The sequence below is a fragment of the Ancylobacter sp. FA202 genome (assembly GCF_000380205.1).
Classification (GTDB): domain Bacteria; phylum Pseudomonadota; class Alphaproteobacteria; order Rhizobiales; family Xanthobacteraceae; genus Ancylobacter.
This window is the reverse complement of the sequence record NZ_KB904818.1, coordinates 1,556,275-1,611,662: the sequence shown is the minus strand read 5'-3', so window position 1 is coordinate 1,611,662 and position 55,388 is coordinate 1,556,275. Positions and strand designations below refer to the sequence as shown.

Sequence of the window (55,388 nt, the reverse complement as noted above, 5' to 3'; positions counted from 1 at the left end):
TTCCTCACCATGCTGGGCCCCTCCGGCTCGGGCAAGACCACGACGCTGATGATGCTCGCCGGCTTCGAGACGCCGACCTCGGGCGACATCATGCTCGACGGCGCCCGCATCGACTCCCTGCCGCCCGAGAAGCGCAATATCGGCATGGTGTTCCAGAATTACGCGCTGTTTCCGCATATGAGCGTGGCGCAGAATGTCGGCTATCCCCTGAAGGTGCGGGGTCTGCCGAAGGCAGAGATCGCTGAACGCGTCGCCAAGGCGCTCGACATGGTGCATCTGGGCAGCTTCGCCGCGCGCATGCCGGGCCAGCTCTCCGGCGGCCAGCAGCAGCGCGTCGCCCTCGCCCGGGCGCTGGTGTTCGAGCCGAAGCTGGTGCTGATGGACGAGCCGCTCGGCGCGCTCGACAAGCAGCTGCGCGAGCACATGCAGATGGAGATCCGCCATCTGCATGAGCGCCTGGGGATCACCGTGGTCTATGTCACCCACGACCAGAGCGAGGCGCTGACCATGTCGGACCGCGTCGCCGTGTTCAATGCCGGCATCATCCAGCAGGTCGCCCCGCCGGCCGAGCTGTATGAAAGCCCGGCCAATTCCTTCGTCGCCCAGTTCATCGGCGAGAATAACCGCCTGCCCGGCCGCATCGAGGCGGCGAACGGCACGCTGTGCTCGGTGGTGCTCGCCAATGGCGATGTCGTCACCGCCACCCTCACCGATGCGGCGCGGGTGGGCGAGGACTGCCTGCTCTCCATCCGTCCAGAGCGGGTCAAGATCGCCCCGCCCGGGGGCCCGCTCGACAACCATTTCGAGGCCGTGGTCGCCGAGATGATCTACCTCGGCGACCATGTGCGCGTGCGCTGCGTGCTCGACAGCGGCGCCGATGTGGTCGTGAAGGTCGGCAATGTCGAGGACCGGCCGGTCTTCGCTGTCGGCTCCCGCATACCGCTGGGATGGCGCGCGCAGGACTGCCGCGCCCTCGACGCGGCCTGACGCCTGCTCCCCCGACCCTGCTCCCCCGACGCCTGCTCCCCGACGCCTCCCGCCAACCGATCCAAAGGGAATGACTATGCAGATGAAGTCGCTGAAGATGACCCTTTCCGCGCTCGCCCTTTCGGCGACCTGCGGCGCCGCCGTCGCGGCGGACAGCCTCACCATCACCTCCTGGGGCGGCGCCTACCAGACCAGCCAGGACGAGGCCTATTACAAGCCCTACACCGCCAAGACCGGCACCAAGATCGTCCAGGAAGAGTATAACGGCGAAGCCGCGCGCATCCGCGCCATGGTCGAATCCGGCAACACCACCTGGGACGCCGTCGATGTCGATGCCGCCACCGCCCAGCAGGGCTGTGACGAGGGCTTCCTCACCCCGATCGACTATTCCAAGTTCGGTGGCGAGGCCGCCTTCGTGAAGGGGTCGACCTTCGAGTGCGGCATCCCGACCATCATCTATTCGACCATCTACGCCTATGACGCCGACAAGATTAAGGATGGCCCGACCACCATCGCCGGCCTGTTCGACACCAAGAAGTGGCCGGGCAAGCGCTCGCTGCAGAAGACGCCCTTCGGCAATCTCGAATTCGCGCTGATGGCCGACGGCGTGCCCGCCGACAAGGTCTATGAGACGCTGAAGACCAAGGAAGGCGTCGATCGCGCCTTCAAGAAGCTCGACACCATCAAGAAGGACATCGTGTGGTGGGAGGCCGGCGCCCAGCCGCCGCAGCTGCTCGCCTCCGGCGAAGTGGTGATGGCCACCGCCTGGAACGGGCGCATCTTCAACGCCAACAAGGTGGACAAGAAGAACTTCAAGATCGTCTGGGACGGCCAGCTGATGGACTATGACCTGTGGTCGATCCCGAAGGGGGTGAAGGACCTCGACGCGGTCTACAAGTTCATCGAATTCGCCTCCAGCCCCGAGGCTCAGGCGGCGCAGACCAAGTACATCTCCTATGGACCGGCGCTGCTCGCCGCCACCCCGCTGGTCTCGCCCGACATCCTCAAGGACCTGCCGACGGCGCCCGCGAACGCCAAGACCGCGCTCGCCAACGATCCCGTCTTCTGGGGCGACAACAAGGAAGAGCTGCTGAAGCGCTTCAACACCTGGATCGCCCAGTGATCCCACGCGCTCCGGGGAAACCATCCCGGCGCGCCAGGGTGTGACGACCGGCCGGCCCTCAAGGGGGCGGCCGGAAAGAGCGGCCGGGGCTCTCGGTGTCCCGGCCGGAAACCGATCGCGCCGCCATCTCCAGAGGCGGACGGCGCGGCACCAGCCGAGGGGGATTTCATCATGGCCGTGGCCGCCCTGCCGGGCGAGGCCGGACCCGACGTGGACCGCACCTCGCTCAAGACCAAGCTCAGGCGCGCCGAGCGCGTCAATCGCGCGCGCTCCTTCTCGCTCGTCGCCCCGCTGCTGCTGTTCGTGCTGGCGGTGTTCGCCCTGCCGATCGGGCTGATGCTGGTGCGCGCGGTGGAGAATACCGAGGTGCGCGAGACGATGCCCCGCACCATCGCGGCGTTGGACGGATGGGACGGCCAGGCGACCCCGGGCGAGGACGTGTTCGCGGCCTTCGCCGACGAGCTGGTGCAGACGCAGAAGGACCGCACCACCGCGCTGGTCGGCAAGCGGATCAATTACGAGGTGCCCGGCGCCCGCTCGCGCTTTCTGAAAGCCGGCCGGCTGGTCGACGCCGGCGGCGGCGGGCCGTGGCGGGAGAAGTTCCTCGCCGCCGATCCCGAATGGGGCTCGGTGGAGTTCTGGGCGATCATGAAGCGGGCCGGGGCGACGTTCACGCCCTATTACCTCCTCACCTCGCTCGATCTGCGCCAGGACGCGCAAGGCGCGGTGGGCCGCAATTTCGCCGACCAGTCGATCTTCGTCGACATCTTCTTCCGCACCATCTGGATCAGCCTGCTGGTGACGCTGGCCACGCTGGTGCTCGGCTATCCCGTGGCGCATCTGCTGGCGATCCTGCCCCCTCGCCACGCCAATGTGCTGATGATCCTGGTGCTGCTGCCCTTCACCACCTCGATCCTGGTGCGGACCACGGCGTGGATCGTGCTGTTGCAGAGCAATGGCGTGCTCAACGACATACTGCTGGCGCTGAACCTGACCACGGAACGGGTGCAGCTGATCTTCAACCGTTTCGGCACGGTGCTGGCGATGACGCATATCCAGCTGCCCTTCACCATCCTGCCGATCTATTCGGTGATGAAGTCGATTCCGCCCTCGCATCTGCGGGCGGCGCGCTCGCTGGGGGCCGGGCCGCTGACCGCCTTCGTCTCGGTCTACATGCCGCAGACCCTGCCCGGCGTCGGCGCCGGCTGCCTGCTCACCTTCATCCTGTCGCTGGGCTACTACATCACCCCGGCGCTGGTCGGCGGGCCGCAGGACCAGATGGTCAGCTATTTCGTCGCGCTCTACACCAATCGCGAAATGAACTGGGGGCAGGCCTCGGCGCTCGGCGCCATCCTGCTGCTGATCACGCTGGCGCTCTACGCGCTGTTCAACCGCCTTGTCGGGATCGACAAGGTCAAGCTGGGCTGATCGACATGCTGGCACCCTCCTATGCGACCCCGCGCGAGAAGCTGTCCTATTTCGTCTTCGCGCTGTTCTGCGCCCTGGTGTTCCTGTTCCTGATCGGCCCGATCCTGGTGATCATGCCGCTCTCCTTCTCCAGCGAACCCTGGTTCACCTATCCGCTGCCGGGGCTGAGCCTGCGCTGGTACATCGATTTCTTCACCGATGAGCGCTGGCGTATCGCGCTGCAGAACAGCGGCATCGTCGCGCTCTTCGCCACGCTGATCGCCACCGGGCTCGGCACGCTCGCCGCGCTCGGCCTGTCGCGCGGCAACGTGCCCTTTGCCGGGCTGATCCTGTCGATCCTGATCTCGCCGATGATCGTGCCTGTCGTGATCGTGGCGGTGGCGATGTTCTTCGGCTTCGCGGCGGTGGGGCTGAACAACACCTATCTCGGCCTCATCCTCGCCCATGCGATTCTCGGCACACCCTTCGTCGTCATCACCGTGACGGCGACGCTGACCGGCTTCGACCGCACGCTGACCCGGGCCGCCGCCTCGCTCGGCGCCTCGCCCTGGACGGCGTTCCGCACCATCACCCTGCCGCTGATCGCCCCGGGCGTCACCTCAGGCGCGCTGTTCGCCTTCGTCACCTCCTGGGACGAGGTCGTGGTGGCGCTGTTCCTCGCCAGCCCGGACCAGCGCACCCTGCCGCGGCAGATGTTCTCCGGCATTCGCGAGCAGATCTCACCGACGATCACCGCCGCCGCCACGCTGCTGGTCTTCTTCGCCGCGCTGTTGATGCTGACGCTGGAACTGCTGCGCCGCCGCTCGGAGCGCTTGCGCGGCACCGGGGGCTGACGGCGGAGCGCCGTCAGCGGTCAAAGGCTTCAGCGGTCGAAGGTCTCGCGCGCTCGGTCCCATTTCAGCCGCGCCTTCACCGCCAGCGGCCAGGCGGCATGGCCGAGGATCGGGTTGATGCGGGTAACGGGGAGGTCGAGCGCCTCCCGCCCGCCGCCGGCGGCGTGGCGGGCGAGCATGCGGCCCGTCGCGGTGGCCATGGCGACGCCCCGGCCATTATAGCCGAGCCCGATGGTCAGCCCCGCCTCCGGCTCGTGCAGATGCGGCAGCTGATCCCAGGTGACGGCGACCTGCCCATTCCAGCGATGCGTCCATTCCACTGACCTGAGCACCGGGAACAGCCGGGTGGCGTGATCGACAAGCGTGCGAAAATCCTGCCGAGCGCTGGCCGGCCGCAGCACGCTGCGCCCGCCCATGACAAAGCGGCCGGCGTCATCCAGCCGGTAATAGGCATAGGAGGCCGACATCTCGTAGAGCACGACGCCGTTCGACAGGATCGGCGCCGCGAGGTCGGGCGGCAGCGGTTCGGTGGCGGTGATCGAGGAATAGACCGGGATGACGCTGCGCCGCAGGCCGGGCCAGAGGTCGTCGCTATAGCCATTGGTGGCGAGGATCACCCGCTCGGCGCGCACGAGGCCGTTCGGCGTCGTGATCTCCCAGCCGCCGGCGACGCGCGCCAGCCGCGTGGCCGGGGTGTCGGTGAACAGGCGGGCGCCGGCCGCCATCGCCGCGCCGGCGAGGCCCCGGCAATAGGCGAGCGGATTCACCTGGCCGCCGCGCCGGTCATGGGCGCCGAGGGGATAGAAGCCGGTGCCGGTGAGGCGCGCCATCTCCTTGCCCTCGCTGATCACCACATCGGCGCCGCGCGCCGCCCATTGGCGCTGGAACTCGCGCACCCCCTTGGCGGCGCGCTCCGAGATGGCGGCGCGCAGCGTGCCGCCGCGCCGGGGGGCGCAGTCGATGCGGTGACGGGCGATGAGGTCGAAGACAAGGCCGGGCGCCTCATCGCCGAGCCGCACCATCCTCCCGCCGAGATCGGCGCCGAAGGCCTGCTCCAGCTGGTCCGGCTCCCATTTCAGCCCGGGATTGACCTGCCCGCCATTGCGGCCGGAAGCCCCCCAGCCGATCTGGCTCGCCTCCAGCACCAGCGCATCGGCGCCCGCCTCGGCGAGGTGCAGCGCGGCGGAAAGGCCGGTGAATCCGGCGCCGACGATGACGACTTTCGCCGTGGTGTCGCCGGCGAGCGCGGCGGTCTCTGGCGCGGGCGGCGCGGTTTCCCGGTAGAGCGAGCGCGGCATGGGGCGGCGGGCAAGGGTCTCGACCATTTCAGGTCTCCGCTCGGGCTGGTGGGCTCACAGTCCCGCCATTGGGCGCGGGCGCGAACCGTCGAAGAAGCGCGACAGGCGATAGGGCGCGGGGTCGGCGATCGGCGTGGCGCCGGTGACGAGATCGGCGACCAGATGGCCGGCGCCCGGGCCGATGCCGAAGCCATGGCCGGAAAAGCCGGTCGCCACGATGAGGCCGGACACCGTGTCGACAGGGGAGATCACCGGCACCGCGTCGGGCGTCGCATCGATGAAGCCGGCCCAGCTCTGCACGATCCGCGCCCCGGCAAAGACCGGAAAGCGCCGCTGCAGCGCGGCGAAGGCCTGCCGGAGATAGCCATTGTCCGGCGCGGGGTCGAGCGCCCGGGCTGCCTCATAGACCGAAGGCTCGTCAAAGGCGCGCCGCGCGCTCTCCCGCCATTCGGTGACAAAGCGCGGGCCGAGGCGCAGCCGCAGCGAGGCGAATTCCATCTGCAGCGCGGGGAGGAAGGGCAAGGCGAAGCGGAAACTGTCCGGCACGATCGGCACCACGTTCACATGCCCATTGGCGAGTGTGTAGCCGCCATCCTCCCGGCGCCGAAAGGCGAAATCATGGTCCCACAGCGCCGGTGCCGGGCCGTTCGGCACCGGCGAGGTGCGCAGCACGCTGGCCCGCACCTTCAGCTGCGGCAGGTCGATGCCGACATCGGCGAGGATGCGCCGCGTCCACGCCCCGCCGGCGACCACGACATTCGACGTCGTGATGCGCCCGCGCTCGGTGATGGCGGCGATCACCCGTCCGCCGCCGGTCTCGACGCCGCGCACCGCACAATCGGTGAGGATGATGGCACCGCGCTTGCGCGCCGCCTCGGCGATTGCCGGCGCCGCCCGCTGCGGTTCGGCGCGTCCGTCGGAGGCGCACCAGAGCGCGGCCGGCGGCGGCTTGGTATCGCCGGGCATATGCCGGGCCAACGCGGCGCGAGAGAGCATCTCGGCATGAATGCCGGCGCCGGCGGCGTCCCTTACCCAATCGGCGAAGGAGGCTTCCTTCTTCGCGTCATTGGCGGCGAACAGGATGCCCGTCGTGGTGAAGCCGGTGGAGGCGCCGATATGGACGTCCATGCCGCGCCACAGCCGCAGCGCCTCGCGGATCAGCTCGAATTCGCGCGGGTCGCGCTTGGCCTGCCGGCACCAGCCCCAGTTGCGGCTGGATTGCTCGCCGGCGATGTGGCCCTTCTCGCAGAGAACCACTTTGAGGCCGCGCTCGGCGAGATAGAGCGCGCTTGTTGTGCCGATGATGCCGCCGCCGACGATGACGACATCGGCGTCGGGCGGGCAGGTGGGGTCGGAAGCGACGGGTACGACTTGGGGTCCCATGATGGCCTGTTCGAGCATGGAAGTGGCGTGCGGCCCTTCATGCGCGTGGCCGGACGCCGAAGCTAGCAAAAGCGATGCCAGCGGCGATCGCTCTTTCTCGCCTCGTCCACAAGCGGTGCCGCAGTGGCGCCCTCGCGCATCAGAACCCCATCGCCGCGCCGTCGCTGCGCGGGTCGGTCGCTCCCTCCAGCCGGCCGTCGGGCTGGCGGACGATGGCGCCGGCATGACCCATCATGGCGTCGAAGGGCGCCACGGTCTCCACCTCGTGCCCGGCCGACCGCAGGGCGGCAACGAGTTCCGGCGGGAAGCGGTCCTCCAGCTTCAGCGTCACCGTCTCCGCCCCCCAGGTGCGGCCCAGCAGCCAGCGCGGGGCGGTGATGGCGGCCTGCACCTCCTGCCCGAACAGGGCGTAGCGCGAGAACAGCGCGGCCTGCGTCTGCGGCTGGCCCTCCCCACCCATGGTGCCATAGACCATGTGGCGGCCATCCTCGAATTGCGCCATGGCCGGATTGAGGGTGTGGAAGGGCTTGCGGCCGGGGGCCAGAAGGCGCGGGCCGTCGCCGGCAAGGGCGAAGCTGGAGCCGCGATTCTGCCAGACGATGCCGGTCTGCGGCAGCACGATGCCGGAGCCGAACTCGAAATAGATGCTCTGGATGAAGCTGGCCGCCAGCCCGTTGCCGTCGATGGCGCCGAGCCAGACCGTGTCGCCGGCCGAGGGCGGCGCCGGCCAGGGCAGGGCGCGCGCCGGGTCGATGCGGGCGGCAAGCCGGTCGAGCGCCGCGTCGGTCAGCCAGTCGCGCGGGTCGCCGGTCATGGAATCGGGATCGCCGACAAGCCGGTCGCGCACGAGGAAGGCCTGCTTGGTCGCCTCCACCAGCCCGTGCAGATGGGCGAAGCCCTCGGCCTCGCTCACGCCGAGCCGGCTGAACAGGGCAAGGATCATCAGCGAGGCCAGCCCCTGCGTCGGCGGGGGAAAGTTGAAGAGCGTGAGGCCCGGCAGCTTCACCGATAGCGGCGCAACGCGGCTCGCGCGGCAGGCGGCGAGGTCGTCCAGTGTCACCGGCGTGCCCGCAGTGGCGAGATCCTGCGCGATTTCGCGCGCCAGGGCACCGCGATAGAAGCTCTCCGTGCCCTCGACGCCGAGCCGGTGCAGGGTCTCGCCCAGCGCCGGCAGCTTCATCGTGGAGCCGGTCGCCGGCGCGGCGCCGTCCACCAGGAAGCTGTCGGCGAAGCCGGAGACATGGCCGAGTTCCGGCAGTTTCTGCGTGGTCAGTTCGCTCTGGCTGGCGGTGACGGCGAAGCCGTTGCGCGCGTGCCAGACCGCGTCCTCCACCAGCCGCGCCAGCGGCAGCGTGCCGCCGCGCTCCACGCTCAGCGCCAGCGCCTCGCCCCAGCCGCCAATGGTGCCGGCGGTGGTGTTGGCGGCGAGCGGCCCGCGCTGGGGAATCGCCTCCAGCCCGGCGCGGAAATACAGCTCCGGCGTCGCCGCCGCCGCCGCCCGGCTGCAGGCGTCGATCGCCACCGGTTCCTCGCCCGGCGCGCCGACCAGCCAGAAGCCGTCGCCGCCGATCGCGGTCATGTGCGGGTAGACGACGGCCAGCGCCGCCGCCATGGCGATGGTCGCTTCCACCGCATTGCCGCCTTCGCGCAGCACCCGCAGCCCCGCCTCGCTGGCGAGATGATGCGGCGATGTCACCATGCCGCGACGGGCACGAACGGTATTCAGCATGTCACGTAAACTCCGGCTACCAGCCGATCGCCTTCGGCAGCCAGGTCGCTACCGCAGGGAAGGTGAAGACCAGCGCCACGGCGCAGATCTGAAGCCCGATAAAGGGAAGGACGCCGCGATAGATGTCGCCGGTCGTCACTTCAGGCGGCGCCACGCCGCGCAGGTAGAACAGCGCCCAGCCAAAGGGCGGCGTGAGGAAGGAGGTCTGCAGCACCGTGGCGATCAGCGCCGCCGCCCAGACCAGGTCGACCCCGGCCGCGTTCAGCAATGGCAGGAACATCGGCACCACGATGTAGCTGATCTCGATCCACTCGATGAAGAAGCCGAGCACGAAGATGATCAGCAGCATGAAGATGAGGATGCCGTCCGTGCCGCCGGGCACCAGCGCGAAGGCGTCATGCACCAGCCGCTCGCCGCCGAGGCCACGGAAGGCCAGCGCGAACACCTGCGAGCAGATCAGCACGAAGAACATCATCGCGGTGATGCGGGCCGTGGTCTGCACCGTGTCGATCAGCGTCCGCAGGGTGAAGCGCCCGGCGAAGGCGGCGACGAGGATGGAGCCGAGCGCGCCCATGCTGGCCGCTTCCGTCGGCGCGGCAATGCCGCCAATGATCGAGCCGAGCACGGCCAGCACGAGGCCGATCGGCGGCAGGCCAACCTTCAGCGCGCTCAGCCAGAGCTGCCGGCGCGGCATCGCCTGGCGCTCGGCGAGCGGAATGGCCGGCACTTTTTCCGGCCAGATGACGCCGACGAGCAGCATGTAGACGCAGAAAATGCCGGTGAGCAGCAGCCCCGGCATCAGGGCGGCGGCGAACAGCGTGCCGACGGATTCGCCGAGAATGTCGGCGAGCAGGATCAGGATGGTGGAGGGTGGGATGAGCTGGCCGAGCGTGCCGGAGGCGCAGATGGCGCCGCAGGACAGGCTGCGGTCATAGCCGCGCCGCAGCAGGGTCGGCAGGGTCAGCAGGCCGAGCGTGACGATGGTGGCGCCGACAATGCCCGTCGTCGCGCCCATCAGCATGCCGACGAGCACGATGCCCAGCCCCATGCCGCCGCGCAGGCCGCCGGAGAGATGGCCGATCACCTCCATCAGCTCGTCGGCGAGCCGCGACTTCTCCAGCATCACGCCCATGAACACGAAGAGCGGGATGGCGATCAGCGTGTAATTGGCGGTGACGCCATAGATGCGCGCCGGCAGCAGCCCGAACAGGCTGGAGCCGAAGCCGAGCCAGCCGAAGAAGAAGCCGCTGATCGCCAGCGTGAGCGCCACCGGCACGCCGATGAGCAGCATGACGAAGAAGGAGGCGATGCAGGCGATCGCCAGAATTTCATTGACGGGCATTGGCAGGCACCTGCGCGGGAGGAGAGGCCTCGCCGCCGAGGAAGGGGATGAGGGCGCGCAGGCTGGCGGCAAGGCTCTGGAGGAGCAGCAGCACGAAGCCGGCCGGGATCATCGCCTTGATGATGAAGCGATAGGGCAGCCCGCCGGGATCGGGCGAGCCTTCGCCGATGCGGTAGGACTGCATCACATAGCGCCAGGACAGGATGATGATGATGACCGACAGCGCCACCACGCTCAGCGCCGAGAACAGGTCGATCGCCTGCCGCACGCGCAGGGGCAGGCGGGCATAGAGGATGTCCACCCGCACATGGCCTTCATGCTTGATCGTGTAGGCGATGCACAGCAGCGTCAGCGGCGCCATCAGGTGCCATTCCAGCTCCTGCATCGCCACCGAGCCGGTGCTGAAGACGTAGCGCATCAGCACATTGCCGGCCATGACGAGGACGAGCGCGAAGCCCGTCCACGCCGCGACCCAGCCGCAGGCCTCGACGATCACGTCGAGGCCGCGGGCGATTTTTTCGAGAGTGCCGCTCATGAGCCCCTGCGGATCTGGGTCTGGTACACCGCCTCGGAAAGGCCGGCCCACTGGCTGTGCTTGGCGGCGAAGGCCGTGAAGCTGTCATAGACCTTCTTGATCTTCGGGTCGGAATCGGCGAGCTGCTGCAGCGTGGTGGCGGAGACCTCGCGCAGCTTGTCGACCACAGGCGCCGGGTAGGGGCCGGCGATCACGCCCTGGTTCTGCACGAGATCGGCCATCGCCTCGCCATTGGTCGCCTCGCACCAGGTGTGGCTGAGCACGTTGCAGGCCATGGCGGCGGCGCGGACGATTTCCTTGAGATCGTCCGGCAGCGAGTTCCAGGCGGTCTTGTTGACGATCAGCTCGGTAACGTTGTTCGGCTCGTGCCAGCCGGTGGTGTAATAGTATTTCGCCGCCTTCTGCAGGCCGAGGCGCCGGTCCTGATAGGGGCCGACGAATTCGGCCGCGTCGATCACGCCGCGCTCCAGCGCCGGGAAGATCTCGCCGCCGGGCAGCAGCTTCACGTCGACGCCGAGCTGGGCATAGACCTTTCCGGCGAGGCCCGGGATGCGCATCTTCAGGCCCTTGAAGTCCTCGACCTTCTCGATCGGCTTGCGGAACCAGCCGGACATCTGCACGCCGGTATTGCCCAGCGGCATCGGCACGAGGTTGAAGGGGTCGTAGAGCTCTTCCCACAGCTGCAGGCCGCCGCCATGGTAGATCCAGGCGTTCTGGCCCTGGAAATTGAGGCCGAAGGGCACGCAGGTGAAGAACTGCGCCGCCGGCACCTTGCCGGCCCAGAAATAGGAATTGGCGGCGTTCATCTCGACCGTGCCTGACGAGACCGCGTCGAAGCCTTCAAGCGCCGGGATGAGTTCGCCCGCCGCGAAGTGCTGGATGGTGAGGCGCCCGCCCGACATCTTGCCGACCAGATCGCAGAAATAGGTCGGGCTGCCCGGGCCGGTGACATAGAAGGGCGCGCCGGGACCATAGGCATTGGTCATCTTCCAGCTGAACGTCTCCTGGGCGCGGGCGACGTGCGGCGCGGCGAGCGTGACGGCAGCGGCGGTGCCGGCAAGGCTGGCCCCCAGAAATCCACGGCGATCCATGTTGTTCCCCTTGTCTTGATGGGCGCCGTGAGCCTGCGGCGCGTCCTGATCGGGACGAGATAACCCGGCGAAACGGCGCCAGGGCAATGCCCCATTGGGGGCAGGGGCTGGGCAGGCGGGCACTGGCGCGGCCGGGATCGACGTCAAATTATAGATTAAAAACAATACGTTGTTCAGAAATGACGCGATTTTGTGCGCCGGTCCTCCGCATCGGCGCGACAAGTTTTTGTGCGCCGTTCGTCAAAGTGCTTCACTGCGGAAACCGCCTCCCACCGTGTAGACCCCCCGCATGAACCGAGCCGCCCCGATTTCGATCAACGCCTTTCCCGCCAGCAAGCAGGAAGCCGCCTGGCGCGAGACGCTGGCCGGCCTCGCATTGGTGGCGCGGATGCCAAAGGAGGCGGTGTTCCATTTCGGCGAGGTGTCGATCAAGCGGTCGCCGACCCAGGCCACCTTCGCCCTGCTGCGCTCGCGGGCGCAGGACCTCGTCCCTCTGGCCGAGGCCGAGCCGCAGATCCTGATCGGCTTCGTCAATTATGGCCGGGGCCACCTCACCGATTCCGGCCGCCGCGCGGCTGAGTTCGCCGATGGCGATCTGTGGGTCTGCGATCCGGCGACGCGCTTCTCGGTGCAGTTCCGCAACGATTTCGAGCTGCTGCTGCTGCGCCTGCCGCGCGAGAGGCTGGTGGGGCGCCTCGGCCGCGCCGCCACCGTGCCGACGCTGGTGCTGGGCGAATCGATTTCCGCGCTCGCCGCCCGGCCGATGATGCGGGCGCTGGCGGCGAACTTCGCCATGATGGAGGATGGCGACGTGATGGCGGCCGAGCCGGCCATCACCGAGTTGGTGCTCTCGGCCCTGCTGGCCGAGGCGCGGCCGGAGGAGGACACCGCCACCCAGGTGCAGGCCGCCCATTTCGCCCGCGTCTGCGGGCAGATCGAGGCGCGGCTGCGCGAGCCCGACCTCTCGGTGGCGGATATCGCCAAGGCGGAAGGGCTGTCGGCGCGTTATATTCAGCGCCTGTTCGAGGGACAGGACCGCTCCTTCTCCGACTATGTCCGCCACCGCCGGCTGGAGCAGTGCCGGCTCGATCTGGTCAATCCCCAGCACGCCGATCGCTCGATCGCCGAGATCGGCTTTCGCTGGGGCTTTGCCGACCAGGCGCATTTCAGCCGGGTGTTCAGCGCCGCCTATGCCATCTCGCCGCGCGACTACCGCAAGTCCGCCGGCTCGACCGTGGCGACCCGCTGGACGCGGGGGCGCCCGATGCACTCAGGCTCGCGCCCGGTGCGGCCCGCCCCGCCCGCCGCGACCATCGCGCCGGACGCTGCCGGGGCGGAGGCGCCTGCGCTCGCAGTCGCCGAGCGTGCGCCGACGGAGGCGCCCGGCCACCATCATCTGCCGGTCTCGCGCGACACCGTGCATTGGGGCTATCTCTCGCGCACCATCCCCCCGGTGCTGCGGGTGCGCTCGGGGGCGCGGGTCACGGTCGAAACCCTGACACAGCACGCCTCGGACGATGCCGAGCGGATGATCGAGGGCGATGCCGGCGCCGAAAGCGTGTTTCGCTGGACGCGCGACTTCAAGGCGGTGGACCGGCGCGGCGCCGGCCCGGTGAACGCCTCGATCTTCGGGCGCGGCGCGGGCGAGGGCTTCGGCGTGCACATCTGCACCGGGCCGATCTTCGTGCACGGCGCCGAGCCGGGCGATGTGCTTGAAGTGGAGATCCTCGATCTCAGCCCGCGCCCCTGCGCCAATCCGGCCTATGCGGGGCAGGCCTTCGGCTCCAATGCGGCGGCGGCCTGGGGCTTTCACCATGACGACATTCTCGACGAGCCGCGCAAGCGCGAGGTGATCACCGTCTACCGCACCGACGCGGCCGGCGAGAGCGGCTTTGCCGAGGCGGTCTATTCCTTCCGCTGGGTGCCGCAGACCGACCCGTTCGGTGTGGTCCATGAGACGATCGACTATCCCGGCGTGCCGGTCGACCATGCCCGCATCGAGAAGCGCGAGGGGGTGCTGAAGGGCGCCCGCATCCCGGTTCGCCCGCATTTCGGCTTCATCGCGGTGGCCCCGCGCGAGACCGACATCGTCGATTCCGTGCCGCCCGGCTATTTCGGCGGCAATATCGACAATTGGCGGGCGGGAAAGGGCGCGCGGGTCTATCTGCCGGTGGCGGTGCCGGGGGCGCTGCTCTCGCTCGGCGACCCGCATCTGGCGCAGGGCGATGGCGAGATCAGCGGCACGGCGCTGGAATGCTCGCTCACCGGGCAGGTGCGCCTGGTGCTGCACAAGCGCGGGGAGACGGAAAAGGTGTTTCTGAATGGGCTGGCGGCGCCGCTGATCGAGACGCCGGACGCCTGGCTGCTGCACGGCTTCAGCTACACCAACTATCTCCGGGAGCTGGGCCGCAACGCCCAGTCCGAAGTGTTCAAGCGCTCCTCGCTCAGCCGGGCGCTGCGCAGCGCCTCGCGCGCCACCCGCAACTTCCTGATGGAACGCTACGGCCTCGATGAAGACGAGGCGGTTTCGCTGATGTCGGTGGCGGTCGATTTCGGCGTCACCCAGGTCGCCGACGGCAATTGGGGCATCCATGCCCGGGTGGCGAAGGCGATCTTCGAGCCCCCGGGCGACTGACCGCGCGGCCGATTCTAGCGCTGGTTCTCCTGCGCGCGGAAGCTGGGCAGGGCGCGCAGGGCGAAGGCGGTCAGGTGCTCGGGATCGCGCAGACCGGACTTCGCCCCTTCGAGAATGGCGAAGGCCAGAAGGCTGCGAATGCCCTCGCCGATGACCAGCCGTTCGGACACCTGATCGCAGGCCCGGGCGAACACGGTGTCGAGCAGTTCCACGTCCTCGGGCTCATAGGCGGCCCCCGCGAGCGCCTCGTCGATCGCGAAAGGGCTTGTGATCTCCGAAATCTCGAAAGACATGCGCCGGCTCCTCCCATGGAGTATTGCGAAAGCGCGACGAGAACGGTCCCGTGGTCTCTCAGTCGCCAGCCTGCTTGTCTTCACCGACGATGACGAAGTGTAACATGGCGCGGCGCAACTCGGTGGGGTGGAGATACCTTCGCGCGTCGGGCGCCGCGATTGTCGCGGCCCTTCGCTCGGTGCTTCTGCGCCGCTCCCTGGCCCGCCTCGGCTATCCCATTTAGCGGGCTGGGGAACCCGGCGCCGCCGCCGGCATTGCCTGAGGCGGCGTGACGCGCGCCGCAGGGTTCCGCGCTGCGGACCCCGGCATTTCTGCCGCGAAATTGATCCACGCCGGACTCCAGGCCGTAAAATGGGGTTCGTCGGAGATCGCAAAAGACCCACCAGCGTGAGCGAGGCAAATGGTCAGGACGATCCAAGCCAAGGGATGGCTGCGCACCAGCGGTTTCGGTTCCGCCACCGCCCGCTTCGAGATCCGCTTTGAAAGCGATGGAGCGGTGGGCGAAGTGTGCTCCGAACTGGCGATGATGGCGGAGGCCCGGAGCGCCGGCCGGGCCTTGCTGGTGACCGAGGCCGGCCGGTGGATTTCCATCCGCCCCACGGACATGGCTGGAAACGTCCTGCGGTTCCAGGTGCTCGACGACGAGGCGACGCTGGCCCGCTGCTTCTCCTGAGCGCCGATGCCTTCAAGCCGGCGGGTGCAGGCTCGCGGGGTCCGGCGGCAATTCGCGCACCGGGGCGGGCTCGACATCACCGGTGATCAGCCGCGCCGCGCGCTGATAGGTCAGGTAGTTCCATAGCCAGGACATGGCGACGGTGATGCGGTTGCGCGCGCCGACCAGAAAATAGACGTGCACGATCCCCCAGAACATCCAGCCGAGGAAGCCGGTCAGCTCAAAGCGGCCCAGTTTCACCACCGCGGCGTTGCGGCCGATGGTGGCGAGGTCGCCGGCGTGGCGGTAGCGGAAGCCGGGTGAAGTGGTGCCGGCAAGGCGCGCCTCGATGACGGCGGCGACATGGTCGCCCATCTGCTTGGCGGCGGGGGCGATGCCGGGCACCGGCTTGCCCTGACGGTCGGTGATCGCGGCCGCGTCGCCGATGACAAAGATGTCCGGTTCGCCCGGCACGCTGAGATCGGGCTCGACGCGGCACCGCCCGGCGCGGTCGGTCTCCGCTCCCAGCCATTGCGCCGCCGGCGAGGCGCGCACCCCTGCCGCCCAGATCTTGGTGGCCACCGGCAGGCTCTCGCCGCCTTCCAGCGTCACATGGTCGGGGCCGATATCGATCACCGGCCGGCCGGTCAGCACCTCCACGCCCATCGCCTCCAGTCGCTCGCGCGCATGGGCGGACAGCCGTTCCGGCAAAGCGGGCAGCAGCCGCTCGCCGGCCTCGATCAAGAGAATGCGCGCGGTGCGCGGATCGACGCGCTTGAAATCGGGGGCCAGCGCATGGCGGGAAATCTCGGCGATGGAGCCGGCGAGTTCCACCCCGGTCGGCCCGCCGCCGATGATGGCGAAGCTCAGCAGCCGACGGCGGGTGTCCGGCTCGGAGGCGACCTCCGCCCGCTCGAAGGCCAAAAGGATGCGCCGGCGCAGCTGGGTGGCGTCCTCGATATTCTTCAGCCCCGGGGCGAAGCGCGCCCATTCCTCATGGCCGAAATAGGAGTGCGTCGCGCCCGTGGCCAGCACGAGGAAATCGAAGCGGATCGGCCCTTCGCTGGTGAGGATCTCGCGGCGGTCGCGGTCCACGCCTTCCGCCCGCGCCATCAGCAGGGTGATGTTGCTCTGGCGCGAGAGAATATGGCGGATCGGCCAAGCGATATCGGCCGGAGAGAGCGTGGCGGTCGCCACCTGGTAGAGCAGTGGCTGGAAGCAGTGATAATTGTGCCGGTCGATCAGCGTTACATTCACCGGCGCCCTGGCCAGCCCCCGCGCCACCTGAAGCCCGCCAAATCCCGCGCCGACGATGACGACATGGGGACGGGTGGCGGGGCCCGGCGCGCCGGGCTCCCCTTCGGTGCCGATCCGTTCGGGCGCGTGCGGCTCGTCGCGTGAATCCTCTGCGGGCATGGCATCCTCATCCCTTTGATGGCGCCCCCGCCCCCTGCGCGTCTCCCGTCCGGAGACGCATGCCAGAGTGCGCCATCCAAGCATCGGCGCCGGCCCGGGCGCAACCCCTGTAGGCCGCCGGCCCCGTTCAGCGCGGCAGCGTATAGGCGATCACATAATCGCCCGCCTTCGTGCCGATGGAGCCGTGCCCGCCGGCCACCTGCACCACGAACTGGCGCCCGCCCGCCTCATAGCTCATCGGCGTCGCCTGCCCGCCGGCCGGCAGGCGCTGCTGCCAGAGCTGGGCGCCGGTGGCGACATCATAGGCGCGGATATAGTCGTCGATGCTGGCGGCGAGGAAGGCGACGCCCGAGGCCGTGAGCAGCGGCCCGCCAATGCCCGGAACGCCCATCGGGATCGGCGGCAGCGGGAACGGCCCGGCATCGCGGATGGTGCCGTTCTTGTGCATCCAGGCCTTTGTGCCCGTTCTGAGGTCCACCCCGGCGACATAGCCCCAGGGCGGCGCCTGGCAGGGCAGGCCGAGCGGCGAGACGAAGGGGGCCATCCGCACGCCATATTTGCCGCCGGCATTGACGTTCAGCCCGGCCTCGCCGGCATTCACCTGTTCGTCGGCGGAAATCTCGTCGGACGGCACCAGCTGCGAGGTGAAGGCGAGATAGGTCGGCATGCCGAACATTACCTGCCGCACCGGATCGACCGCCACCGAGCCCCAGTTGAAGGTGCCGAAATTGCCGGGATAGACCAGCGTGCCCTGCAGCGAGGGCGGGGTGTAGCGGCCCTCATAGCGCAGCTGGCGGAACATGATCCGGCAGGCGAGCTGGTCGAGCAGGCTCGCCCCCCACATGTCCTTCTCGCGCAGCGGCTCGGGCGCGAAGCTCAGCGCCGAGACCGGCTGGGTCGGCGCGGTCCAGTCGTCCTCGACGGCGCCACCGGGCGCGGGCACCTCGCTCACCGGGAGAATCGGCTGGCCGCTGCGACGGTCGAGCACATAGATGTCGCCCTGCTTGGTCGCCTGCACCAGCGCCGGTGTGGTGCCTTGAGCGGTGGCGAGGTCGACCAGCACCGGCTGCGCCGGCACGTCCATGTCCCAGAGGTCGTGATGCACGGTCTGGAACACCCAGCGCACCGCGCCGCTGGCGATGTCGAGCGCGACAACCGAGGAAGAGAAGCGCTCCACTGCCGGGCTGCGATGCCCGCCAAACTGGTCCGGCGTCGCATTGCCGAGCGGGATGTAGACGAGGCCGAGGGCGGGGTCGGCGCTGAACACCGACCAGCTATTGGGCGAGTTGGCGGTGTAGGTCTCGTCCGGGCCGAGCGGGGTGGTGCGGTCCGGATTGCCGGAATCCCACGCCCAGAGCAGTTCGCCGGTCAGCGCGTCATAGGCGCGGATGACGCCAGAGGGCGATTCCATGTCGTAATTGTCGTTGACCGAGCCGCCGATGATGAGGCGATCATTCACAATGGTCGGCGGCGAGGTGGAGTAATAGAAGCCGCTCTGCTGGTGGGGCATGTTGGCCCACAGATTCACCGTGCCCTTGTCGCCGAAGCCCGGGCAGGTGGCGCCCGTCAGCGCATCCAGCGCGATCAGCCTTGCGTCCGAGGTCGGCAGATAAACCCGCGCCGTGCAGGCCGGGGCCGCCGCCACGTCGGTCTCGATCACGCTGGCATCGCGATAATAGGAAAGGCCGCGGCAGGTCTGGTGCTGCCGGTTGGGGTCGAGCCCGTCATTGGCATCGAAGCGCCAGCGCTCTTCGCCGGTCTCGGCGTCGAGGGCGATGGCGATATGGTGCGGGGTGCAGAGGTAGAGCAGATTGCCGATCTTGAGCGGCGTCACCTGATAGGTGGTTTCGGTCACATCCTCCGGCCCCCTGATGTCGCCGGTGCGGTAGGTCCAGGCGACTTCCATCCCGCCGACATTGCCCGGCGTCACCTGCGCCAGCGGCGTGTAGCGCTGGCCGGAAAGAGTGCGCCCATAATGATGCCACTCGCCATCGGGCACCTCGCCGTCGGCAACCGTCGCCCCGCCGGTCTGCGCCTGCAACTGGCCCTCAATGACATGCGGGTCGCGCAGCAGCGCCGTGCCGGCGACGCCGATGCAGATCAGCACCGTGGCGGCGAGGGTGATCCGCGCCCCGTCCCAGCGGCGCAGGCCGCCCACCGCCCACGGCGTCAGCAGCCACAGGCCGAGCAGCACCACCAGCCCGCCGCGCGTGGCCAACGGCCACCAGTCGAAGCCGACCTCCCACAGCGCCCAGCCCAGCGTCGCCGCCAGCACGGCCGCGAACACCAGCCGTGCCGCCGGCTGCGCCCGTCCCACCAGCGCCGCGCAGACCAGCAGGCCGAGGCCGAGCGCCGCATAGAACCAGCTGCCGCCAAGGGTCACGAGCCAGATGCCGCCGCCGGCAAGAAAAAGCGCGACAAGCGCGATCAGGATCGCCGTGGCCAAGGTGGGGATGGGGAAGCGCATGAGCAGCCTTTCGGTCCAGAGGTGCGGCGCGTGGCGCCGACCCGGAACGGAAAGGAGCGGCCGGAGCCGTCGCCGACGCGACGTCCCGACGCCGGGGAACCAGCGCGTGCTTGGGATTAACCGGCAAGCAGGCAAAGCGTTCCCAAAAACGGGCACGCCGCCACGCCAATCGCGCCGGCCCGCGTCAGGCGGCGTTGATCGTGATCGTGTGAGGCGGGTTGCCCTGGCTGCTGCGCGGGTTCTCGTCCTCCAGTACGAAGAAGGAACTCACGAACCAGATCACGGCGATCAGCGCGATGAGGCCGAGTGCGAGGCGCAGGGTGTTGCGCGATAGCATGGGAGTCTCCAGAGTTTCAGGCCGAGGCCGTGGGCCCCGGCGTTGATCATTTGCCGGCTTACGACCGGTTGACCTCGATGGCTCGCCCTGTCGGGGCGCCGGGCCTCGCCTGTCTTGCCGTCAGGACGCGCAGGAGGCGCCGGCACCGCCGACGCCCCTTGCCGCCTGGCCGCCTTACGCGGCCTTGAGGGCCTTCTGGTTGGCGACCTGGTCGGCCAGCGTGGTGAGGGCGTCGTCGGTCATCGACTCTTCCTTCAGCGTGGCGTCCAGCAGCTTGACGGCTTCCTTCATGCCGAGCACCTGCGCCCAGCGCTTCAGCGTGCCATAGCGGCTGATCTCATAGTGCTCCACCGCCTGGGCGGCGGCGGCGAGGCCGGCGTCGAGCGCGGGCTGGCCCTTGAATTCCTCGAGGATTTCCTCACCCTCTTCAAGGATGCCCTCAATGGCGGCGCAGGTCTTGCCCTGCGGGCGCTTGCCGATCAGCTCGAACACCTGCTGCAGGCGCTCGATCTGGCCTTCGGTCTCGTCGCGGTGCTTCTCGAAGGCCGCCTTGAGTTCCGGCGACTGCGCGCCGCGCGCCATTTTCGGCAGCGCCTTCAGGATCTTGCGCTCGGCGTAATAGATGTCTTTCAGGGTTTCATGAAACAGGGTTTCAAGGTTCTTTTCGGCCATGTCGGTCTCCAAAGCGTGATGTCCCCAAGCCTCGCGCCGACAACACAGGCTGTGACCGCTTCGTTCCCGCCTGCGCAGCCAGCTTTTTACTTGGATGGCGGGGAACTGATCCGGGCGGCGCGGCGCGCCGTACCCGCCTTAACAACCGTCACCGCTCCAGAGGCGCGCACATGCAGTTCATCGTCGCTTACGCATCGACCGGGCTTGTCTTCCTCGCGCTCGACGCGCTCTGGCTCGGCTTCATGGCGAGCCGCGTCTACCGGCCGCTGATCGGCGATCTGATGGCGGAGCAGCCGAACTGGCCGCCGGCGGTGCTGTTCTATCTGCTCTATGTCACCGGCGTGGTGGTGTTCGCCGTGCAGCCGGCGCTGGCCTCGGGCCGCTGGACCACGGCGCTGATGCTCGGTGCCTTTCTCGGCCTTATCGCCTACGGCACCTATGACCTCACCAACCATGCGACGCTGCGCAACTGGCCGGCGGCGATGACGGCGATCGATCTCGCCTGGGGAACCTTTGCGACCGCCATGGCCGCGACGGCCGGCATGCTGATCACCCGCGCCGTGACCCATTAGCGGAACGGCCCGGCCAGCCAGGCCAGAAGGCGTTGACGCGGCGCTGATAGGCGCGGAATGCCTCGCCCCGCGAGCGCAGCATATGCGCTTCCGTCGGCGGAATGCCTGAGGCGTGCACCAGCAGCACATACATCAGCGCGGGGGCGAGCAAGGCGGCGAGCCCCGGCAGATAGGCGAGCGAGAGCGCGATGGCGGGATAGGCGGTCCAGCCGAGCCACTCGAAGAAGTAATTGGGGTGGCGCGTCAGGCCCCATAGCCCGGCATCGCAGACCCGCCCGCGATTGTCCGGGTCGGCGCGAAAGCGCGACAGCTGGCGGTCGGCGATCGCGGCGCCGGCTACCGCACTGAGGAACAGCGCCACTCCCAGCCCATCGCCCATCCGCCAGAACGGCAGCGGATTATGCGCCGCCGCCGCCACGGCGACGACCAGCACCAGCCCGGCCAACGCCTGCACCTGCAGGAACAGGAACAGCCTCGTTGAGGCCGCCGCGCCCCATTGCCGGCGCAGATCGGCATAGCGCGGATCGTCATGGCCCTTCAGCGTGCGCTGCAGGATATGCGTGCCCAGCCGGGCCGACCACAGCGCGACCAGCGCGGCGACAAGAAACTGGCGCGGTGCCCAGGGCTCGCCGCCCAGCGGCAGCAGCGCCGCCGCCACCCCGGCGGCGCCGGTGGCGTAGGACCACACCGTATCCACCCAGCCATGATTGCCGCTGCGCTCGGCCACCCACCACGCCCCTGCCATGGCGAGGCAGAGGCCGAGCGTGAGCGCGGCGAGGGAGGCGAGCAGCGTCATCGGCCCGCGTCCGGCGCGGTCACGCGCCCAATGAAGCCGGTCACATCGTCCAGCACGGGGGCGATGAGGCGCAGCGGCGGGGAGAACGCCCCGAGGATCAGCCGGTGGTCGGCCCGGTCATAGACCTTGAGGCTCGCCGTGCCGCCCTCCGCTTGGATGCGCTCGGCGAGGCGCACGCTGTTGCCGGGCTCGACCGTGGTGTCGCGGGCGCCGGTGGCGAGGAAGGCGGGCGGCGCCTCGCCGGTGACGAAGTTGATCGGCTGGCTGCGCCCGCGCCCGGCCTTTGGGCCGAAGATCTCTTTCAGCTTGGCGCTTTTCAGCGGCAGGAAATCATAAGGCCCGGCGAGGCCCACCAGCCCGGCCACGTCGCGCCTGGGGTCGAGCCGCACCGCGCCCAGCCATTGCGGGTCGAAGGCCAGCAGGGCGGCGATCTGCGCGCCGGCGGAATGGCCCATGAGCACGAGGCGGGAAGGGTCGCCGCCATAGGTGGCGGCATTGTCGCGCGCCCAGCGCACGGCCCGCGCGCCATCCTGCACAAAGACTGGAAAGCGCACCTGCGGATAGAGCCGGTAGTCGGCGATGATGACGACCATGCCCCGGCTGGCCAGCGCCGCGCCGACAAAGCGGTACATGGCCCGCTCGCCGGAATCCCAGCTGCCGCCATAGAAGAACACCACCACAGGCCGGCCCTGCGCGGCGCCTGATGTCGGCGCGTAGACATCGAGCCGGTGCCGGGGCCCGTCGGCATAAGCGAGGTTTTCGCTCACGCGCACCGGCTCCAGCCGCGACAGCGCGTTCAGCACGGCGGTCGGGCCTTCCGCGGCGCGGGCCACGCCCGTGCTCAGCAAAGCGAGGGCGATGAGCAGCGCCGCGCGCATCCCCTAGATCCGGACGAAGGGCTGCACCAGCCGGCCGAAGAATCCGTTCAGCCGCATGCTGCCCTCCAGCGCGGCGAGGCAGATGCACTCGCCCTCGGGGTCGACGATCGGCTGGTGCTCGATCTCCTGGTCCATCTCGCTGAGGTCGCCGGGTCCGTAGCGGCCATAGCCGTCGGAGAAGGAGCCGGAAATCACCTGGGTGAACTCGGTGCCGACATGGCCGTGCTCGGGCAGCTTGCGTCCGGGCCCGACGCGCAGCAGCGTCAGCCGCGCCTGCCGGTCTTCCGGCAGCCTCACCGTGCTCGCCCGCACGCCAAGCCCGACCCAGCGCCAGGGGCCGATCTCGCAGTCGCGCAGCGCGGCGGGCAGGGGCACGCCGCCGGGCAGGGACGCCGGGGTGGCTGGCTTCGTGCGGGCGCGCGCGAGCGGCGGCGCGGCGGCATCATCCGGTTGCGCGTCGATGGCGCGCAGCGCGGCGGCAAAGGCGTCCGGCGCCATCGGCGCAAGTGGCATCGCCTCCAGCAGTGCCCCGCCCACCGCCTCGAATTCGGCGAGCCGGGACCGGCAGCAGGGGCAGGTGCCGAGATGGACCGCGAGCACCCGCGCCGGCCCGGCCGGCAGCTGCCCGGCGGCGTAGCGCATCAGCGTTTCGTCGGTCGCGTGATGGCGGATCGTCATGAGTGGCCTTCCAGCAGAACGCGCAGCCGCCCGAGGGCAAGGCGCACGCGGGATTTGACGGTGCCCAGCGGCAGGCCGAGCTCACGGGCGATTTCCGAATGCGCCTTCTCGCTGAAGAAGGAGAGGCGAAGCACGGTGGCCTGTTCGGCGGAGAGGGTCTTCAGCGCCTCGCGCACCCGCGCCTCGCGCTCCGCCGTAAGCAGCAGCGTCTCCCCCGAGGGCGCGGTCTCGACCTCGCCCTGCTCGTCCTCGCTGGCGGCGGCGGTTCGGATCCGCCTGAGATGGTCGATCCGCAGATTGCGGGCGATGGTGAAGATCCACGTCGCCGCGCCGGCCCGCGTGGGATCGAAATAAGACGCCTTGCGCCAGACCGAGAGCATCACCTCCTGGGCGATCTCCTCCGCCGTATTGGGCGGCAGGCCGGATTTGCGCAGAAAGGCATTCAGGCGCGGGGCGAAATAGCTGTAGAGACGCGCATAGGCCTGGCGGTCGCGCTCGGTGGCGACCAGGCCGATCAGCCGCGCCAGCTCCGCACCGTCCGGCACGCCATCATCTTTCATAAGTCGCGTCACCTCCGGCCTCCGCCGCAGGGGCAGGCAAGCATGTGGCTCTGCGGTTCGGGCATGTTCGAGCGAGGCATTCATGAACCCTTCTACGCGCCGGCTCTGCCGCTGGATCATTCCGCCCGTGAGTGATCCAGCGCGGAGCCGGTGGCGTACACAGTAAACAAGCTTCGCTCCCCGCTCCACCGTCCGGATTCGCGCTCCATGAACATTCGTCAGGACATCGTGCCCGGCCCGGCACTGTCGATCGCCGTCATCGGCGCCGGCATTTCCGGCCTGTCCGCCGCCTGGCTGCTCGCCAAGCGCCACGATGTGACGCTGTTCGAGGCCGAGGCCCGGCTCGGCGGTCATTCCAACACGGTGGAGGCGCAGGGCGTTGCGGTCGATACCGGCTTCATCGTCTATAATGAGAAGACCTATCCCAACCTCACCGCGCTGTTCGCCCATCTCGATGTGGCAACAAACGCCTCGGAAATGTCGTTCGCGGTGTCGCTGGACGGCGGCCGGCTGGAATATTCCGGCTCGGGGCTGCGCGGCCTGTTCGCCCAGCCCCGGAATCTGGCCTCGCCCCGTTTCGGCTCGATGCTGGCCGATCTGCTGCGCTTCTACCGCAACGCGCCGCGCGATCTCGCCACCATGGGCAGCCAGAGCCTCGACGCCTATCTCGACGCCCACCGTTATGGCGCGGCGTTCCGGCACGATCACCTCTACCCGATGGCGGCGGCGATCTGGTCGACGCCGGCCGCCGATGTCGGCCGCTACCCGGTCGCGGCCTTTGTGCGCTTTTGCGCCAATCACGGCCTGCTCCAGCTGACCGACCGCCCGGTCTGGCGCACCGTGACGGGCGGCAGCCGCTGCTATGTCGCCCGGCTGCGCAAGGCTTTCGCCGGCCGCATTGTCGCTGGCGGCCCGGTGCGTGCGGTGCGGCGGGGGGCCAGCGGCGTGAGCGTCACCGATGCGTCCGGCGATACGCGGCGTTTCGACCATGTGGTCCTCGCCACCCATGCCGATCAGGCCCTCGCCCTGCTGGACGGGCCGACCGACCGTGAGCGGGACCTGCTCGGCGCCTTCCGCTACAGCCGCAACGAGGCGGTGCTGCATGCCGATAACAGGCTAATGCCGCGTCGCCGGGCGGCTTGGGCGGCGTGGAACTATCTGGCCGACCGCCGCGCCGACCCGAAGCTGTGCGTCACCTATTGGATGAACCGCCTGCAGGCGATCCCCGAGAGCAACCCGCTCTTCGTCACGCTCAACCCGGTGGAGCCGCCTGCGGAGGACAAGGTGTTCTACCGCGCCTCCTATGAGCACCCGCTGTTCGACAGCGGCGCGATGGCGGCGCAGGAGCGCCTGTGGTCGCTGCAGGGCGAGGGCGGGCTGTGGTACTGTGGCGCCTATTTCGGAGCCGGCTTCCACGAGGACGGGCTGCAGGCCGGGCTCGCGGTGGCCGAGGCTCTGGGCGGAGTACGGCGTCCATGGACGGTGGCGAACGAATCCGGCCGCATCGTGTTGCCGCCCCACCACCCGGCGGCGCGGATGCGCGACCGCGCCGGGACGGCCGGGCCGGAGCTGGTGGCATGAGCGAGGCCTCGGCGCTCTATGCCGGCGAGGTGATGCATGTGCGGCTGAAGCCGCGCCGCCACCGGCTGGCCTATCGCCTGTTCTCGCTGCTGCTCGACCTCGACGAGATCGCCGGGCTGGACGAAAGGCTGCGCCTGTTCTCGCGCAACCGCTTCAACGTGTTCAGCTTCCATGACCGCGACTATGCCGATCCCGATGCCGGCCCGCTGAAGGTGCAGGTCGAGCGCCTGCTCGCCGCCGCCGGGCTGGCCCCCGATGGCGGGGCGATCCGGCTGCTCACCCTGCCGCGCCTGTTCGGCTACGCCTTCAACCCGCTGAGCGTGTATTTCTGCCATCGCCGCGACGGCTCGCTCATCGCGCTGCTCTATGAGGTGAACAACACCTTCGGCCAGCGCCATTCCTACCTGATCCCGGTCGGCGCGGGCGAGGTCGCTCCCTTGCGGCACAAGGCGGAAAAGCGGTTCTATGTCTCGCCCTTCATGGATATGGGCCTGACCTATTCCTTCCGCATCACCCCGCCCGGCGAGGGCCTGCGCATCGCCATTCTCGCCAGCGACGCGGACGGGCCGGTGCTGAGCGCGGTGCAGACCGCCCGGCGCCGCCCGCTGAATGATCGCCAGCTTTTGCGGGTGATGCTGAGCTATCCGCTGTTGACGCTGAAAGTGATCGCCGGAATCCATTGGGAAGCGTTGTGGATATGGGCCAAGGGCATGCGCCTGCGCCCGCGTCCGCAGGCGCCGGACTCCCCTGTCAGCATTTCGCCCGCGCACCGACCCTGAGGAAAGAGCCGTATGCCGCGTGACGCCGATACCCTCGCCCATCTCCCCACCGATGTGTCCGGCACGCTCGACGCGCCGGCCGCGCGCGGGCGCAGCCACAGCTGGCGCGAGGCCGTGCTGGCGCGGCTGCTGCGCCAGCTGGCGGTGGGCAGCCTCATCGTGGTGACGCCGGAGGGCCAGCGACTCATCGGGCGCGGGGGGCATCCGGGGCCGGAGGCGACGCTGGTGCTGCACCGCTGGCGCGCGCTGCGCCGGCTGATCACCGGCGGCGACATCGCCTTTTCCGATGCCTTCATCGCCGGCGACTGGTCGAGCCCGGACCTGCCCGCTCTCATCGAGCTGGCTGCCCACAACCTGCCGGTTCTCGCCGGCCGCATCGACGCGCTACCGCCAGTGCGGCTGTGGAACCGGCTGCGGCACGGGCTGCGCCGCAACTCCCGCACCGGCAGCCGCCGCAACATCGCGTTCCACTACGATCTCGGCAATGAGTTCTACCGGGCGTGGCTCGACGCCAGCATGAGCTATTCCTCCGCCATCGGCATCGCACCCGGCCAGACGCTGGAGGCGGCGCAGCAGGCCCGCCTCGCCCGCATCGTCGAGATGCTGGAGGTTCACCCCGGCCAGAGCGTGCTGGAGATTGGCTGCGGCTGGGGCGCGCTCGCCGCCGCGCTGGCGCGGGCGGGGGCGGATGTCACCGGCATCACCCTGTCGCGCGAGCAGCTCGCCTATGCCCAGGCGACCCTCGCCGCCGATCCCGCCCTTGAGGCGCGCACCGAGCTGCGGCTGCAGGATTATCGCGACGTCGCCGAGCGCTATGACCGCGTCGTCTCCATCGAGATGATGGAGGCGGTGGGCGAGGCTTATTGGCCGACCTATTTCGCCAAGCTGCGCGCCTGCCTGAACGAGGGCGGCACGGCGGTGCTGCAGGTCATCACCATCGCCGAGGATCGTTTCGAGTCCTACCGGCGCAACACCGATTTCATCCAGCGCCACATCTTCCCCGGCGGCATGCTGCCGACCAAGACGCATATTGCCGATCACGCGCGGGCGGCGGGGCTGGAACTGGTGGAGACCCAGTGCTTCGGCGAGGGCTATGCGCAGACGCTCAGTGCGTGGCGCGCCCGCTTCCTCGGCGCCTGGCCGCAGATCGAGACGCTCGGCTTCGACACCGATTTCCGTCGCCTGTGGGAGTATTACCTCGCCTATTGCGAAGGCGGCTTCCGCGCCGGCGCCATCGATGTCGGGCTCTATCGCCTGAAGGGGTGAGCGCGCGCGCTCACTTTACCTGCCGCTTCTCCAGCTTGCGCGCCAGCGTGCGACGGTGCATGCCGAGCCGCCGCGCGGTCTCGGAAATGTTGAACTCGGTCTCCACCAGCGTCTCGTGGATGCGCTCCCATTCGAGGTTCTTCAGCGAGGTGGGGCGCCCGTCCAGCGGCACCGAGACGTCCCCCTCCAGCCTCTCGAACGCCTTCTCGATGTCGTCGGCATTGGCGGGCTTGGGCAGATAGTGGCAGGCGCCGAGCTTGATCGCCTCCACCGCGGTGGCGATGCTGGCGAAGCCGGTGAGCACGACGATCCGCATGCCGGGGTCATGGGCGTGCAGCGCCTTGACGCAATCGAGGCCGGATTGCCCGGCGAGCTTGAGGTCGACCACGGCATAGGCCGGGCGCAGATGCGCCAGCAGCTCCGCCACCTCGTCCAGCCCGGCGCAGCTCGTCACCTCATAGCCGCGCCGCTCGAAGGAGCGCTTCAGCGTGCGGGCGAAGATGGCGTCATCCTCGACGATCAGCAGCGGGCCGGCAGGCGCGGCCTCGTTCGTGATAGGCGGCGCCTCGTTCACGGCGTGCCTCCCGAAAGCCCGGCCAGCGGCAGGGTCAGCCGCACCCGGGCGCCGCCCTCGGCCCGGCGTCCCGCCTCCAGCGCGCCACCCAGCCGGCGCAGCACGTTGACGACCAGGAACAGGCCGAGCCCGGCCCCGGCGCGGGCCTTGGTGGAGCGGTAGGGCGTGCCCGGTGCCGCCGCGATGTCGGGCGGAAAGCCGGGGCCGCGATCCGCCACTTCAAGGCACAGCGTGTCGCCTTCGCGCCGCGCCACCAGCCCGACCCAGGCGGGCGAAGCCTCCAGCGCATTGTCCAGCACGTTGACGATCACCTGCTTGAGCGCGAGATCGGAAATGACGGGCTCGTCCGGCGCGAAGGCGTTGTCATAGTCGAAGGCGGTGGGCGCCCGCAGCGCCCGCCAGTCCGCCACTGCCTCGTCGAGAAAGGCGCGCACGCTGGTGCGGATGGTGCCCTCCCCGCGCGCCTCGCCGGAGGAGAGCAGGATGCCGGTGACGATGGATTTGCAGCGCGCGAGCTGCGCCTGCATGTCCGCCAGATCCTGCGTCAGTTCGCTGTTGCGCGCCAGCGCCGGCATCTTCTCCCAGTCATTGAGAATGACTGAGAGGGTGGAGAGCGGCGTGCCGAGTTCATGCGCCGCGCCGGAGGCCAGCAGCCCCATGCGCACCACATGCTCCTCCTCCGCCGATTGCTGGCGCAGTTCGGCCAGCCGGGCGTCGCGATGGCGCAGATTGGCGTTGATGCGGGTGATGAACGCCACCAGCAGGCAGGCCGACAGCAGGAAGCAGATAAACATGCCCTGTATGTGCAGGTTCCAGAACCCGCCCATATGGCTGTGCGGCATCAGCATGTCGCGGTGGAACACGGTGAGGCCGACGAAACAGGCGCTGGTGATCGCCACCAGCGTCCACACCGACCAGGCCTCCAGCAGGATGGCGCCGAGGATCACCTGCAGCAGGAACAGCGTGATGAACGGGTTCAGTGCCCCGCCGCTGAGATAGAGCTGCACGGTGAGCGCGCCGACATCCAGCAGCATTTCGAGGAACAGCTCGGTGTTCGTCACCCGCTCGCGGTGGCGGTAGCGCAGCAGGCTGACGAGATTGAGCCCGACCAGGAAGGCGATCACCGCCAGCATCTCGAACAGCGGTAGGGCGATCGCCAGCTCGGCATGCACGAACCAGATGGTGACAAGCTGGCCGATCGCCGCGATCCAGCGCAGCTGGATCAGCAGCAGCAGGTTTTTCCTGTCGCTTGTGTCGCCGGTCGAATCCGAAGCCAATCCCTGACGCCTCCCGCCGCGCCGACGGGCTTCCCGCAGCCCTTCCCGATGGTCCGCAACACGCGGCGCGCGGCACAGATCTACCCGCCTGCCGCTTCTAGGGCGAGCGCGCCTTGCGGCCGATTGGGCATTCTGTCCAAGGGCGCCCCCCACGACCCACTGTTAAGTAGTTCTACGAAACCAACCGACGCGCTTGTCCTATGGGCGGCGCGGCAGAGACCTCGTGTGCCGCCAGGGCGCAAGTCTGAGGAACGCTGATGTATTGCCTTCCCACTGGCACCATGAATACGCTTTCGGGCGCGGATTCGCACCCTCCGTTACAGGCGCGGGTCGCGGCGTTTTCTGTGTTCGGCGGCGTCGCTGCGGGGCTGGACCCGCGCCAGTGCCGGAATCATCTGGGCGGTGCGCGCCCGGGCCCGGCGTCCCTTGCCGGGGGTCTGCTCGTCCTCGCTCAGCAGCATGATGGCGAAGCCCATCTGCACGCTGCCGAAGGTGATGCCCACGGCGCAGGTCAGCACGATCAACGCGATCAGGCCGGAGGAGGACTGCGTCATCAGCGTGCCGAGCCGCGCCACGTCCAGCAGCACCAGCGTGCCGACGAACAGTGCGCCGAGGCCGACGCCGATCAGGGCGTGACGCATCAGGAAGCGAACAAGGTGGGGCATGGCGGCTTTCCCCTTTCAGGAGCGGGCCGGCGGCCGGCGCATCAGCTGGATCGCCTCGGCCGCGCACATGGCGCCAGCATAGACCGCGAGCAGCGCGGTGAAAATGGCGAAGCCCATGTCTCCCGCCGCCGCGAAGCCGGCCAGCGCGAGCAGAGCGAGGGCGCCATGGCCAAGCCCGATCGCCCAGCCCACCTTCTCGCTGCGCGGGCCCATGGCGAGATAGGCGCCTGTTATGACGGCGAGGGCGATCAGGATGAAATGGGTCGTGGTCACGCTAAGTCTCCCGTAGAGTCGAATATTGATTTCATAATGCGCAGTAGTGATAAACATCGTCAATATATCGCAGCTCACAAATCAAATAAAATAATCGACACTATAAGTAAGAGCGCGTTGCGAGGTGGTTGCTGACATGGACGCGGCCGTCACCTGGGCGCACGCCGCCCGCTCGCACGCCATTCCGGGGTATAACGAGGCCATCATCCGCCGCTTTACCGTGGCGACGGTGATCTGGGCGCTGTTCGGCTTTTCCGCCGGGGTGATCGTCGCGGCGCAGCTGGCCTATCCGCAGCTCAATCTCGGCGAGTACTTCACCTTCGGCCGGCTGCGGCCGGTGCACACCTCAGGCGTCGTCTTCGCCTTTGGCGGCAATGCGCTGATCGCCACCTCGCTCTATGTGGTGCAGCGCACCTGCCAAATCGGGCTGTGGGGCGGGCCGCGCCTCGCCAATTTCCTGTTCTGGGGCTACCAGGCGTTTCTGGTCATCGCGCTGTCCGGCTATGTCATGGGCATCACCCAGAGCCGGGAATATGCCGAGCCGGAATGGTATGCCGACCTGTGGCTGGCGGTGGTGTGGCTCACCTATCTCGCCATCTTCGTCGGCACGCTGGTGCGCCGGCGCGAGCCGCACATCTATGTCGCCAACTGGTTCTTCCTCGCCTTCATCATCACCGTCACCGTGCTGCACGTCGTCAACAATCTGGCGATGCCGGTCTCCTTTGTCGGCGCCAAGAGCTACTCGGCCTTTTCCGGCGTGCAGGACGCGATGGTGCAGTGGTGGTACGGCCACAACATCGTCGGCTTCTTCCTCACAGCCGGCTTCATCGGCATCATGTATTATTTCGTGCCGAAGCAGGCGGAACGGCCGATCTATTCCTACCGGCTGTCCATCGTGCATTTCTGGGCGCTGATCTTCCTCTATATCTGGGCCGGCCCGCATCACCTGCACTACACCTCGCTGCCGGACTGGACGCAGACGCTCGGCATGGCGTTCTCGATCATGCTGTGGATGCCCTCCTGGGGCGGCATGATCAACGGCATCATGACGCTCTCGGGCGCGTGGGGGAAACTGCGCACCGACCCGATCCTGCGCTTCCTGGTGGTGGCGGTGGCGTTCTACGGCATGGCGACCTTCGAGGGGCCGCTGATGGCGCTGAAATCGGTCAATTCGCTCAGCCACTACACCGACTGGACGGTCGGCCATGTCCATTCCGGCGCGCTGGGCTGGGTCGCCTTCATCTGCTTCGGCGCGCTCTATTACATGGTGCCGCGGCTCTGGCGGCGCCCGCTCTGGTCGCACCGGCTGGTGGAATGGCACTTCTGGATCGCCTCCATCGCCATCGTTCTCTACATCACCGCCATGTGGGTCGCCGGCATCGCCCAGGGGCTGATGTGGCGCGCCTATGACGCCTTCGGCTTCCTGCAATATTCCTTCGCCGACAGCGTCGCCATGCTGCACCCCTATTACGTGATCCGCCTGATCGGCGGGGTGCTCTACCTCACCGGCGGCGTGCTGATGGCGGTGAATTTCGCCATGACGCTGCGCCAGCCCGTCCCCTCCCGCGCGCCGCAGGCCGCGCCGGCGCCGGCGCCGGCGTCGTGAGGGAGGCGGAGATGGCATCGAACGCCGAAAACCCCACCGGCCACGCCCTCATCGAGCGCTCCACCACGCTGCTCTTCGTGCTGACGCTGCTGGTCGTTCTCATTGGCGGGCTGGTGGAGATCGTGCCGCTGTTCAAGCTGGAGACCACGGTGCAGCCGGTCGCCGGCATGCGGCCCTATTCGCCGCTCGAACAGATCGGCCGCAATGTCTACACCCGCGAGGGCTGCTACACCTGCCATAGCCAGCAGATCCGCCCGTTCCGCGACGAGGTGGAGCGCTACGGGCATTACTCGGTCGCGGCCGAGAGCATGTATGACCACCCCTTCCTCTGGGGCTCCAAGCGCACCGGGCCGGACCTCGCCCGCGTCGGCTCGAAATACTCCAACGCCTGGCATCTCGCCCATATGGTCGACCCGCGCAGCGTGGTGCCGGTGTCGATCATGCCGGCCTATGCCTTCCTGAAGCACCGCGACATCGACGTCGAGGGCTTCGGCGCGCATATGCGGGCGCTGCGCGATGTCGGCGTGCCCTATTCCGACACGATGATCGCGCAGGCGGCCGCCGATATCCGAGCCCAGGCGAGCGGGGAGGAGACGGAGGGTCTGCTCGCCCGCTACCCCAAGGCGAAGACCGGCGATTTCGACGGCCAGCCCGGCCGCGTCACCGAGATGGACGCGCTGATCGCCTATCTGCAGGTGCTGGGCACGCTGGCGGAGCTCGCGCCGCCCATAAGCGGGGAGGGCTCCTGACCATGCCCGAGGCCCTTCTCGTTTTCGCGCTGAAATACTGGCTGGTCGCTGCCGTGCTGCTGTTCTTCGGCATTCTTGCGCAGGTGTTCCGGCCCGGCAGCCGCGCGCAGATGGACCGCCACGCGCGCATTCCCTTCGCCTTCGAGGAGAACCGCGATGGCCGCGCCTGAACGCGATCCCCTCACCGGCTACTCCACCACCGGCCATGAATGGGACGGCATCAAGGAACTCACCACCCCCATCCCGCACTGGTGGGTCACGGTGTTCCTCGGCTCGTGCTTGGTGGCCCTTCTCTACATGTGGCTGTTTCCCTCCTTCGCGACGACAACAGGCGTGTTCAAGGGCACGCTGGGCTGGACCAGCGAGGGCCAGCTCGCCGAGGAGATGGCGGCCGGGCGCGCCGCGCAGGCGGAATGGCGGCGCCAACTCGCCGACACGCCGCTGGACGAGGTCGAGCGCCAGCCGGATCTGCGCCGCTTCGCCATTGCCGGCGGGCGCGCCGCCTTCAACGAGAACTGCGCGCCCTGCCATGGCGTCGGTGCCGGCGGCCAGATCGGCCAGTTCCCGGCGCTGGTCGACGATGACTGGCTGTGGGGCGGCTCGCTGGCCGCGATCCAGCAGACCGTGCGCTTCGGCATCCGCTCCGGCCATGAGGAAACGCGCGACAGCATGATGCCGGCCTTTGGCGAGATGCTGTCCGCCGGCGAGATCGATTCCATTGCCGACTATGTACTCACCCTTTCCGATCCCTCGGCGGCGGCGTCCCGCGCGCGCCTGCCGGGGGCGGAGCTGTACGCGGCCAATTGCTCGGCCTGCCACGGCGCGGCGGGCGAGGGCGGCCGTGATTTCGGCGCGCCGCGTCTTGATGATGCGATCTGGCTCTATGGTGGCAGCAAGCAGGCGATCCGGCAGCAGATCGCCACGCCGCGCATGGGGATGATGCCGGCCTTTGCCGGCAAGCTGGACGACGACACGCTCCGCATGCTGGCGCTCTATGTCCATTCGCTGGGCGGAGGAGAACGCTGATGCCGGCGACCACGCTGCAAGGTCTTGCCCCGTCCCGCGCCATCGCCCGGCCGGACATTCCCCATGCGGTGCGCGGCCGCTTCCGCCGCATCAAGACCGCGCTCACCGGCCTGATGCTCGGCCTCTACTTCCTCACGCCGTGGCTGCGCTGGGAGCGCGGCGAGGGGCTGCCGGGGCAGGCGGTGCTGTTCGATCTGCCGGGCCGACGGCTACTGGTGTTCGGGCTGGAATTCTGGCCGCAGGATCTGCCGATCGCGGTGGGCATGCTGGTCTTCGGCGCCATGGCGCTGTTCTTCGCCACCACGCTGGCCGGGCGGGTCTGGTGCGGCTTTGCCTGCCCGCAGACCGTGTGGTCGGACCTGTTCTTCGCCGTTGACCGGCTGATCGTCCGCCTTGTCGGCAAGGGGGCAAGCGAGCGTCGGCTACGCACCTTGGCGTGGGTTCTGCTGGCCTTGGCCACCGGGGTCGGCTTCACCGCCTATTTCATCGATGCGCCGTCCCTGCCCGGCCTTCTGCTCACGGGGCAGGCTCCTGCCATCGCCTATGCCACGGTGCTTGTTCTCACCGGCACCACCTGGCTGCTCGCCGCCTATGCCCGCGAGCGCGTGTGCCTGCACATGTGCCCGTGGCCGCGCTTCCAGGCGGCGCTGCTCGACCGGCAGAGCCTCGTCGTCACCTATCAGGATGGGCGCGGCGAGCCGCGCGGGCGCCGGCGCACGCCGCTGCGCCCCGATCTTGCGCAGCCCGCTCCCGCCGCTCCCGCCGCTCCCGCCCTGATGGGGCTGGTGGCACAGGCGGTGGCCTTTTCCGCGCCGGCACCTTCCCCCTCGCTGCGTGGCGACTGCATCGACTGCACGCGCTGCGTCACCGTCTGCCCCACCGGCGTCGACATCAGGCGCGGCCTGCAGATGGGTTGCATCGGCTGCGGCCTGTGCATCGACGCCTGCAATGAGGTGATGGTGAAGCTCGACCGGCCGGAAGGGCTGATCCGCTTCGATGTGGAAAGCGCGCCGCGCCGCTCCTTCCTCGCGCCGCCCCGTGTCGACTGGCTGCGCCCGAAGGCGCTGGCGTTCGGGCTTGCCGCGCTGCTGGCGCTCGGCTTTTCCGGCTATGGCATGGCGACGCTGGCGCAGGTGAGCGTGCATGTGGAGCCGCAGCGCAACCCGCCTTTCGTCCAGCTCTCGGATGGCAGCGTGCGCAATGACTACGCGCTGCGCCTCGCCCATCGCCGCGCCGGGCTGGCGCGGGTGGTGCTCCATGCCGAGGGGCTGGAGGGGGCCCTTCTGCGCCTTGGCACGCAGGACCTGCCGGCCGCCGACGTGGTGCGCGTCGCCATCGGTTCGGATCGCACCCTCGACGAGCGGCTGCTCGTGGTGCTGCCGGCTAGGGCGGCGCCGTCCGGCCGGCGGGATGTCACGGTGGTGGTGAGCGAGGCGGACACCGGCGAGGAACTGGCGCGGATCCCCACCTATTTCTGGGGGCCGGAACGGTGAGCCGCGCCGATACCCCGCACGACCTACGGCGCGATTTGTGGATTCCGGCCGGCTTCGTGCTGTTCTTCATCGCGCTGGCCGGGCTCCAGCTCTGGTTCGTGCTGCTGGCCAACCGCAGCTTTTCCGGCCTCGTCACCGATCCGAAACCGGCCTCCGGCGTGCACGCGGCGGTGCATGCGCCGGACTGGTCGGCGCGGCTCACCTTCGCGCCCGACACCCCGCTCGCCGGCACGCTTTCCGTGGAATTGAAGGGGGCGGACGGCGCGCCGCTGACCCCCGATCGCCTCATCGCCACGGCCGAGCGCGCCACCCGCTTTCCCCAGCTTCTGCCCATCGCCTTCCAGGTGGTCGGCCCCGGCCGGTTCGAGGCGCCGCTTCGCCTGCCGCTGGCCGGCGACTGGGCGGTGCGGCTCACCCTGACGCGGGCCGGCGCGACCTCCGAGCGCATCGAGACGCTGGAGGTGGCGCCGTGAGCCTCGCCTATGCCCATGGCGCCGCACCCGCCGACGCCGAAAGCCCGCGCTCGGTCCGCGGCTTCGTCGAGAGCGAGGGCGAGACAAGGCGGCTGCACCTGCTGGTGGAGGGCGCCCATTGCGCCGCCTGCATTGGCGCCATTGAGGGCCGGCTGACCCAAGACCCCCGCGTCACCGGCGCCCGGCTCAACCTCGCTCTGCGCCGCCTCAGCGTCGAATGGCAGGGCGAGGCGCGCCATGCCGATGCGCTGGCCGGGGCGGTGGAAGCGCTCGGCTACAAGGTGGCGCCGTTCGACCCCGCCCATCTCGCCCGGCTCGACGCCGACACCGGCCGCGACTGGCTGCGCGCGCTCGCCATCTCAGCCTTCGCCTCCTCCAATGTGATGATGCTCTCGCTCGCCGTCTGGGCCGGGCAGGCGCAGGACATGGCGCCGGGCACGCAGGCGCTGTTCCAGTGGCTCGCCGCGCTCGTCACCGTGCCGGCGGTGGCGGTCGCCGGGCGCCCCTTCTTCCGCTCGGCGCTGCGGGCGGTGCGGGCGGGGCGCAGCAACATCGATGTGCCCATCGCGCTGAGCCTCCTGCTCACCGTCCTCATCAGCCTGATCGAACTCGCCCGTCAGGGCCGCGATGTCTATTTCGACAGCGCCACCGCGCTGCTCTTCGTGCTGCTGGTGGGGCGCACTCTCGATTTCCGCGTCCGCGCCCGCTCCCGCGGCGCGGTCGAGCGCCTCCTGATGCTGAAGGCGCAGGGCGCGGCGGTGTGCCGGGAGGATGGCAGCGTCGAGGTGCTGCCGGCCTCCGCGATTTGCGCCGGCATGGTGGTGCTGGTGCGCGCCGGCGAGCGCGTGCCGGTCGATGGCACTGTCATTGAAGGCAAAACCGAACTCGATGTGGCCATCGTCACCGGCGAGAGCCGGCCGCAGGCGGTGGCCCCGGGCGCGCTGGTGCTGGCCGGCAGCGTCGCCCTCACCGGCCCGCTGCGCCTGCGCGCCAGCGCCGGCGTCGAGGACAGCCATCTCGCCGACATCGCCCGGCTGGTCGAGCGGGCGGAGCGCACGCGCGGCCCCGGTGTCGTGCTGGCCGACCGGGTGGCGCGGATCTGGACGCCTGTTATCCACGGCGTGGCGCTGGCGACGCTCTGCGGCTGGTGGCTTTTTACCGAGTCCGGCCTCGCCGTGGCGCTGCTCCATGCGGTGAGCGTGCTCATCATCGCCTGCCCCTGCGCCATCGGGCTCGCAGTGCCGGCGGTGCAGGTGGTGGCGACCGGCGCGCTGCTCAAGCGCGGCATCCTGCTGCGCGCTGGCGACGCGCTGGAGCGGCTGGCGCGGATCGACCTCGTCGCCTTCGACAAGACCGGCACGCTGACCTCAGGCGTGCCCCGCATCACGCACTGGCCCGAGGATGCCCACGCGATCCCCCTCGCCGCCGCGCTGGCGGCTGGCAGCCGGCATCCCGTGGCGCGGGCGCTGCATGCGGCGCATCCCGCCGCCATCCCGCTGGAGAATGTCGAGGACGTGCCGGGCGAAGGGCTGCGCGCGCCCTGTGACGGCGGCGAAATCCGCCTTGGCCGCGCGGCGTTCTGCGGGCTGGCGCCGTCCCTGTCGGGCGAGAGCGAGGTCTGGCTCGTCCGGCCCGGCCATCCCCCCGCGCGCTTTGCCTTTGAGGACATGCCGCGCCCCGAGGCCGCGCGCGTCGCCGCCGCCTTCGCCGCTGCCGGCCTGCAGATGGCGATCCTCTCCGGCGACCGGCCCGAAGCGGTGGCCCGCCTTGCCGCCGCGCTCCACGTGGCGGATTGGCAGGGCGATCTTCGCCCGCGCGACAAGCTGGCCCGGCTGGAAGCGTGGCGGCGGCAGGGGCGGCGCGTACTGATGGTCGGCGACGGGCTGAACGATGCCCCCGCGCTGGCCGGCGCCCATGTGTCGGCCAGCTTCACCCATGGCGCGCCGGCCAGCCAGAGCGCCGCCGACATCGTGCTGCCTTCCGGCGACCTCGCCGCGCTTCCCCATGCATGGCGAGCGGCACGGCGGGCGCGGGCCATCATCGTGCAGAATCTGGTGCTGGCCGCGCTCTACAATATCGCGCTCATCCCGGTGGCGGTGCTGGGGCTGGTGACGCCGCTCGGTGCTGCCATCGCCATGGCGGCGTCCTCGCTCACCGTCACGCTCAACGCCCTGCGCGCCGGCGCCCCCGATGCGGGGCGCCTCTGATGGATGTGCTGCTGTTTCTCGTCCCCATCGCCCTCGCGCTCGGCACGCTCGGCCTCGCCGCGTTCTTCTGGACGCTGCGCGCCGGCCAGTATGACGATCTCGACGGCGCCGCCGCCCGTGTCCTGCTCGACGATGATTCCCCGGAGGCCGCCCCATGAACGCGATGACGCCCCTCAAGCTCGACATCTCCCCCCTGCCTGCGCGCCCCGTCGATATGCCGCGCGCGCTGCCCTTCCTCCTGAACGTGCTGCTCGCCTCGGCGCTCGGCGGTTCTCTCGCCGGCCTGGCCGGCGCGCTGGCGGGGGCGGGGACGATGTTTGCCCTGCTCGGATTTTTCTTCCTGGCGCCGGGCATCGCGCGGGCGCGGCTTGCGCTGATGCGCGCGGCATCAAGCCTGTGGGTGCTCCTCCGCCCGCTGGTCGGCCTCGTGCTGCTGCCGCCCGCCGCGCTGTTGGCGATCACGGCCAGCCTGCTGCTGTTCGCCTGGGACCGCACGCTGGGAAGGCTGAAGCTTTCGGGATTTCCCGTCACCCCGTCGCCATGGCGTGCGCTCATCGCCCTGCGGGATCTGCTGCTGGGACTGCTGGCGGCGGAAAACCTGCCGATGACGGCGGTCAACGCGCTGCTGCTGTTGGTGCTGGGCTGCGTCGCCATCGGCATTCAGGTGGCGTTCTATACCGCGCTGGCCGCCGTGCCGGTGCTGATCTGCGTGCTGATGATGCTGGCGGTGGAATCCAGCCGCGAGCCGGAAGACGGCCCCACTGAGGGCTGAGCGCGCCATGGTCGATCTCAGCTTCATTGGCGGCCTCATCCTCGGCTTCGCCTCCAGCCTGCATTGCGCCGGCATGTGCGGCGGCATCGCCTCGGGGTTGCTGCTCGCCTTCGAGCCCGGCCGTGGCCCCGGCGCCCGCCTCCGGGTGCTGCTGGTGGCGCAGGCGGGGCGCATCGCCTCCTATGTGGCGGCCGGTGGCTTTCTCGGCTTTTTTGGCTCGGTATTTTATGGCGCGTTCGACCAGGGCGCCGCCCATCTGGTGCTGCGCTGGGCGGCGGCGGTGGCGCTGGGCTGGATCGGCCTGTCGATGATCGGGCTGGCCCCGGCCCTCACGGTAATCGATCGGCTCGCCGCGCCGCTGAGCCGGCTGACGCGCGCCCCCGGCCGGCTCATTCCGGCGGATGGCGCGGAAGGGCCCTTCCGCGCCGGCGCGGCAAAACCCTTCCTCGCTAGCCGGGCAAGACCTTTCCTCGCTGGCGCGGTAAAACCTTTTATCGCTGGCGCGGTAAGGCCTTTCTTCGCTGGCGCGGCCTGGGGCCTGCTGCCCTGCGGCATGGTCTATGGCGCGCTGTTCTACGCCATGCTGGCCGGCAGCGGCGGCGCCCTGGTCATGGCCGGCTTCGGGCTGGGCACGCTGCCGTCCGTCACCGCAACCGCCTTCGGCGTCACCAGCCTGCGACAGGCGGCGATGGCGCCGCGCCTGCGGGTCCTGGCGGGCGTGGCGCTGCTTCTGGTCGCGACCGCCAGCGCCCTGCTGCCGGAGGCGGCGTGGGAGGCGCTGTGCCTCACCTGACGGAGCGCGCGAGGCGGGCGATCGGACGTCTTGTCCACTATCGCGCGACGAGCGGCATGCTAGCATCGCTCCCCATGGCGCAGCTGTTCTCCCGCATCGGACCCGCCGACCGACGCTGGACCGTCTCCCGAGGCGGGGGCGTCGGGCTGCGGATTCTGTGCGCCCTCGCCCTGCTGTTCGCGCTCGCCGCGCATCATTCGCCGGCGGCACGCCCAAGCGGGACGGGGATCGACCTTTCGCAATACACGCTGCCTGATGGCACGGTGCCCGATCTCTGCCTCACCGGGGCGGAGGGCGACGGCAACCCGCACCCGGCGGCGCATCGCCCCGGCTGCGACGCCTGCCGTCTCAGCGCGGTCATCGGCCTGTCCGGGCCGACGGGCGATCTGTATCGCCGCGCCGAGTACCGCCTTCTGGTTCGTGTGCCGCCGCCCGAGCGCCTTGTGGCGATGACCCCGCCGCTCTACCGCATCTCCTCGCGCGCGCCGCCGACACCCGCCTTCGCCGCCCTGTTCGCGGCAGGCCTGCGCCTGCCTTTGGTGTGATGCAGCCGGCACGGCCCGCTTGAGGGCTTCCGGCGCCGGTGCCGGATCGTTGCGATGTTTGTCAGCCCCCTTCCCGTCGGCCAGCCGTCGGTGCTCCCTCTCGACGTGCTGATCCCCGGGCTCGAAAGAGCTTCCCGAACTGTCCCCGCATGGGCTGTGGCGCCCGGCACGATGCTGGCCTTGCCCGGTCTGGACCTCGACGCGGCCCCGCTCTACCGGGTCCGCGCCGGCTGCCTGGCGCTCACCCGCCGGCTGGACGCCGAGCGTCGGCAGATCCTCGACATTCTTGGGCCGGGTCGGCTCTTTGATGGTGCGATGCTCGCCCGCCTCGATGGCCTGGCGGTGGCGCTGGCACCGACGCAGCTGGAGCCGGTCGACGAAGCGCCGGCCGGGCGCAGGAGCCTGTTGGCGCAGAACCAGGAGGTGCTGCTCACCCGGGCGCTCGGCCATGTCACCCGGCTGGGCCGGCAGAGCGCCGGCGAGCGGGTGGCGGCGGCGCTGCTCGATCTAGCCGCGCAGTTCGCCGAGGCGTGGGAAGAACACGCGCCGGGTCTGAGCTTCCCGCTGCATCTCAGCCGTGGCGACCTCGCCGACTGGCTCGGCCTGACGCTGGAGACGGTGAGCCGCTGCATGAGCCGCCTGCGCGAAGAGGGGGTGATCGCGTTCGCGAGAGAAGGGCGGTTGATCCTCCAGGACATCGCCGCACTGCGCCGCATTGCCGTGGGTGAACGCAAGGTGGAGGCCCTCTACGCCGCCAAGGGGCGCACGGCGCGGGTGGCCCGGCCGGCGCGGCGCAGCACGACGCCGGCGAAAAGCGCCGCTTGCGCGCGGTGAGGGCGCGCTGTTTTATGCGGGGTGTCGATGCACCCATCGATTCACCATGGTGTCCGGATGGGGAAACCTTTCCGGATGAAACGGGAACGGGGTAGGGCGCACGGACCGCGAGGTCCTTTGCCCGAAGCCCCGACCGCCCCCGCGACTGTAAGCGGCGAGCGGCCTTCCAACGTGCCACTGGACCCAAGCCCCTTCGGGCGAGGACCGGGAAGGCGGAAGGCATGCCGTGACCCGCAAGTCAGGAGACCGGCCATGGATGATCCATCCAACACGTGCCGTCGGGTGAGACGGCGCAGGAGAACATCATGCATATCGAACCCGGCCTGGTGGCCGAAGGAAAGATCTGGCTCAGCTATGTGACGGCGGCCGGCGCCGGCGCTTACACGCTCAAGCTCGTGGCCGACGCCGTGGCCGAGCGCGGCGTCGTCTCGCTCATCCTCCGCAGCCTTTTCACCACGGCGCTCGTCTTCTGCTTCTTCGAGGTGCTGCCGCATCATCCGGTCGGCGTGTCGGAGGTGCACCTCATCCTCGGCTCGACGCTGTTTCTCATTTTCGGCGTGGCCCCGGCGGCCATCGGCCTTGCCGCCGGCCTCGCCCTGCAGGGGATTTTCTTCGCGCCGTTGGACCTGCCGCAATATGGCATGAACGTCACCACCCTGCTGGTGCCGTTGTTCGCACTGGCCTCACTGTCCACCCGACTGGTCGCACCGAACACGCCCTATGTGGAGATCAAATACCGTCAGGCGCTGGCACTTTCGACCACCTACCAGGCCGGAATCGTGGTCTGGGTGGCGTTCTGGGCCCTCTACGGCCACGGATTCACGGTAGAGAACGCTTCGTCGATCGCCTCCTTCGGCGCCGCCTACATGCTTGTAATCATTGTGGAACCTCTGGTCGACCTTGCCGTTCTGGCCGCCGCCAAGGCGCTCAGCGGGCTGCGCGGGACGCCGCTTTTCGAGCGCCGGCTCTACGACGCGGCGTGACATTTGCGGGCCGGGAGGCGCCTTGCGCCTCCCGTTTCCCTGCTGAACATCGTCTGTATTGATGCTGCCCGCCTACGTGGACAAATTGTCCAAGTCACCGCTCAAGTGACTGTTAACCCTGTGCGAACGCCGCTGCCGATGCGATGATCGCCTCGGGGATTCGGGATGGCTGGGCGTTCAGGAAGCAGCTGGCTGGGAGTGCGCGCCGTCGCGCTGACGGTGGCGTATGCGCTCGTCCTGCAGCTGCTGCTGGCCAGTGTTTTTGCGGCCCGTGTCGCCGCCGATCCACTGGGGTCACAAGCCAGCTTCCTCTGCATGAGCGGGCCCTCAGCGGCTGCGCCGTCGGATGAGGGCGAGGAAGGGCACGCCGTCGCCCATTGCCCGCTCTGCACTTTGCGGGTCGATCTTGCCCTGCCTCCGGTCCTGGTCGCCGAGTCGGTTGTCCGGCGTCCCGCTTCTCTCGTCGACTGGCCTGTCTCCGTCCCCTGCCGGCGCCCGATCTTGCCGTCCCGCGACGCGCATCATCCGCGCGGGCCGCCGCTGGTGCTTTTCCTCGTCTGACAACGGCGCCGCCTCGCGCAGCGCCTTCTTTTGACAAACCGGGACCACCCAAGGGTGCGCCGTCTGGCGCGCCTATCCGCAGGTGTGTTCCGCAGACCGATGGAAACGCCATGCAGTCCTCGATCCTGTCTTTTCGCACGCCATCAAGGCGTTCTCCCTGCCGCTCCCTGCTGTGCCGGTCGACGGCGCTGGCCGGCCCTGTCCTGGCGCTGCTCTGCGTCCCCGCGCTGTTCGCGACGGCGCACGCGCAGGACGCAGCATCCGATATGAGGGACGTCCAGCAATTGCCCACCGTCACTGTCGTCGGCCCGGCGGACGGTGGCGCCTCGGCCGCGGCGCTTGACATTACGTATGAGGGCTTCGTGCCCGCCGACACGGGCACCATCTCCGTCCTCGAGGCCAATAACGCCACGCTGTGGACCAGCGATTCGGCCTCGCTGATCGACCGTGTGCCGGGCGGGGCTTCCTGGGGTGCCGGCGGGGTGTCGAGCCTGCCGGCGGTCAACGGCATGAGCGCCGACCAGGTGCAAGTCTCGATCGACGGCATGCTGTTCGGCCCGGCCTGCCCGAACATGATGAACCCGCCGCTGTCCTATGTGAACCCGGCGATGATCGGACAGGTCAAGGTCTATTCTGGCACCGCCCCGGTGAGCCTCGGCGGCGACTATACGGGTGCACGCATCGACGTGACCGTCGCGCCGCCGACCTTCGCCGAAACGCCGGAAGTGGTCTTCTCCGGCAGCGTGTCGGGCTATTACCGAAGCAACGGCAATGTCGTCGGTGTCGACGTGAGCCTGAATGCGGCCAATGATGTCGGAAGCATCAACTATACCGGCGGCTGGGTGCAGGCCGACGATTACAAGTCGGGCAATGGAACGACGATCAAGTCGACGATGTACGAGACCCAGAACCACGCGTTAAGCCTGTCGCGCAAGCTGGACGACGGCCTCGTGAACTTCCAGCTCGGCGGGCAGTTCATTCCCTACCAAGGCTATGTCAACCAGTACATGGACATGGTCGACAATAAGAGCTTCTTCGTCAACGGTGCTCTTGAGAAGAGCTTCGAGTGGGGCCAGCTGGAAGCTAACGCCTTCTACAACAATGTGCGCCACACGATGGGCTTTATCGCGCCTGATAAGACCGGCGACATGCCGATGGATACACAGGCCAGCGACATGGGCTATCGCGTCGCCGGCACGCTCGAACCGACCGACCGCGACATCGTGCGGATCGGCAACGAGGTATATTATAACCAGCTCGATGACTGGTGGCCCCCGGTCGAGGGCTCGATGATGATGGGACCGGACACGTTCTGGAACATCAATGACGGCCAACGCCTGCGCGTCGGCGTGTTCGCGGAGTGGGAGCGGGCGCTTTCGCAGCAATGGACCGCCATTCTCGGCGCGCGCAGCGACGTGGTGTGGATGAACACCGGCGACGTGCAGGGCTACAACGAGATGATGTACGGTGCCAATGCCGCCGCCTTTAATGCGCTGGACCACGCCCGCACCGATATCAACATCGATGGCTCGGCGATCCTGCGCTACCAACCGGATGAGGCGCGGCAGCTAGATATAGGCCTCGCCCGCAAGACACGCTCGCCCAATCTCTATGAGCGCTATTCCTGGTCGACTAACGCCATGGCGATGAACATGATCGGCTGGTTCGGCGACGGCAATGGATATGTCGGCAATATCGACCTCGAGCCCGAAAAGGCCCATACAGCGAGCCTGACCGCCACCTGGCGCGACCCGGTGCGCAAAGCGTGGGAGGTGCGGGTTTCCCCCTATGCCAGTTATGTCGAGGACTATATCGACGTGCGCCGCTGCGCCCTGCCGGGATGTCTGGCCAACCTGCCGGGCAACGTGACGGCCACCGAAGGTTTCGTGTATCTACAGTTCGCCAACTATGACGCCTATCTCTACGGCGTGAACATCGACGGGCGGCTCGACCTCTGGGAGAACCCGACCTATGGCAAAGGCGTGTTCCGTGGCAACCTGAACTTCGTGCGCGGGCAGCGGGTCGATGGAGTAAATTTATACCACATCATGCCTGTTAACGCGACGCTGGCGCTCGACCACATCCTCGGCAACTGGACGACCACCGCCGAGGTGCAACTGGTCGGCGCAAAGACCGAGGTGAGCGAGGTGCATAACGAGCTGGAGACGGACGCCTATGCGTTGTTCAACCTGCGCACCAGCTACCAGCAGGGCCCGTTCAAGCTCGACCTCGGCATCGAGAACCTGTTCGATACCGAGTACGACCTGCCGCTTGGCGGTGCCAATCTGGTGAACTACCAGGTCTCCTCGATGATGGGCACCTCGCCGGCATGGGGTTATGGCGTGGCCGGCCCAGGCCGCTCCTTCAATGCCCGGCTGACCGTCTCTTTCTGAACCGCTCCAATGCCCTGCACGCCACCGCGCGCAGGGCATTCCCACAGCTCCCCACACTGGTCTCACCGCCCATCTTTGCCTAAAGAGGGGTGGACCCTTGGCCTCTTTCGGCCGATAGAACGAAAAACGACGTGTGAGGAGCGCCTGCGATGGAAGCTTCCCGGCAGGGTCCCGCTGAGGGACCGCTGAGCGGCATCCGTGTGATCGAACTCGGCAATCTCATTGCCGCGCCTTTCGCCGCGCGGTTGATGGCGGAGTTCGGCGCCGAGGTCATCAAGGTCGAGGCGCCAGGCGAAGGCGATCCGTTGCGCAAATGGCGCAAACTTCACGAGGGTACCTCGCTCTGGTGGTACCTGCAATCGCGCAACAAAAAGTCTGTCGCCATCAATATGCGCCTGCCCGAGGGGCAGGAGGTGGTGCGTCGCCTCGTGCGCGACGCTGACGTGCTGATCGAGAATTTCCGTCCGGGCACACTGGAGCGCTGGGGATTGGGCTGGGATGCGCTGAAGGCGATCAATCCCACCCTCGTCATGGTCCGCATTTCCGGATTCGGCCAGGACGGGCCCTATCGCGAGCGGCCCGGCTTCGGCGCTGTGGGCGAGGCAATGGGCGGCATGCGCTTCACCACGGGCGAGCCGGACCGGCCGCCGGCGCGCACCGGCATCAGCATCGGCGACTCGCTCGCCGCCCTGCATGCGGTGATGGGCGCGCTGATGGCGCTTCTCCACATCAAGTCCGGGCGCGGCACGGGCCAGGTGGTCGACGTCTCGCTGTTCGAGAGCGTCTTCAATATGATGGAAAGCTTGGTCCCGGAATTCGATGCCTTCGATTTCGTGCGCACGCGCTCGGGCGGCGCGCTGCCGGGCATCGCGCCGTCGAACTCCTACCCCACCGCCGAGGGCACCTATGTCATCGTCGCTGGCAATGGCGACGGCATCTTCCGCCGGCTCATGGGCGCGATCGGGCGCGAGGATCTCGGCGGCGACCCGCGCCTTGCTTCCAATGACGGCCGGGTGCGCCATGTCGTGGAGATCGATGCGGCTATTACCGCCTGGACGAGCCGGCACACGCTCGACGAGGTGACGGAGGCGCTGGACCATGCCGAGGTACCGAATGGGCGCATCTATTCGGTGGCCGACATTGTGGATGACCCGCAATATCTCGCCCGCGACATGATCCTGCCCTCCACCCTCCCCGATGGCCTGAAGGTCAAGATGCCCGGCATCGTGCCGAAGCTCTCCGAGACGCCCGGCGCGGTGAACTGGCTCGGGCCGGCGCTCGGCGAGCACACGGCTACCGTCCTTGCCACGCTTGGCTATGGCGAGGCGGAGATTGAGGCACTGGTGGCCAAGGGGGCTGTAGCTAAAGGTACCGAGGCGAGTGACCCCGACGCGGGAGGGGTGCCATGATCGCCCCGGCCCTCCATTGTGCCGACCTTCCCTCGCATGTGTTCGTCCAGGAAGTGGTGACGCGCGACGGGTTGCAAATCGAGCCGCGCTTCCTGCCGACCGAGGACAAGGTGGCGCTCATCGATGCGCTCTCGCAGACCGGCGTCGCCAAGATCGAGGTCACGTCCTTCGTTTCGCCACGCGCCGTGCCGAACCTCGCAGATGCCGGCGCGGTGGCCCGCGCCATCCAGCGCCGGGCGGGTGTGACCTATGTTGCGCTGGTGCCCAATCTGCGCGGCGCCGAGGCGGCGCTGGAGGCCGATATGGACGAACTGAACCTCGTCCTGTCGGTGAGCGAGACGCATAACCTCGCCAATATGCGGATGACACCCGCGCAGTCGCTGGAAGGTTTCCACGCCATTGTGGCGGCGGCCGGCACGGCGGCAACGCTCAACGGCTCCATCGCCACGGCCTTCGGCTGCCCTTTCGAAGGCGCGCAATCCCCCGAGAAGGTGCTGGACCTGGCGGAGGCCTATCTGGCGGCCGGCCTTCATTCGGTCACGCTGGCGGACACGACCGGCATGGCTAATCCGCGCCAGGTCGCGGGACTGGTCTCCGCCTTTCGCGCGCGTTTCCCCGGCGTGCCGCTGACGCTGCATTTCCACAATACGCGCGGGATGGGCCTCGCCAATGTGGTCGCCGCGCTGGAGGCGGGGGCGGACCGCTTCGACGCCTCCCTTGGCGGCATTGGCGGCTGTCCGTTTGCCCCCGGCGCGACCGGCAACATCTCGACCGAGGACCTCGTCCACATGCTGGAGGCGATGGGGGTCGAGACCGGGGTCGACCTTCCCGCCCTGCTCGCGCTGGCGCGCAGCCTGCCGGCGCTGCTGGGCCATGACATTCCCGGTCAGGTGGCCAAGGCCGGGCGCAGCGGCGACCTTCACCCCGCGCCGGCGCCTCTGCGCGCTGCCCAGTAGGACGACGAGATGGTAGGAAAGACCATGAACGCCGCTGCCGCGGCCTCTATCGCCCCGGCGTCGCACGACGCGCCGCCGGCGGTGGCGCTCGACGACATCGCCATCAGCTTTGCCGTCAAGGGCCGGCCAGTGTTCAAGGCGGTAGCGCCGACTTCGCTCCATGTGAGCGAGGGCGAATTCGTCGCCATTGTTGGCCCGACCGGCTGCGGAAAGTCCACGCTGCTCAACGCCACGGCGGGCCTGCTGGCGCCGGCGGGCGGCACGGTGTCGATCTTCGGCGAACCACTCGTCGGCCTCAATGCTCGCGCCGGCTATCTCTTTCAGCAGGACGCGCTGATGCCGTGGAAAACGGCACTCGACAATGTGGCGATTGCGCTGGAGATCGGCGGGATGGGCCGCTCGCAGGCTCATGCGCAGGCGCAGGACTGGCTGAAGCGGGTGGGCCTTGCTCGCTTCACCGAGCGCTACCCGCATGAGCTTTCCGGGGGGCAGAGAAAGCGCGTGGCGCTGGCTCAGATGCTGATCCGCCAACCGAAAATCCTGCTTATGGACGAGCCCTTCGGGCCGCTCGATGCGCAGACGCGACAGATCATGGGAACGCTCCTGCTGCGGTTATGGGCGCAGGATCGCAAGGCCGTGCTCTTCGTCACTCACGACCTCGAAGAGGCGATCGCGCTGTCCGACCGCGTGGTCATCATGTCCGCCGGGCCGGAGGCGCGGATCATCGGCGACTACCCTATCGACCTCGCCCGCCCGCGCGATGCGGCCGAAATCCGGCTCGACCCGCGCTTCCACGAACTGCACCGGATGATCTGGAACCAGCTCAAGACCGAAGTCGCTAAAACCTATGGCGACGACATGGACGGCGTGGAGGCCTCCTCATGAAGCTTCATCCCGCCAAGCTGCTCTTCCTGCAGATCCTCGTCGCCGTGGCAGTGCTCGCCATCTGGCAGGTCGGCGCCACGGTGCCGATTGGCGGCGACTATCTCCTGCCCGAGTTCTTTTTCTCCAAGCCCGGGGATGTACTCTCTCGGGTCGTTGAGCTGTTCGTCACCGGCACGATCTGGAAGCATCTCTGGATCACGCTGACCGAGACCGTGCTGGCCTTCGTCATCGGCTCGGTGGGCGGCGTCGTCATCGGCTTCTGGTTCGCCCGCAAGCCGGTGGTGGCGGCGGTGTTCGACCCTTATGTGAAGATGGTCAACGCCCTGCCGCGCGTGGTGCTCGCGCCGATTTTCATGCTGTGGCTCGGCCTCGGCATCTGGTCGAAGGTGGCGCTTGGCGTCACGCTGGTGTTCTTCATCGTCTTCTTCAACGTCTATCAGGGCGTGAAGGAAGTCAGCCCCGTGGTGCTCGCCAATGCCAGAATGATGGGCATGAACGAGCGCCAGCTATTTCGCAACGTGTACTGGCCCTCGGCCATGTCGTGGATGTTCTCCTCACTGCACACGGCGGTCGGCTTCGCGCTGGTCGGCGCGGTCGTGGGTGAATATCTCGGCTCCTCGGCCGGGCTCGGCTACCTCATCCACCAAGCGGAAGGCGTGTTCGACGTGACGGGCGTGTTCGCCGGCATGTTCATCCTCGCCGCCTTTGTGCTGGTCATCGACTGGTTCGTGACGCGGGTGGAGAACCGGCTGCTGGTGTGGCGCCCGCAGGCGGCCAGCGAACAGAACTGACAACCACAACAAACGGGAGGACATGCCATGAAGATGCGTACCCTGTTGCTGGCGGCGAGCCTGCTTTTCCCCGCCTTCGGCGCGGCGCAGGCCGGCGAGATCGAGAAGCCGAACCTGACGCTGGGCGTCGGCGGCAAGCCTCTGCTCTATTATCTCCCGCTGACGCTGGCGGAGCGACTCGGCTACTTCAAGGATGAAGGGTTGACCGTCGAGATCAACGATTTCGGCGGGGGCTCGAAGTCGCTGCAGGCACTGATTGGCGGCTCGGTGGATGCGGTGACGGGCGCCTATGAGCACACGATCCGCATGCAGGACAAAAAGCAGGACATCCGCGCCGTCATCGACCTCGGGCGCTATCCCGGCATCGTCGTCGGCGTGAGCAAGCGCAAGGCGGACACGATCAAGTCGGTGGCCGACCTCAAGGGCGCCAAGATCGGCGTCACCGCGCCGGGTTCCTCCACCTATATTCTCGTTCAGTACCTGATGATGAAGAACGGCATGTCGGCTGACGACGCCTCCTTCATCGGCGTCGGCAGCGGCGCTTCGGCGGTGGCAGCGATGCAGAAGGGCGAGATCGACGTCATCTCGCATCTCGATCCGGTCATATCCAAGCTGCAGGACATGGGCGAGCTGACAGTGGTGATCGACACCCGCACAACTGCCGGAACAGAAGCGGTGTTCGGCGGCCAGAACCCGGCCGCCGTGCTCTACTTCAAGGAGAGCTTCATCAAGGCCAATCCGAACACAGTGCAGGCCATGACCAACGCCTTCTACAAGACGCTGAAATGGCTGGAGAAGGCCACGCCTGAGCAGGTGGCGGCGGCGGTGCCTCAGGAATACTGGCTGGGCGACAAGGAGCTCTACATCAAGGCCTTCAACGCCTCGCGCGAATCCTATTCCACCGATGGCAATATCGACGAGGCGAGCATGAAGAGCGCGCTGAACCTCATCACCACCACCGATCCGAAGATCGACCCGGCGAAGATCGACCTGTCCAAGACCTTTGACGGTTCCTTCCTCGCCAAGGCGAAGGCCAACTAAGCGCCCGCGAGGACGGCCGGGGCGTCCTGGCCGTCCTCTCACAGGCCGCTTGGCGGCGCGCTGACGCTGGTAAGCTCCATCAGCACCTTGCGCAGTCGCTCAACTCCCTCGTTGATCTGGTTCTGCGAAAACGGGCTGAAGCCCAGCGTGATGTAGTCGTCGACATCGGTGTCAGGGTGGCGCGCCAGCGCCGAGAGCGGCATGATCTCCAGCCCGACGCGCGCTGCCGCCCTCGCCAGCGTGCGGGCGCTGAGGCCGGGGGCTAGGCGGGCGACGATCTCCATGCCGGTGTCGGTCGGCTGCGCGGTCATGAAGGCGCCAAGCCGACTGCCCACACGCGCCAGCAGATGCGCCTGACGCTGGGCGTAGAGCTTGCGCATCTTGCGCACATGGCTGGCGAAGTGGCCTTCCAGCATGAAGCGCGCGACCAGCACCTGCTCCAAAATGGGTGAATAGCGTCCGACCACGGTGCGCGCAGAGACGAAGGCTTCCACCAGCGGGCCAGGAACGATGGCGAAGCCGAGCCGCAGGGCGGGAAACAGCGTCTTGCTGAAGGTGCCGAGATACAGTACGTGCCGCCCGCGGTCGAGCGCGTAAAGCGATGGCAGTGGCCGGCCGGCATAGCGGAACTCGCTGTCGTAATCGTCCTCGATGATCCAGCCGCCGGTTCTCTGTGCCCAGTCGACCAGTGCCTGCCGCCGCGCCAGCGAGAGCGACATGCCAAGCGGAAACTGCTTGGAGGGTGAGACATAGACCATGCGCGCATGGGGTGCGCCAGCGAGCGCGCGGTCGACATCGAGCCCGTCCGCATCCACCGCCACCGGCACAGGGGTGGCGCCGGTGGCGATGGTCGAGGCGTAGATCCCGTCATAGCCGGGGTCCTCGCAGATCACCTCGTCCTCCGGCATCAGCAGCAGGCGGCAGGCGAGATCGATTGCCTGCTGGGCGCCGGCAAAGATGATGATGTTGTCGGCCGAGCAGTCGATGCCGCGCCCCGAGGCGACATGGCGGGCGATGGCGGCGCGTAACGGCGCGTAGCCCTGCGGGTCTCCCTCGCCCATGAGATGGTTGGCAGTATCGGCATCGAGCTGTCGGTAGAGGTCAGCAGCGAGCTTGGCCCAGAGCGGCACCGGAAAGGCGTCGAGCGCGGGGAAATTGGAGCGGAATGGCACCGGCCGCCGCATGTGACGTAGCGTCTGCGGCGCATGAGCGAGGGCGCCCCCGAACGCAGCGGGTAGGTCTTCCGGTTCCTCGATCGCCACGCCAAGCTCAGCGCTGCGGTCGAGGCTCCCGGCCGCCCGGATCGCCGGGTTGATGCGCGGTGCCGCTGGTACGATCACTTCGGCCGGCGGCTCGCGCGACACATAGGTGCCCGAGCCGGAGAGCCCTTCTAGATAGCCCTCGGCCGCGAGTTGCTCGAAGGCCAGCATGATGGTGTTGCGCGAGACGCCAAGCGACTGGGCAAGATCGCGCGTTGAGGGCAGCCGCTGGCCGGGCTTGATCGTCCCGCCGACGATTTCAGCCGCTAGGCCCTCATAGATCTGCCGGTAGAGTGGCGAATCCGGCCGGCGTTCGAGATTTAGGCCCAGCGCATCGAGCAACACGAGGTGTCCTCCGCGGTCCATGCCCCGGCGCCTTTCGAGGCAATCGTCGTGCCAGAGGCCCACTACCCGGCGAGCCGACTACACCGCGCGCTCGCGCTCCGGCCGGTGGCCGAAGGTCGCCGTGCCGGTGAGCATGAGCACGAACATGAGGCCGAGGCCGAGGATCACGACGAGATTGACGGCGGTGGCCAGGGCGTAGAGTTCGGGCTTCACCCCATAGCGCAGCGCGCCCCAGGCGACCGAGGGCAGGGTCGGCGTCGCGCCCAGTAGGTAGAAGGAGATCTCCAGATTGTTGAACGCCATGATGAAGGTGACGACGAAGGCGCCGAGTAGGCCCGGCCAGATCAGCGGCAGCGTCACCTCGAAGAAGGTGCGCGCGGGCGAGGCGCCGAACACCATGGCCGCGTCGTCGAGCCGCCAGTCATAGCGGTAGAGCTGCGTTGCCATGATGAGCAGGGCGTAGCTGAAGCAGTGTACCGCATTGGCGAGGATGGCCGAGACGAGGTTGCCCTGCAGTTCCAGCACTAGCCCGTTGAAAATCAGCGAGGCGATGCCGATCAGCACCTCGGCGACGAAGAGCGGCGCCACGAACAAGGTGAGGTAGAGCCCCGCACGCCGCCCGGCATGGCGCATCAACCCGAGCGTCGCCGCCGCCGCGAGCAGGGTGGCGAGCGCCGCCGCGCCGAGGCCGAGCACGAGGCTGTTGAAGAAGGCGGTTTGGTAGAGCGAATTGGCGAATAGCCGCCCGAACGTGTCGAGTGTCCAGCGCGGCGGATAGGGGAAAGTGTGGTTTCTGGCGAAGGAGCCGAGGCCGATATGCAGGATGGGGAGATAGAGGAAGAGATAGGAGATGATGAGCGTCGCCAGCAGGGCGTATTTGCCGAGGATCTTCGAGAACGTTCCACGCATCAGCCCCTCCCGAATCCGGTGAAGCCGGTGCGGCGCAGATTGACCCGCATGCCGACGAGCAGCACGGCGATGAGGGAGGTGAGGAACAGCACCACGCCCATGGCGGCGCCCAGCGCCCAGGTGCCGGATTCGCCGAATTGCTGCGCCATCGCCATGCCGTAGAGCGTGCCATTGGGCCCGCCGAGAAAGCGCGGGGCCAGCGTTGCCGACAGGCACGGGATGAAGCACAGGGCGAAGCCGATCAGAGTTCCGAACAGGTTGAGCGGCCAGGTGACTTCGACGAACGCCCGCAGCGGGCTGGCGCCAAAGATCTTGGCGGCGTCGATCAGCCGCGCGTCGAAGTTCAGCAGCGACAGGTAGATCACCGTCACCACGATCGGCAGGTAGAGATAGATAAGGCCGATAGCGCTGGCGACGTTGGTGTACATGATGAAGCGCAGAGGTGCGTTGCCCAGCGCCATAAGCATCGCATTGATCAGCCCGAGCGGACCGAGCAGCCCCTGCAGCGCGATGACCCGCAGCACCTCGCCGGTGAGGAACGGCACGGCGAAGGCGAGGGTGAGCAGCAGCCGGTAGCGTCCGCCATAGAGGATGATGGAGTAGCTCACCGGCCAGGCGATGAGGATGCAGACCAGCGAGACGGCGCTGGCCATCACCAGCGAGCGGATCAGGAAGGTGACATAGGCGCCGCCCGTCGCCAGGGTGATGTAATTGCCGAGATTCCAGTCCTGCACGATATGGTAGTTCTCGGTGCGCCAGAAGCTGAGAACGACCATGGAGAGGAGCGGCAGCACGAACAGTCCCAGCAGAAAGGCTGTAGGTACGCCCAGGAGCGCGCGTCCGGCCCAGCGCCCTTTCATGACGGGCGCTCCCCGTCCGTGTCGTACAGGTCGATGTCCTCCGGGTTGAGATGGGCGATTACCGCCTCGCCGGAGAGAAAGGCCCGCTCGGAACGCGGGCGGCTGGCGTTGAGTTCGCGATCCCCGAAGGCGAGGATGTAGTCGGCATAGGCGCCGCGCAGAATGACGTCCTTCACCGTGCAGGCAAGCCGGTTGGCGCCGTGGCTGGCATCCGTGCCATCGGCGGGCGCGAGACGGAGCTTCTCATTCTTGATGAAGAGCTGCACGGCGCGCGCGGGGTCCAGCGGGGCGGGCAGGGCGAGGGTGGTCCCGCAACGTGTCGCCACACTCCGCCCGCCGGCGCCGACCGTGCCCTCGAAGCGGTTGGAGCGGCCGACGAACTGGGCGATGAAGGCGGTCTTGGGCCGGTCGTAGATGTCAGTGCGGGCGGCGAAATCCTCGATCCGTCCCTTGCGCACCACCGCGATGCGGTCGCTCATCGAGAGCGCCTCTTCCTGGTTGTGCGTGACATAGATGAAGGGGATGCCGAGTGCCGATTGATGGCGGCGGATCTCGACCTCCATCTCCTGGCGCAGCTCGCGGTCGAGATTGGCCAGTGGCTCGTCGAGCAGCAGCGCCTTGGGCCGCCCCACCAGCCCGCGTCCCAGCGCCACGCGCTGCTGCTGGCCGCCGGAGAGCTGGTTGGGGTAGCGCTTCTCCAACCCGCCCAGTGAGAGGATGCCGACCACCCAGGCGACGCGCTCCGTGATCTCGGCCGCCGGCAACTTCAGCATGCGTAGCGGGAAGGCCAGGTTCTCGAACACGGTGCGGTGGGGGAAGAGCAGGAATTCCTGGAACACCATGGCGACGCCGCGCCTGTGCGGCGGCAGGTCGGTGACGTCCTCGCCGTCGATGAGCACGCGCCCTGTGGTGGGCTTTTCCAGCCCGGCTATGATGCGCAGCAGCGTTGTCTTGCCAGAGCCGCTGGGACCGAGCAGCGAGACGAATTCGCTCTTGCCGATTCCCATGGTCACGCGGTCTACCGCCCAGACGCTGTCATACTGGCGCGAAACCCCGTCGAGGGTAATGTACACGTAGCGGGCTCCCCGAAATGGCAGGACGAAGGGCGGAACGCGGCGGCCGGGCGTGGGCGGGCTGGAACCGCCCAGCCGCCGGCGCGCTCAGGCGGCCTGCATGCGCGACCACACGCGCTCCCATTTTTCGGTCGAGGATGGCTGGTCGAACATGTACATCTTGGACAGTTCGCCGGTGCGGTCCATGAGGTAGAGCGCCTGCTCCTCCGGAGTGGAGAGGGAGCGGATGTCGATGGTGGTCGAGCAGCCGCTGGCCAGCGCCACCTTCTTCATCGTCTCCGGCGTGATCATGGTGTCGATGAAGCTCTGGCAGACATCGAGCATCGGCCCATCAGGCACACCTGACGAGACCAGCCAGGTGTCGACCCAGCCGAGCCCGCCTTCCTTCGGCACCAGTGTGTGGGCGAAGGTGGTGTCGATCTCGCCCTTCGCCTTCTTGGCCAGCAGCAGGCGGTAGGTTTGGGCGAATTCCGGTGCGGCGACCACGGCGCCGCTTTCCAGCAGTTGCGCCAGCGTGGGGTTGTCCTGATAGCGAGTGAGCAGGAGCGGCTTCTGCTCGATCAGCAGCTTCTCGACGCCGGCCAGTTCCTCATCGGTGAGGTCATAGGGGTTGAACGGCTTGCCGTTGGGGCGGGGCTTGTCGATCGTACCCATGCGGGTGGCAACAAGGATGCCGGCCAGGGCGATGTTCTCTTCGAAGCGGGCGCTGGTGGAGAGGCGACCGGCATAGGCTGGGTCAAACAGAAGCTCGATGCTGGCGGCTTTCTCGGCCGGCACCACGTCGGCATTGTAGGTGGTGCCATAGCTGCCCCAGCAGAAGGGCACGCCGAAATCGACGCCGGTCGCCGCATCGGTCAGCAGTTTGAACTCCGCCGGCTTGAACACCGGGAAGAGGTGCTGGGTGGCGGGGATCTTGGCGTAGTCGACCGTGCGGATCAGCTTCTCGCGGTAATAAAGGCTCGGCCAGAACCCGTCCGCCTGCACGAGGTCGAAGTCCCGTGTGCCGCCGACGCGCAGTTTGTTGTAGGCCTCGGAATTGCCGTCGAAGAAGGTCGGTGTGAACTTCACGCCATGCTTCTCCTCGAAGGCGGCAATCACCTCGGGCAGCAGGTAGCCCTCCCACATCAGCGCGCGCAGTTGGCTGGGCGCGGCGGATGCTGGGCGAATATAGGGCGTCGCAAGTGCGGCCAGAGCGCCAGCGGCGATCGTCTTGAGGACGTCGCGGCGGGCGACGGAAGAGCCTGCGCTGGCGGCGCCTTCGGGAGCGGCCGGCGTCTCGCTGCTGGCGGCAATCGTCACGTGCG

At 68.3% G+C, this 55,388-nt stretch carries 54 protein-coding genes and 1 riboswitch (2 of these 55 only partly in view); of the genes, 30 read left to right on the top strand and 24 right to left on the bottom strand.

Annotated features, from left to right (window positions below):
* The 4 genes from A3M1_RS0107345 to A3M1_RS0107330 all read left to right on the top strand — a co-directional run.
* Positions 1-987, top strand: the 3' portion of a protein-coding gene (locus tag A3M1_RS0107345) for an ABC transporter ATP-binding protein (RefSeq protein WP_018388310.1). It extends 117 nt beyond the left edge of the window; only the last 987 of its 1,104 coding nucleotides appear in the window; its start codon lies off the left edge, out of view; its stop codon occupies positions 985-987.
* A gap of 76 nt (positions 988-1,063) precedes the next feature.
* Positions 1,064-2,110, top strand: coding sequence for an ABC transporter substrate-binding protein (locus A3M1_RS0107340; protein WP_018388309.1), 1,047 nt, complete (start codon positions 1,064-1,066; stop codon positions 2,108-2,110).
* Positions 2,111-2,281: 171 nt separating this feature from the next.
* Positions 2,282-3,538, top strand: a complete 1,257-nt coding sequence (locus A3M1_RS0107335; protein WP_018388308.1) for an ABC transporter permease — start codon at positions 2,282-2,284, stop codon at positions 3,536-3,538.
* Positions 3,539-3,543: 5 nt separating this feature from the next.
* The gene (locus A3M1_RS0107330; protein WP_018388307.1) at positions 3,544-4,371 is read left to right on the top strand and encodes an ABC transporter permease; all 828 of its coding nucleotides are present in this window, start codon (positions 3,544-3,546) and stop codon (positions 4,369-4,371) included.
* Positions 4,372-4,400: 29 nt separating this feature from the next.
* On the opposite strand, the gene A3M1_RS0107325 is transcribed toward A3M1_RS0107330, so the two are convergent.
* The 6 genes from A3M1_RS0107325 to A3M1_RS0107300 form a co-directional block, all read right to left on the bottom strand.
* The gene (locus A3M1_RS0107325) at positions 4,401-5,696 is read right to left on the bottom strand and encodes an FAD-binding oxidoreductase (protein WP_018388306.1); all 1,296 of its coding nucleotides are present in this window, start codon (positions 5,694-5,696) and stop codon (positions 4,401-4,403) included.
* A 27-nt stretch (positions 5,697-5,723) separates the two neighbouring features.
* Positions 5,724-7,055 (bottom strand): FAD-binding oxidoreductase, encoded by a 1,332-nt coding sequence (locus A3M1_RS0107320; protein ID WP_026221198.1) that lies wholly within the window; start codon positions 7,053-7,055, stop codon positions 5,724-5,726.
* Positions 7,056-7,191: 136 nt separating this feature from the next.
* Complete coding sequence (locus A3M1_RS0107315) at positions 7,192-8,781, bottom strand: gamma-glutamyltransferase family protein (RefSeq protein ID WP_018964167.1); 1,590 nt, start codon at positions 8,779-8,781, stop codon at positions 7,192-7,194.
* A gap of 16 nt (positions 8,782-8,797) precedes the next feature.
* Positions 8,798-10,123 carry a TRAP transporter large permease subunit gene (locus A3M1_RS0107310; protein ID WP_018388303.1) on the bottom strand — a complete coding sequence of 442 codons (1,326 nt, stop codon included), beginning with the start codon at positions 10,121-10,123 and terminating at the stop codon, positions 8,798-8,800.
* Positions 10,110-10,658, bottom strand: coding sequence for a TRAP transporter small permease subunit (locus tag A3M1_RS0107305; protein ID WP_018388302.1), 549 nt, complete (start codon positions 10,656-10,658; stop codon positions 10,110-10,112). Before A3M1_RS0107305 ends, A3M1_RS0107310 begins: the two co-directional genes overlap by 14 nt.
* Positions 10,655-11,749: a TRAP transporter substrate-binding protein gene (locus tag A3M1_RS0107300; RefSeq protein WP_018388301.1), complete on the bottom strand. Its 1,095-nt coding sequence runs from the start codon at positions 11,747-11,749 to the stop codon at positions 10,655-10,657. The genes A3M1_RS0107305 and A3M1_RS0107300 overlap by 4 nt, the downstream gene beginning before the upstream one ends.
* A 289-nt stretch (positions 11,750-12,038) precedes the next feature.
* On the opposite strand from A3M1_RS0107300, the gene A3M1_RS0107295 reads away from it, so the two are divergent.
* On the top strand, positions 12,039-14,384 hold the full coding sequence (locus A3M1_RS0107295; RefSeq protein WP_018388300.1) for an acetamidase/formamidase family protein: 2,346 nt from the start codon (positions 12,039-12,041) through the stop codon (positions 14,382-14,384).
* A 14-nt stretch (positions 14,385-14,398) separates the two neighbouring features.
* Here the strand turns inward: A3M1_RS0107295 and A3M1_RS0107290 are convergent, their stop codons facing one another.
* On the bottom strand, positions 14,399-14,677 hold the full coding sequence (locus tag A3M1_RS0107290; RefSeq protein WP_018388299.1) for a hypothetical protein: 279 nt from the start codon (positions 14,675-14,677) through the stop codon (positions 14,399-14,401).
* A gap of 401 nt (positions 14,678-15,078) precedes the next feature.
* Between A3M1_RS0107290 and A3M1_RS0107280 the strand changes: the two genes are divergently transcribed.
* On the top strand, positions 15,079-15,351 hold the full coding sequence (locus tag A3M1_RS0107280) for a hypothetical protein (protein WP_018388297.1): 273 nt from the start codon (positions 15,079-15,081) through the stop codon (positions 15,349-15,351).
* A gap of 12 nt (positions 15,352-15,363) precedes the next feature.
* On the opposite strand, the gene A3M1_RS0107275 is transcribed toward A3M1_RS0107280, so the two are convergent.
* The 4 genes from A3M1_RS0107275 to A3M1_RS0107260 form a co-directional block, all read right to left on the bottom strand.
* On the bottom strand, positions 15,364-16,746 hold the full coding sequence (locus tag A3M1_RS0107275; protein ID WP_018388296.1) for an NAD(P)/FAD-dependent oxidoreductase: 1,383 nt from the start codon (positions 16,744-16,746) through the stop codon (positions 15,364-15,366).
* A gap of 127 nt (positions 16,747-16,873) precedes the next feature.
* Positions 16,874-19,201, bottom strand: a complete 2,328-nt coding sequence (locus A3M1_RS0107270) for a glucose/quinate/shikimate family membrane-bound PQQ-dependent dehydrogenase (RefSeq protein WP_198291161.1) — start codon at positions 19,199-19,201, stop codon at positions 16,874-16,876.
* Positions 19,202-19,397: 196 nt separating this feature from the next.
* Positions 19,398-19,550, bottom strand: a complete 153-nt coding sequence (locus A3M1_RS26670; RefSeq protein ID WP_018388294.1) for a hypothetical protein — start codon at positions 19,548-19,550, stop codon at positions 19,398-19,400.
* 174 nt (positions 19,551-19,724) lie between these two features.
* Positions 19,725-20,222: a ferritin-like domain-containing protein gene (locus A3M1_RS0107260; RefSeq protein WP_018388293.1), complete on the bottom strand. Its 498-nt coding sequence runs from the start codon at positions 20,220-20,222 to the stop codon at positions 19,725-19,727.
* A gap of 170 nt (positions 20,223-20,392) precedes the next feature.
* Between A3M1_RS0107260 and A3M1_RS0107255 the strand changes: the two genes are divergently transcribed.
* A complete protein-coding gene (locus tag A3M1_RS0107255; protein WP_018388292.1) occupies positions 20,393-20,794 on the top strand; it encodes a DUF2177 family protein in 402 nt (133 codons plus the stop codon).
* Here the strand turns inward: A3M1_RS0107255 and A3M1_RS0107250 are convergent.
* The 4 genes from A3M1_RS0107250 to A3M1_RS0107235 are packed head-to-tail and all read right to left on the bottom strand — an operon-like array spanning position 20,772 to position 23,706.
* Positions 20,772-21,590, bottom strand: coding sequence for a DUF1295 domain-containing protein (locus A3M1_RS0107250; RefSeq protein ID WP_018388291.1), 819 nt, complete (start codon positions 21,588-21,590; stop codon positions 20,772-20,774). The genes A3M1_RS0107255 and A3M1_RS0107250 overlap by 23 nt on opposite strands.
* Positions 21,587-22,468: an alpha/beta hydrolase gene (locus A3M1_RS0107245; RefSeq protein WP_018388290.1), complete on the bottom strand. Its 882-nt coding sequence runs from the start codon at positions 22,466-22,468 to the stop codon at positions 21,587-21,589. Before A3M1_RS0107245 ends, A3M1_RS0107250 begins: the two co-directional genes overlap by 4 nt.
* 3 nt (positions 22,469-22,471) lie before the next feature.
* On the bottom strand, positions 22,472-23,146 hold the full coding sequence (locus A3M1_RS0107240; RefSeq protein WP_018388289.1) for a ChrR family anti-sigma-E factor: 675 nt from the start codon (positions 23,144-23,146) through the stop codon (positions 22,472-22,474).
* Positions 23,143-23,706 (bottom strand): sigma-70 family RNA polymerase sigma factor, encoded by a 564-nt coding sequence (locus tag A3M1_RS0107235; RefSeq protein ID WP_018388288.1) that lies wholly within the window; start codon positions 23,704-23,706, stop codon positions 23,143-23,145. The genes A3M1_RS0107240 and A3M1_RS0107235 overlap by 4 nt, the downstream gene beginning before the upstream one ends.
* A 207-nt stretch (positions 23,707-23,913) precedes the next feature.
* Here A3M1_RS0107235 and A3M1_RS0107225 point away from each other — a divergent pair, with 207 nt between their 5' ends.
* The 3 genes from A3M1_RS0107225 to A3M1_RS0107215 are packed head-to-tail and all read left to right on the top strand — an operon-like array spanning position 23,914 to position 27,332.
* Entirely contained in the window at positions 23,914-25,287 is a 1,374-nt protein-coding gene (locus tag A3M1_RS0107225) for an NAD(P)/FAD-dependent oxidoreductase (RefSeq protein ID WP_018388286.1), read from the top strand.
* Positions 25,284-26,066: a DUF1365 domain-containing protein gene (locus A3M1_RS0107220; RefSeq protein ID WP_018388285.1), complete on the top strand. Its 783-nt coding sequence runs from the start codon at positions 25,284-25,286 to the stop codon at positions 26,064-26,066. Before A3M1_RS0107225 ends, A3M1_RS0107220 begins: the two co-directional genes overlap by 4 nt.
* A 12-nt stretch (positions 26,067-26,078) precedes the next feature.
* Complete coding sequence (locus tag A3M1_RS0107215; RefSeq protein WP_018388284.1) at positions 26,079-27,332, top strand: cyclopropane-fatty-acyl-phospholipid synthase family protein; 1,254 nt, start codon at positions 26,079-26,081, stop codon at positions 27,330-27,332.
* Positions 27,333-27,342: 10 nt separating this feature from the next.
* On the opposite strand, the gene A3M1_RS0107210 is transcribed toward A3M1_RS0107215, so the two are convergent.
* The 4 genes from A3M1_RS0107210 to A3M1_RS0107195 all read right to left on the bottom strand — a co-directional run bounded on the left by A3M1_RS0107210 (position 27,343) and on the right by A3M1_RS0107195 (position 30,121).
* Positions 27,343-27,906: a response regulator transcription factor gene (locus A3M1_RS0107210; protein WP_018388283.1), complete on the bottom strand. Its 564-nt coding sequence runs from the start codon at positions 27,904-27,906 to the stop codon at positions 27,343-27,345.
* A complete protein-coding gene (locus A3M1_RS0107205; protein WP_018388282.1) occupies positions 27,903-29,183 on the bottom strand; it encodes an ATP-binding protein in 1,281 nt (426 codons plus the stop codon). Before A3M1_RS0107205 ends, A3M1_RS0107210 begins: the two co-directional genes overlap by 4 nt.
* Before the next feature lie 317 nt (positions 29,184-29,500).
* Positions 29,501-29,848, bottom strand: coding sequence for a hypothetical protein (locus tag A3M1_RS0107200; RefSeq protein ID WP_018388281.1), 348 nt, complete (start codon positions 29,846-29,848; stop codon positions 29,501-29,503).
* 15 nt (positions 29,849-29,863) lie between these two features.
* Positions 29,864-30,121 (bottom strand): hypothetical protein, encoded by a 258-nt coding sequence (locus A3M1_RS0107195; RefSeq protein ID WP_018388280.1) that lies wholly within the window; start codon positions 30,119-30,121, stop codon positions 29,864-29,866.
* Positions 30,122-30,257: 136 nt separating this feature from the next.
* Here A3M1_RS0107195 and ccoN point away from each other — a divergent pair, with 136 nt between their 5' ends.
* The 20 genes from ccoN (at position 30,258) to A3M1_RS0107095 (ending at position 49,638) form a co-directional block, all read left to right on the top strand.
* Positions 30,258-31,727 (top strand): cytochrome-c oxidase, cbb3-type subunit I, encoded by a 1,470-nt coding sequence (gene ccoN / locus A3M1_RS0107190; RefSeq protein ID WP_018388279.1) that lies wholly within the window; start codon positions 30,258-30,260, stop codon positions 31,725-31,727.
* Between the two features lie 11 nt (positions 31,728-31,738).
* Positions 31,739-32,476 carry a cytochrome-c oxidase, cbb3-type subunit II gene (gene ccoO / locus A3M1_RS0107185; protein WP_018388278.1) on the top strand — a complete coding sequence of 246 codons (738 nt, stop codon included), beginning with the start codon at positions 31,739-31,741 and terminating at the stop codon, positions 32,474-32,476.
* Between the two features lie 2 nt (positions 32,477-32,478).
* Positions 32,479-32,646 (top strand): cbb3-type cytochrome c oxidase subunit 3, encoded by a 168-nt coding sequence (locus tag A3M1_RS25830; RefSeq protein ID WP_018388277.1) that lies wholly within the window; start codon positions 32,479-32,481, stop codon positions 32,644-32,646.
* Entirely contained in the window at positions 32,633-33,502 is an 870-nt protein-coding gene (ccoP, locus tag A3M1_RS0107175) for a cytochrome-c oxidase, cbb3-type subunit III (protein WP_018388276.1), read from the top strand. The genes A3M1_RS25830 and ccoP overlap by 14 nt, the downstream gene beginning before the upstream one ends.
* Complete coding sequence (locus tag A3M1_RS0107170) at positions 33,502-34,995, top strand: 4Fe-4S dicluster domain-containing protein (RefSeq protein ID WP_018388275.1); 1,494 nt, start codon at positions 33,502-33,504, stop codon at positions 34,993-34,995. The genes ccoP and A3M1_RS0107170 overlap by 1 nt, the downstream gene beginning before the upstream one ends.
* Entirely contained in the window at positions 34,992-35,468 is a 477-nt protein-coding gene (locus A3M1_RS0107165; RefSeq protein WP_018388274.1) for a FixH family protein, read from the top strand. The genes A3M1_RS0107170 and A3M1_RS0107165 overlap by 4 nt, the downstream gene beginning before the upstream one ends.
* Positions 35,465-37,675, top strand: a complete 2,211-nt coding sequence (locus tag A3M1_RS0107160) for a cation-translocating P-type ATPase (protein ID WP_018388273.1) — start codon at positions 35,465-35,467, stop codon at positions 37,673-37,675. The genes A3M1_RS0107165 and A3M1_RS0107160 overlap by 4 nt, the downstream gene beginning before the upstream one ends.
* The gene (gene ccoS, locus A3M1_RS0107155) at positions 37,675-37,833 is read left to right on the top strand and encodes a cbb3-type cytochrome oxidase assembly protein CcoS (protein ID WP_018388272.1); all 159 of its coding nucleotides are present in this window, start codon (positions 37,675-37,677) and stop codon (positions 37,831-37,833) included. Before A3M1_RS0107160 ends, ccoS begins: the two co-directional genes overlap by 1 nt.
* Positions 37,830-38,447, top strand: coding sequence for a hypothetical protein (locus tag A3M1_RS0107150; RefSeq protein ID WP_018388271.1), 618 nt, complete (start codon positions 37,830-37,832; stop codon positions 38,445-38,447). The genes ccoS and A3M1_RS0107150 overlap by 4 nt, the downstream gene beginning before the upstream one ends.
* A 7-nt stretch (positions 38,448-38,454) precedes the next feature.
* Positions 38,455-39,240, top strand: a complete 786-nt coding sequence (locus A3M1_RS0107145; protein WP_018388270.1) for a sulfite exporter TauE/SafE family protein — start codon at positions 38,455-38,457, stop codon at positions 39,238-39,240.
* Between the two features lie 56 nt (positions 39,241-39,296).
* Positions 39,297-39,785 (top strand): hypothetical protein, encoded by a 489-nt coding sequence (locus A3M1_RS0107140; RefSeq protein WP_245261602.1) that lies wholly within the window; start codon positions 39,297-39,299, stop codon positions 39,783-39,785.
* Positions 39,786-39,839: 54 nt separating this feature from the next.
* Positions 39,840-40,619, top strand: coding sequence for a Crp/Fnr family transcriptional regulator (locus A3M1_RS0107135; protein ID WP_245261601.1), 780 nt, complete (start codon positions 39,840-39,842; stop codon positions 40,617-40,619).
* 30 nt (positions 40,620-40,649) lie between these two features.
* Positions 40,650-40,889: riboswitch (cobalamin riboswitch) on the top strand.
* Between the two features lie 35 nt (positions 40,890-40,924).
* Positions 40,925-41,602, top strand: a complete 678-nt coding sequence (locus A3M1_RS0107130; protein WP_018388267.1) for an energy-coupling factor ABC transporter permease — start codon at positions 40,925-40,927, stop codon at positions 41,600-41,602.
* A gap of 165 nt (positions 41,603-41,767) precedes the next feature.
* The gene (locus A3M1_RS26420) at positions 41,768-42,163 is read left to right on the top strand and encodes a DUF2946 family protein (protein WP_156029651.1); all 396 of its coding nucleotides are present in this window, start codon (positions 41,768-41,770) and stop codon (positions 42,161-42,163) included.
* 110 nt (positions 42,164-42,273) lie between these two features.
* On the top strand, positions 42,274-44,556 hold the full coding sequence (locus A3M1_RS0107120; protein WP_371258739.1) for a TonB-dependent receptor: 2,283 nt from the start codon (positions 42,274-42,276) through the stop codon (positions 44,554-44,556).
* 149 nt (positions 44,557-44,705) lie between these two features.
* A complete protein-coding gene (locus A3M1_RS0107115) occupies positions 44,706-45,965 on the top strand; it encodes a CaiB/BaiF CoA-transferase family protein (RefSeq protein ID WP_018388264.1) in 1,260 nt (419 codons plus the stop codon).
* Positions 45,962-46,921, top strand: coding sequence for a hydroxymethylglutaryl-CoA lyase (locus A3M1_RS0107110; protein ID WP_018388263.1), 960 nt, complete (start codon positions 45,962-45,964; stop codon positions 46,919-46,921). The genes A3M1_RS0107115 and A3M1_RS0107110 overlap by 4 nt, the downstream gene beginning before the upstream one ends.
* Before the next feature lie 24 nt (positions 46,922-46,945).
* Positions 46,946-47,806 carry an ABC transporter ATP-binding protein gene (locus A3M1_RS0107105; protein ID WP_018388262.1) on the top strand — a complete coding sequence of 287 codons (861 nt, stop codon included), beginning with the start codon at positions 46,946-46,948 and terminating at the stop codon, positions 47,804-47,806.
* Positions 47,803-48,597 carry an ABC transporter permease gene (locus tag A3M1_RS0107100; protein WP_018388261.1) on the top strand — a complete coding sequence of 265 codons (795 nt, stop codon included), beginning with the start codon at positions 47,803-47,805 and terminating at the stop codon, positions 48,595-48,597. Before A3M1_RS0107105 ends, A3M1_RS0107100 begins: the two co-directional genes overlap by 4 nt.
* Positions 48,598-48,624: 27 nt before the next feature.
* Positions 48,625-49,638 carry an ABC transporter substrate-binding protein gene (locus tag A3M1_RS0107095; RefSeq protein ID WP_018388260.1) on the top strand — a complete coding sequence of 338 codons (1,014 nt, stop codon included), beginning with the start codon at positions 48,625-48,627 and terminating at the stop codon, positions 49,636-49,638.
* 38 nt (positions 49,639-49,676) lie between these two features.
* On the opposite strand, the gene A3M1_RS0107090 is transcribed toward A3M1_RS0107095, so the two are convergent.
* The 5 genes from A3M1_RS0107090 to A3M1_RS0107070 all read right to left on the bottom strand — a co-directional run.
* Positions 49,677-51,242: a PLP-dependent aminotransferase family protein gene (locus A3M1_RS0107090; protein ID WP_018388259.1), complete on the bottom strand. Its 1,566-nt coding sequence runs from the start codon at positions 51,240-51,242 to the stop codon at positions 49,677-49,679.
* Between the two features lie 78 nt (positions 51,243-51,320).
* Positions 51,321-52,151: an ABC transporter permease gene (locus tag A3M1_RS0107085; RefSeq protein ID WP_018388258.1), complete on the bottom strand. Its 831-nt coding sequence runs from the start codon at positions 52,149-52,151 to the stop codon at positions 51,321-51,323.
* Positions 52,151-53,011 (bottom strand): ABC transporter permease, encoded by an 861-nt coding sequence (locus A3M1_RS0107080; RefSeq protein WP_018388257.1) that lies wholly within the window; start codon positions 53,009-53,011, stop codon positions 52,151-52,153. The genes A3M1_RS0107085 and A3M1_RS0107080 overlap by 1 nt, the downstream gene beginning before the upstream one ends.
* Positions 53,008-54,084, bottom strand: a complete 1,077-nt coding sequence (locus A3M1_RS0107075) for an ABC transporter ATP-binding protein (RefSeq protein WP_018388256.1) — start codon at positions 54,082-54,084, stop codon at positions 53,008-53,010. Before A3M1_RS0107075 ends, A3M1_RS0107080 begins: the two co-directional genes overlap by 4 nt.
* Positions 54,085-54,171: 87 nt before the next feature.
* Positions 54,172-55,388, bottom strand: partial view of a PotD/PotF family extracellular solute-binding protein gene (locus tag A3M1_RS0107070; protein WP_018388255.1) — the 3' portion only. The gene runs 7 nt beyond the window's last position; 1,217 of the gene's 1,224 nt are visible here — the last part of the coding sequence; its start codon lies off the right edge, out of view; the stop codon is at positions 54,172-54,174.

What these genes read in the sequence shown, in the direction of transcription:
- A3M1_RS0107245 (WP_018388290.1), bottom strand. Translation starts at nt 22,468, where the DNA reads ATGCGCGCGGCGCTGCTCATCGCCCTCGCTTTGCTGAGCACGGGCGTG.
- A3M1_RS0107255 (WP_018388292.1), top strand. Translation starts at nt 20,393, where the DNA reads ATGCAGTTCATCGTCGCTTACGCATCGACCGGGCTTGTCTTCCTCGCG.
- A3M1_RS0107145 (WP_018388270.1), top strand. Translation starts at nt 38,455, where the DNA reads ATGGTCGATCTCAGCTTCATTGGCGGCCTCATCCTCGGCTTCGCCTCC.
- A3M1_RS26420 (WP_156029651.1), top strand. Translation starts at nt 41,768, where the DNA reads ATGGCTGGGCGTTCAGGAAGCAGCTGGCTGGGAGTGCGCGCCGTCGCG.
- A3M1_RS0107240 (WP_018388289.1), bottom strand. Translation starts at nt 23,146, where the DNA reads ATGACGATCCGCCATCACGCGACCGACGAAACGCTGATGCGCTACGCC.
- A3M1_RS0107275 (WP_018388296.1), bottom strand. Translation starts at nt 16,746, where the DNA reads ATGCCCGCAGAGGATTCACGCGACGAGCCGCACGCGCCCGAACGGATC.
- ccoP (WP_018388276.1), top strand. Translation starts at nt 32,633, where the DNA reads ATGGCCGCGCCTGAACGCGATCCCCTCACCGGCTACTCCACCACCGGC.
- A3M1_RS0107135 (WP_245261601.1), top strand. Translation starts at nt 39,840, where the DNA reads ATGTTTGTCAGCCCCCTTCCCGTCGGCCAGCCGTCGGTGCTCCCTCTC.
- A3M1_RS0107130 (WP_018388267.1), top strand. Translation starts at nt 40,925, where the DNA reads ATGCATATCGAACCCGGCCTGGTGGCCGAAGGAAAGATCTGGCTCAGC.
- A3M1_RS0107105 (WP_018388262.1), top strand. Translation starts at nt 46,946, where the DNA reads ATGAACGCCGCTGCCGCGGCCTCTATCGCCCCGGCGTCGCACGACGCG.
- A3M1_RS0107300 (WP_018388301.1), bottom strand. Translation starts at nt 11,749, where the DNA reads ATGGATCGCCGTGGATTTCTGGGGGCCAGCCTTGCCGGCACCGCCGCT.
- A3M1_RS0107200 (WP_018388281.1), bottom strand. Translation starts at nt 29,848, where the DNA reads ATGCCCCACCTTGTTCGCTTCCTGATGCGTCACGCCCTGATCGGCGTC.
- A3M1_RS0107235 (WP_018388288.1), bottom strand. Translation starts at nt 23,706, where the DNA reads ATGAAAGATGATGGCGTGCCGGACGGTGCGGAGCTGGCGCGGCTGATC.
- ccoS (WP_018388272.1), top strand. Translation starts at nt 37,675, where the DNA reads ATGGATGTGCTGCTGTTTCTCGTCCCCATCGCCCTCGCGCTCGGCACG.
- A3M1_RS0107280 (WP_018388297.1), top strand. Translation starts at nt 15,079, where the DNA reads ATGGTCAGGACGATCCAAGCCAAGGGATGGCTGCGCACCAGCGGTTTC.
- A3M1_RS26670 (WP_018388294.1), bottom strand. Translation starts at nt 19,550, where the DNA reads ATGCTATCGCGCAACACCCTGCGCCTCGCACTCGGCCTCATCGCGCTG.
- A3M1_RS0107085 (WP_018388258.1), bottom strand. Translation starts at nt 52,151, where the DNA reads ATGCGTGGAACGTTCTCGAAGATCCTCGGCAAATACGCCCTGCTGGCG.
- ccoN (WP_018388279.1), top strand. Translation starts at nt 30,258, where the DNA reads ATGGACGCGGCCGTCACCTGGGCGCACGCCGCCCGCTCGCACGCCATT.
- A3M1_RS0107170 (WP_018388275.1), top strand. Translation starts at nt 33,502, where the DNA reads ATGCCGGCGACCACGCTGCAAGGTCTTGCCCCGTCCCGCGCCATCGCC.
- A3M1_RS0107080 (WP_018388257.1), bottom strand. Translation starts at nt 53,011, where the DNA reads ATGAAAGGGCGCTGGGCCGGACGCGCGCTCCTGGGCGTACCTACAGCC.
- A3M1_RS0107310 (WP_018388303.1), bottom strand. Translation starts at nt 10,123, where the DNA reads ATGCCCGTCAATGAAATTCTGGCGATCGCCTGCATCGCCTCCTTCTTC.
- ccoO (WP_018388278.1), top strand. Translation starts at nt 31,739, where the DNA reads ATGGCATCGAACGCCGAAAACCCCACCGGCCACGCCCTCATCGAGCGC.
- A3M1_RS0107115 (WP_018388264.1), top strand. Translation starts at nt 44,706, where the DNA reads ATGGAAGCTTCCCGGCAGGGTCCCGCTGAGGGACCGCTGAGCGGCATC.
- A3M1_RS0107290 (WP_018388299.1), bottom strand. Translation starts at nt 14,677, where the DNA reads ATGTCTTTCGAGATTTCGGAGATCACAAGCCCTTTCGCGATCGACGAG.
- A3M1_RS0107215 (WP_018388284.1), top strand. Translation starts at nt 26,079, where the DNA reads ATGCCGCGTGACGCCGATACCCTCGCCCATCTCCCCACCGATGTGTCC.
- A3M1_RS0107100 (WP_018388261.1), top strand. Translation starts at nt 47,803, where the DNA reads ATGAAGCTTCATCCCGCCAAGCTGCTCTTCCTGCAGATCCTCGTCGCC.
- A3M1_RS0107315 (WP_018964167.1), bottom strand. Translation starts at nt 8,781, where the DNA reads ATGCTGAATACCGTTCGTGCCCGTCGCGGCATGGTGACATCGCCGCAT.
- A3M1_RS25830 (WP_018388277.1), top strand. Translation starts at nt 32,479, where the DNA reads ATGCCCGAGGCCCTTCTCGTTTTCGCGCTGAAATACTGGCTGGTCGCT.
- A3M1_RS0107335 (WP_018388308.1), top strand. Translation starts at nt 2,282, where the DNA reads ATGGCCGTGGCCGCCCTGCCGGGCGAGGCCGGACCCGACGTGGACCGC.
- A3M1_RS0107330 (WP_018388307.1), top strand. Translation starts at nt 3,544, where the DNA reads ATGCTGGCACCCTCCTATGCGACCCCGCGCGAGAAGCTGTCCTATTTC.
- A3M1_RS0107225 (WP_018388286.1), top strand. Translation starts at nt 23,914, where the DNA reads ATGAACATTCGTCAGGACATCGTGCCCGGCCCGGCACTGTCGATCGCC.
- A3M1_RS0107120 (WP_371258739.1), top strand. Translation starts at nt 42,274, where the DNA reads ATGCAGTCCTCGATCCTGTCTTTTCGCACGCCATCAAGGCGTTCTCCC.
- A3M1_RS0107325 (WP_018388306.1), bottom strand. Translation starts at nt 5,696, where the DNA reads ATGGTCGAGACCCTTGCCCGCCGCCCCATGCCGCGCTCGCTCTACCGG.
- A3M1_RS0107250 (WP_018388291.1), bottom strand. Translation starts at nt 21,590, where the DNA reads ATGACGCTGCTCGCCTCCCTCGCCGCGCTCACGCTCGGCCTCTGCCTC.
- A3M1_RS0107220 (WP_018388285.1), top strand. Translation starts at nt 25,284, where the DNA reads ATGAGCGAGGCCTCGGCGCTCTATGCCGGCGAGGTGATGCATGTGCGG.
- A3M1_RS0107110 (WP_018388263.1), top strand. Translation starts at nt 45,962, where the DNA reads ATGATCGCCCCGGCCCTCCATTGTGCCGACCTTCCCTCGCATGTGTTC.
- A3M1_RS0107150 (WP_018388271.1), top strand. Translation starts at nt 37,830, where the DNA reads ATGAACGCGATGACGCCCCTCAAGCTCGACATCTCCCCCCTGCCTGCG.
- A3M1_RS0107140 (WP_245261602.1), top strand. Translation starts at nt 39,297, where the DNA reads ATGCTAGCATCGCTCCCCATGGCGCAGCTGTTCTCCCGCATCGGACCC.
- A3M1_RS0107260 (WP_018388293.1), bottom strand. Translation starts at nt 20,222, where the DNA reads ATGGCCGAAAAGAACCTTGAAACCCTGTTTCATGAAACCCTGAAAGAC.
- A3M1_RS0107295 (WP_018388300.1), top strand. Translation starts at nt 12,039, where the DNA reads ATGAACCGAGCCGCCCCGATTTCGATCAACGCCTTTCCCGCCAGCAAG.
- A3M1_RS0107340 (WP_018388309.1), top strand. Translation starts at nt 1,064, where the DNA reads ATGCAGATGAAGTCGCTGAAGATGACCCTTTCCGCGCTCGCCCTTTCG.
- A3M1_RS0107095 (WP_018388260.1), top strand. Translation starts at nt 48,625, where the DNA reads ATGAAGATGCGTACCCTGTTGCTGGCGGCGAGCCTGCTTTTCCCCGCC.
- A3M1_RS0107305 (WP_018388302.1), bottom strand. Translation starts at nt 10,658, where the DNA reads ATGAGCGGCACTCTCGAAAAAATCGCCCGCGGCCTCGACGTGATCGTC.